This is a genomic window from Klebsiella sp. HMSC09D12, from assembly GCF_001808475.1.
Classification (GTDB): domain Bacteria; phylum Pseudomonadota; class Gammaproteobacteria; order Enterobacterales; family Enterobacteriaceae; genus Klebsiella; species Klebsiella oxytoca.
Genome location: NZ_KV793473.1, coordinates 1 through 55,981 on the forward strand (window position 1 = coordinate 1; position 55,981 = coordinate 55,981).

Genomic DNA, 55,981 nt, shown 5'->3' on the forward strand with positions numbered 1-55,981 from the left:
GTAGCCCGGACAGGTGCGCCAGCACCGCCTCCGGGATTTCCTGTGCTATGATTCAAAAAGGACAAAAATAACAACAGAATGAATCAGATGAGTAAACTCGATACCTTTATTCAACAGGCCACGGAAACGATGCCCATCAGTGGAACCTCGCTTATTGCTTCTTTATACGGCGACGCCTTGCTCCAACGCGGTGGGGAGGTCTGGCTCGGCAGCGTAGCGGCGCTGCTGGAAGGGCTGGGCTTCGGCGAACGATTCGTGCGTACTGCGCTGTTCCGCCTGAATAAAGAAGAGTGGCTCGACGTGGTGCGCATTGGCCGCCGAAGCTTCTACCGTCTCAGCGACAAAGGCCTGCGCTTGACTCGCCGCGCCGAACATAAAATCTATCGCGCCAGCGCCCCGGAATGGGACGGCACCTGGCTACTGCTACTGTCGGAAGGGCTTGAGAAGAGCACGCTGGCGGAGGTCAAAAAACAGCTGCTATGGCAGGGATTTGGCGCGCTGGCGCCGAGCCTGCTGGCTTCACCGTCGCAAAAGCTGGCGGATGTGCAATCTCTGCTGCACGACGCGGGCGTGGCGGAAAATGTCATCTGCTTCGAAGCCCACTCCCCGCTGGCGCTCTCCCGGGCGGCGCTGCGCGCCCGCGTTGAAGAGTGCTGGCATCTCACCGAACAGAACGCGATGTATGAGACGTTTATCAATTTGTTTCGTCCTCTGCTGCCGCTGCTTCGCGACTGCGAGCCCGCAGAACTGACGCCCGAACGCTGCTTTCACATTCAACTACTGCTGATTCACTTCTACCGCCGGGTGGTGCTTAAGGATCCGCTGCTGCCCGAAGAACTGCTCCCTGCACACTGGGCCGGGCAAACCGCGCGCCAGCTGTGCATCAATATTTATCAACGCGTTGCGCCCGGCGCGCTGGCCTTCGTCGGCGAGAAGGGCGAAAGCTCGGTGGGGGAACTTCCCGCGCCGGGGCCGCTCTATTTCCAGCGTTTCGGCGGACTGTCGGGCGTATAAGGAGGCACCATGCCCATTTATCAGATTGACGGTATGACGCCGGTTGTACCGGACGAAAGCTATGTTCATCCCACCGCCGTGCTGATTGGCGACGTGATCCTCGGCAAAGGGGTCTACGTCGGGCCTAACGCCAGCCTGCGCGGCGATTTTGGCCGTATCGTGGTGAAAGATGGCGCTAACATCCAGGACAATTGCGTGATGCACGGTTTTCCCGGCCAGGATACGGTCGTGGAGGAGGAGGGACATATCGGCCACGGCGCGATTCTGCACGGCTGTACCATCGGCCGCAACGCGCTGGTGGGCATGAGCGCGGTGATTATTGACGGTGCCAGGATTGGGGAGAATAGCATTGTCGGCGCCTCAGCCTTTGTGAAAGCCAACGCCGAAATGCCCGCCAACCATCTGATTGTCGGCAGTCCGGCCAAAGCCATCCGCGCGTTAAGCGAACAGGAGCTGGCCTGGAAAAAGCAGGGAACGCGGGAGTATCAGATGCTGGTGGAGCGCTGCAAGCAGACGCTGCATCAGGTGGAACCGCTCAAAGAAGCAGAGCCGGACAGAAAGCGTCTCGTCTTTGACGAGAATTTACGGCCAAAGTCATCGTCCTGAGGGGAAAATATGGCAGAAAAATTATCCGCTCAATGCCACTGCGGCGCGGTGGCGTTTACCGTTGAACTCAGCGATGGCTTCAACACCGCTCGACGCTGCAACTGTTCATTTTGCCGGATGCGGGGAGCGGTTACGGTCTCCGCGCCGCTTTCAGGAATCAATATCTTACGCGGGCGGGAGAAGCTCACGGAGTATCGCTTTAACACCGGTGAAGCCGTGCACTTTTTCTGCTCGGTATGCGGGATTTACACTTTTCATCAGCGGCGTTCAAATCCGCAGCAGTACGGGATGAATGTGGCCTGCATTGCAGGCGTGTCGCCCTTCGATTTTCCCTGCGTGGAGGTCAACGATGGCGTGAATCATCCGAAAGATGGCGGCGGGGGCGTGGTGGGGTATTTGCGCTACGAGAAAAAGTGAAACTCTCCTCCCGCCGGGAAGCAGGAGGAGGCAAATCTTATGCGGCAACGACGCTGTCGATAGCGGCTTTCGCATCAGACTGCGCTTTCGCGGCGACTTCCGGACCGTAAGCGATGCCTTCAGCAAAGACGAAGTTCACGTCGGTGATGCCGATAAAACCGAGGAAAGTAGAGAGATACGGGGTCACCAGATCGGTCGGGGTATCTTTATGGATACCGCCGCGGCTGGTGACGACCACCGCACGTTTTCCTTTTACCAGACCTTCTGGCCCTTTCTCGGTATAGCGGAAGGTGACGCCAGCGCGAGCCACCAGGTCGAAGTAGTTTTTCAGCTGAGTCGGAATGTTGAAGTTGTACATCGGCGCCGCAATAACAATCACATCGTTCGCCTGCAGTTCAGCGATCAGTTCGTCGGACAGCGCCAGCGCTTCCTGCTGACGCGGCGTCAGCGGCGCATCGCTCGGACGCAGGGCGCCAACCAGCTCGCCGTCCAGTACCGGGATCGGATTTGCAGCCAGGTCGCGCACGGTAATAACGTCTTGCGCGTGTTTTTCACGCCATTGTTCAACAAAATAGTCGGACAGCTGACCAGATTGCGAGTACCCTGCCAGAATACTGGATTTGAGAACTAATACTTTGCTCATGGGTGTTTCCTTTTTTAATGTGATTGACGGGCCTGTGCCCTGGTGCTTGATGACACTGTATTCACAATCATGTCACAGAGAAAGCGCAATAAATCGAACTCTGTATTCAGTTTTTTTGAACAAGGCACGAAATGCGCGGATGTGGTACTCTAGCGCAATATTTCATAAGAGATTTTTCCCGGCAGTGCACTGCCCGATAACGCTATGACAGAACAACAAAAATTCACCTTCTCACAGCTCCTTACGCAGCTGGATGGCCTGATGCTGCGCGATAAGTCGCGCTTTGCCCGTCGCCTGCACGGCGTGAAGAAGGTTAAAAATCCTGATGCCCAACAGGCCATTCTGCAGGAGATGGCGCAAGAAATTGAACAGGCGGCAGGGAGAGTCCTGCTGCGCGAAGCCGCGCGGCCAGCGATTTCCTATCCGGATAACCTGCCGGTTAGCCAGAAAAAACAAGCGATCCTCGAAGCCGTGCGCGATCACCAGGTGGTGATTGTGGCGGGGGAAACCGGGTCGGGGAAAACCACCCAGTTGCCGAAAATTTGCATGGAGCTGGGACGCGGCGTTAAAGGCTTAATCGGCCATACCCAGCCGCGTCGTCTGGCCGCGCGTACCGTTGCCAACCGTATTGCCGAGGAGCTGCAAACGGAACCAGGCGGCTGCATCGGTTACAAAGTTCGCTTCAGCGATCACGTCAGCGACAATACGATGGTTAAGCTGATGACCGACGGTATTCTGCTGGCGGAAATCCAGCAGGATCGGCTACTGATGCAGTACGACACCATCATCATCGATGAAGCGCACGAACGCAGCCTGAATATCGACTTCCTGCTCGGCTATTTGCGGGAACTGCTGCCGCGTCGCCCGGATCTGAAAATCATCATTACCTCAGCGACCATCGACCCGGAACGCTTCTCGCGCCACTTTAACAACGCGCCGATTATCGAAGTGTCCGGACGAACCTTCCCGGTTGAGGTGCGCTATCGGCCCATCGTTGAGGACGCCGATGACACCGAACGCGATCAACTGCAGGCGATCTTTGACGCCGTTGACGAGCTGGGACGTGAAAGCGCTGGCGATATCCTCATTTTTATGAGCGGCGAGCGGGAAATTCGCGATACCGCCGATGCGCTTAACAAGCTGAATCTGCGCCACACCGAGGTGCTGCCGCTGTATGCGCGGCTCTCCAATAGCGAGCAGAACCGCGTGTTCCAGGCCCATAGCGGGCGGCGAATTGTGCTGGCGACCAACGTCGCGGAAACCTCGCTGACCGTACCGGGCATTAAGTACGTTATCGACCCCGGTACCGCGCGCATCAGCCGCTACAGCTTCCGGACCAAAGTGCAGCGTCTGCCGATTGAGCCGGTTTCTCAGGCGTCGGCCAACCAGCGTAAAGGCCGCTGCGGCCGCGTATCTGACGGGATCTGCATTCGTCTTTATTCAGAAGACGACTTCCTGTCGCGCCCGGAATTTACCGATCCGGAGATTCTGCGCACCAACCTGGCGTCGGTTATCCTGCAAATGACCGCGCTCGGACTCGGCGATATTGCCGCTTTCCCGTTCGTTGAAGCGCCGGATAAACGCAATATTCAGGACGGCGTGCGTCTGCTGGAAGAGCTGGGGGCGATTACCACTGACGAACAGCAGACCGCCTATAAGCTGACGCCGATGGGGCGCCAGCTCAGCCAGCTGCCGGTGGACCCGCGTCTGGCGCGAATGGTGCTGGAGGCGCAAAAACACGGCTGCGTGCGCGAGGCGATGATTATCACCTCGGCGCTCTCTATTCAGGACCCGCGCGAGCGGCCAATGGATAAGCAGCAGGCTTCCGATGAGAAGCATCGCCGCTTCCACGATAAAGAGTCCGACTTCATGGCGTTCGTCAACCTGTGGAACTACCTGGGCGAGCAGCAAAAAGCGCTCTCCTCGAACCAGTTCCGCCGCCAGTGCCGGGTCAATTTTCTCAACTACCTGCGCGTGCGCGAGTGGCAGGATATCTACACTCAGCTGCGTCAGGTCGTTAAAGAACTCGGCCTGCCGGTGAATAGCGAACCGGCAGAGTATCGCGAAATTCACACCGCGCTGCTGACCGGTTTGCTGTCGCACATTGGTATGAAAGATACCGATAAGCAGGAATACACCGGCGCGCGCAACGCTCGCTTCTCTATCTTCCCCGGCTCCGGGCTGTTTAAAAAGCCGCCGAAATGGACGATGGTCGCCGAGCTAGTGGAAACCAGCCGCCTGTGGGGGCGTATCGCCGCACGCATAGAGCCGGAATGGGTCGAGCCGGTCGCTCAGCACTTGCTCAAACGTTCTTACAGCGAACCGCACTGGGAGCGCGCGCAGGGCGCGGTGATGGCGACGGAGAAGGTCACCGTTTACGGTCTGCCTATCGTCGCGGCCCGTAAGGTCAACTACAGCCAGATTGACCCGGCGCTGTGCCGCGAACTGTTTATCCGCCATGCGCTGGTGGAGGGCGACTGGCAGACCCGCCACGCCTTCTTCCGTGACAACCTGAAGCTGCGCAACGAGATTGAAGAGCTGGAGCATAAGTCGCGCCGCCGCGACATTCTTGTCGACGACGAAACGCTGTTTGAGTTCTACGACCAGCGCATCAGCCATGACGTCATCTCCGCGCGCCACTTCGATAAATGGTGGAAACAGGCCAGTCGCGAGACGCCGGATCTGCTTAACTTTGAAAAAAGTATGCTGATTAAAGAAGGCGCGGAGCAGGTCAGTAAGCTGGACTATCCGAACTTCTGGCACCAGGGCAATCTGAAGCTGCGTCTGACCTATCAGTTCGAGCCGGGCGCAGATGCCGACGGCGTGACGGTGCATATTCCGCTGCCGCTGCTCAACCAGGTGGAAGAGGCCGGGTTTGAGTGGCAGATCCCCGGTCTGCGCCGGGAGCTGATTATCGCCCTGATTAAATCGCTGCCGAAGCCGGTGCGCCGCAATTTTGTCCCGGCGCCAAACTACGCGGAAGCGTTTCTCGGCCGCGCGACGCCGCTGGAGCTGCCGCTGCTGGATTCCCTTGAGCGCGAACTGCGGCGGATGACCGGCGTGACTATTGACCGCGAGGCCTGGCAGTGGGATCAGGTGCCCGATCACCTGAAAATCACTTTCCGGGTGGTGGACGACAAAAATAAGAAGCTACAGGAAGGGCGCTCGCTGCAGGATCTGAAAGATGCCCTGAAAGGCAAGGTACAGGAGACGCTGTCCGCAGTCGCCGATGACGGTATAGAGCAGAGCGGGCTACATATCTGGAGCTTTGGCCGCCTGCCGGAGAGCTACGAGCAGAAGCGCGGCAACTATAAAGTTAAGGCCTGGCCGGCGCTGGTGGACGAACGCGACAGCGTGGCCATCAAGCTGTTTGATAATCCGCTCGAGCAGCAGCAGGAGATGTGGCGCGGCCTGCGCCGCCTGCTGCTGTTGAATATCCCATCGCCGATTAAATATCTGCATGAGAAGCTGCCGAATAAAGCCAAGCTGGGGCTCTATTTCAACCCCTACGGCAAGGTGCTGGATCTGATCGATGACTGTATCTCCTGCGGCGTCGATAAGCTGATCGATGAAGCGGGTGGCCCGGTGTGGAGCGAGGAGGGCTTTGCCGCGCTGCATGAAAAAGTGCGCGCTGAGCTCAACGAGACGGTGGTGGAGATCGCCAAACAGGTTGAGCAGATCCTGACCGCGGTGTTCAACATCAATAAACGCCTGAAAGGTCGCGTCGATATGACCATGGCGCTGGGGCTGTCGGATATTAAATCGCAGATGAGTGGGCTGGTGTATCGCGGCTTCGTCACCGGCAACGGCTTCCGCCGCCTGGGCGATACGCTGCGCTATCTGCAGGCGATTGAAAAACGGCTGGAGAAAATGGCGATCGACCCGCACCGCGACCGCGTGCAGATGCTGAAGGTGGAGAGCGTGCAGCAGGCGTGGCAGCAGTGGCTGAATAAGCTACCGCCCAATCGTCGCCAGGATGAGGACGTGCAGGAGATTCGCTGGATGATTGAAGAGCTGCGCGTCAGCCTGTTCGCCCAGCAGCTCGGCACGCCTTATCCGATTTCCGACAAGCGGGTGCTGCAGGCAATGGAGCAGATTACGGCCTGAGCCGCTGCATTCCCCGGTGGCGCAGGCTGCCGGGGAAATCTGTTGGCGTCAGGCGTTCACCCACGCGAGGGTGAACCCGTCCCAACCTTTGCTGCCCACGGTTTGCAGGGCCGTTACCGTCAGGCGCGGGTCGCTGCCCATCATCGCAATAAACTCCCTGACGCCCTGAACGCGGTCATCTGCGCTATGCGGATCGGTCACTTCGCCGTCGCGCACCACGTTATCGCCAATGATCAGCGTCCCCGGGCGAGAGTAGCGCAAAGCCCAGCGCAGATAGTTTGGGTTATTCGGCTTATCCGCATCGATAAAGATCAGATCAAACGGCGGATGGTCGCCCAGCTTCTCCAGCGTGGCCAGCGCCGGGCCTTCCCGCACCTCAACGAGCTTATCCACGCCCGCCATGCGCAGGTTCTCGCGCGCCACGGCGGCATGGTGCGCATCGGCCTCCAGGGTGACTAATTCGCCATCGGCAGGCAATTCCCGGGCCATCCAGATGGTGCTGTAGCCGCCGAGCGTGCCAATCTCGAGGATGCGTCTGGCGCCCGTCATGCGCACCAGCAGGGCCAGAAACTGCCCCTGATTGGCGGCAACATCGATGGCCGGAAGCCCGGCGCGCTGGTTATTTTCCAGAACCTGGTTGAGCAAGGGATCGTTGGGGATTAACGCTTCCACCAGATAATTATCTACTGCCGACCACTGTTGTTGCATGTCAGATTTCCCGTATTACATCCCTGATGAATCAGACCAGCCGCCTCCCAGCGACCGGTACAAATCGACTTGCGCCAGCAGCAGATTGTTTTTCACCTGCACCACGCTGAGCTGGGTGGAAAACAGCGTACGCTGGGCGTCCAGGACGTCAAGATAGGATGAGTAGCCGTTGCGATAACGGTTTTGGGCAATGCGCAGCGTCTCCCGGGCTACGTCCTCCTGGGCCTGCAGCTCCGTCAGCTGCTCCCCGTAGCGGCCAATAGCATCAAGGCTGTCATTGACCTCCTTAAACGCGCCGCGCACCGTTTTTTCGTAGCTATACAACGCCTGATTGCGCTGGGCCATCGACACGTCTACCTGGGCATTCAGCGCCTGGCGGTTGAGCAGCGGCGCCAGGATGCTGCCGCCAAGGCTCCATAAGCGTAGCGGATTATCCAGCAGGTCGGGCAGAGTGCGATCCTGCATGCTGCCGGTGGCGGTAAGGTTGATGGACGGCAGCAGCTGCGCCTGCGATGACGCCAGCGTGGCGTCGGCGGCCACCAGCTGACGCTGAGCCTGAACGATATCCGGGCGGCGATTGAGCAGGGTTGACGGCAGCTGGGACGGTAGCGACAGCGGCGTCAGCCGGGCAAAGGCGTTGCGCTTAACGGCGCCAGGATTAGCGCCGAGCAGCAGGCTGAGCGCGTTTTCCTGCTGGGCGATTTGGTGTTGCAGCGACGGAATTTGCGCCCGCGTCGAGCGCAGTTCGGAATCCGCCTGCATCAGTTCGAGGCGCGATGTATAGCCGGTCTCGAACTGACGTTTCGCCAGATTAAAGGCATCTTCCCGCGCTTTGAGCGTTTGTTGCGTTACCCGCAGCTGTTCGTCCAGCGAGAGCAGAGTGACATAGCCTGTCGCCACCGAAGAGGCGACGGTCAGGTTCGCCGCGGCGGCGGCGGCTTTTTGCGCCGCCAGACTGGCCTCCGCCGCGCTGGCGGCGCTGCGGTTAGCGCCCCAGATATCAACATCGTAGCTGGCGGTTAGCGCGCCTTTATACACCGTACTGTGGATCGGCAGACCGGTGGCGGCCGACTGCGACCGCGCACGGGTACCGGTCAGACCGGCGTCTAGTGAAGGAAAGAGGCTGCTGTCGGCGGCGTAGACCCGCGCCTGGTACTCGTTGACCCGTTCGCGGGCAATCAGCACGTCGCTGTTGTAGCGTAGCGCCTGGTCGACGTATTGATTAAGCGTACTGTCGTGAAAATTGCGCCACCACACGCCCTCGACCGGGCTGGCGGGGCCGATATCCGCGCGCCAGGCGGCGGGAATATGCAGCGTCGGCGCGGCCTGTGGGATATCAGCTGACTGGCAGCCAACCAGCGCAAGAATAACGGCGAGGGTGAGCGGACGAATCATCGCGTCTCCTCCCCGCGGGTGTCGATGGTGACCTGCACCGACATCCCCGGCCGCAGGCGCTGGCTGTTTTTCTGCCCCTCATCCACGGCGATGCGTACCGGAATGCGCTGGGCAATTTTGACGAAGTTGCCGGTGGCGTTGTCCGGCGAAATGGCGCTGAACTCAACCCCGGTGGCCGGGGAGATGCTCTGCACCGTACCGGTGAATTTCTCGCTGTTCAGCGCATCAACGGTAAAGGTTACCGGCTGCCCGACGCGGACCTCCGCCAGCTGCGTCTCTTTGAGGTTAGCGATCAGCCAGTGCTGCGGCGGTACCAGCGAGGTCAAATGCGTCCCGGCGGTCACGTAGGCGCCAAGGCGCACTGATATTTGCCCCAGCTGACCATCGGCGGGGGCGATAATGCGGGTATTCTGGAGGTCGATCTGCGCCAGTTCCAGCGCGGCCCTCGCACTGGCGACGTCGGCCAGCAGCGAATCCCGATTAACCATTGTCGATTGCAGATCCTGGCGCGACATTTCCAGCGTCGCTTTGGCCTGCTCGATATCCGCAGTCCCCTGCGCCGCGCTGGCGCGGGCGGAATCGCGTTCGCGGATCGAGAGCGAACCGTCGGCGGTCAGCTCCTGAACGCGTTTTAAATCCGCCTGGGTTTTCAGACTTTGCGCGCGGGCGTTTTGCAGCGCCGCTTCGTTACGTACGATGACCGCCTCGGCGCTTTTGCGCTGCTGCAGATTGTTCTTGAGCGCCGCCTCTTTCATCGCCAGCGTGGCTTCCGCCTGATGTACGCGCTGTTTATAGATGCGATCGTCGATCTGAAACAGCACATCGCCGGCTTTCACCTGATTAAAATCCTGAACCTTGACCTCGGTAATATAGCCGTTGACCTGCGGGCTGATAAACGTGGTTTGCCCGCGAACGTAGGCGTTATCGGTAAACTGGCTTTGCCGGGTAAACGGCGGCAGCTGCCAGGCGTAAAGAATAACCAGAACGCCGACAATACCAATTGCCGCGGCGGTAAAAATAGAGACCACGCGAATATTATTACGGGTGTTGGCCTGTTGTTTGGCCGCATCCTGCTGACTCATAATGACTCCAGAGTAAAAATTTTATTTGCTTCCCGTCGCGCGCTTTAACGCAACGCGGGCGGTAATACGTAATCTTATTAAGCGCCAGAAAACCCACACCAGCGTGGCGGCTGAAATCGCTGCCGTCAGCAGATAGGTATCATTGTAAGCGAGAATATTGGCCTGCAGCGTGGCGGCGTTTTGTAGCAGCGTGGTGGCCTGAACGTTGAGCAGGGTGCTGTCGCCAATCTGGCTTTGATACATTTGGCTGTACTGCTGCAAACGTTCAGTAATCAGCGGATTGAGGGTGGTCAACTGGTCGGCGAGCTGGCTGGAGTGAAACTTCTCCCGCCATGTCTGAAAGGTGCCGAGAATGGCCGACCCCAGCAGACCGCCGATATTCTGACTCATGCCGAACAGTACCGAGAAGCTTACCAGATTGCGCTGGTCGGCAATCACGCCGCCAATCCCTGCCAGCATTGCCGGAGCAAGGAAAAAGGCGCTGCCGAAGCCCAGCAGAAACTGGCTGAACATTAGCTGTTCCGGGCGGGTCAGGATGGTCGACTGGCTGTCGAGCAGCGAGGCAACCATGATCAGCGCCAGCGCCGTAGCGGTGGGCCAGTAGAGACGCTGCGGGTTGAGCGTCAGACAGCTGGCGACGATGCCGCAGATGATGCCGGCGAAAATCGACCACGCCAGATTGGTCATCTGTTCATTCTGCAGGCCGACGTACTGCAGCCAGCCGATGACCCCGGTATTTTGCTCCGCCAGCACGATGCGGATCAGCAGCATAATCAGCCCGAGGCGCAGAATGCTGCCGCTGGAGAGCCATTTAATATTGAGTAACGGGTTGCTGCGGTTATGTTCAAAGGCAATTGCGGAGACGATGAGCACCACCGCTCCCGCCAGCGCCCAGCCGATCCACGGCGCTTCAAACCACCAGTCCAGACGCCCCAGCGACAGCACCGCGGTAACCAGCGCCATTCCCGGCGCCAGCAGGAAGAAGGTGATAAAGTCTTTCTTCTCAAAAACTTTTTTACGATCGCTTGGGGGAAGCTTCAGGGCGATCACGCAGGCCAGCGATACCATCGCCAGCCCCAGTTCAAAGAAGTACAGTCCGCGCCACTCGTCAATTTGCAGCAGTTCGGTGGAAAACAGGCGCGCCAGCGGGATCGCCAGCGATGAGCCGGTAATACCGATAGTCAACGCTTTTAGCCGATGGCGGGCGGGCCAGGCCTGCACCTGATAGTAAATGCCTAACGAGCTCAGCGCCGCAGCGACCATCCCGTGGGCGGCGCGTACCATCAGCGCGGAGCTAAGGTCGTTGACGAACAGGTGAAAGAAGGTCACCAGCACATAGAGGACGAGAAAGCCTTCGGTGAAGGCGCGCAGGCCATACTGCTGACGGAATTTTACCAGCAGCAGGTTGATAGAGACGTTCGTCATCACGTAGACCGCCGGAAGCCAGGCTATCTCGGTGGACCAGGCGGCAAAGGTTCCCTGCAACAGTTGCAGGTTAGCGGTGACCACCGCGTTGCCCAGCGCGCCGGTCAGGCAGACCAACAGTCCAACGATCCCGTAGGCAATGCGCCTGGGCGTGCTGTGAATCGGGGTGGAAGGCGAGCCGAGGATCGCCGGTTTTTCGTGCGGAGCCCAGTCGTGGGGCACATAGGGGTTATCTTTACGGCGAGGCATTATTTTTTCTCTACCTCGCGCAGCAGTTTCTCCAGCACGCGCTGAGTCTGCTGCTGTTCGTCGGGCGTGATAGCGGTGAGGATCTCCTCACGCAGTTCATCGGCTACCGTTTTTACCTGCTGATACACCTCAAGGCCTTTAGCGGTGGCGATCAGCAGCCGTTTACGTTTGTCGCGTTCGGTTTTCACCCGCTCAACCAGACCCAAATCCACCAGCCGATTAAGCAACGGGACGAGGGTCGCGCTTTCGACGCCCAGCTCCTGGGCCAGCTCGCTTTGCGATAGCGGCTGCGCGTTGCGCGCGATAGCGGAAACGGCGACCCAGCTGGCCTGGCTCATGCCGAGGTCTTTGAGGCGACGGTTGACCGCCAGCCGCCAATGATGGGCGGTCAAATACAAAAGATGGGAGAAATTTAGCTGTCGGTTATCCATAGTTCGGTCTGCAATATCGTTAGAGCTCTAATGATTTTATGTCTGGCCAAAACGAGAATTCAAGTCCGATTGATAAAAACAGGTTAACGGTATGTGCGTTTATTGTGGTAGAAGCTTTGGAAGGGGGGAAGGAGAGTTCTGGTCTCAGCCCGGCTTTAACCGGGCTGAGAAGGGGGATTATCCCGGATAAATACCGCGATCTTTACGCGCCATCAGAATTCGCTCACAGGCCACGATATAGGCGGCAGTACGTAAAGAGCACGCTTTTTCCACCGCTTTATCGTAAACGTGAACGATCGCATCGGTCATAATGCGGTCCATTTTGGCGTTGATCTCTTCTTCGCTCCAGAAGAAGCTGGCCATATCCTGCACCCATTCAAAGTAGCTCACGGTGACGCCGCCGGCATTACAAATGACGTCCGGCACCACCACGATGCCGCGTTCGGCCAGCACGTCGTCCGCTTCCGGATAGGTCGGGCCGTTGGCGCCTTCAAGCACCAGTTTGCAGCTGAGGGTTTCCGCACGTTCGCGCGTAATCTGACCTTCCAGCGCCGCCGGGATCAGAATATCCATCGGCGTCGTCCAGAACGCTTCTTTGTCAATTTCGCGGGCGCCCGGGAAGCCGGCAATTTGCTTGTTCTCGGCCTGCCAGGCGGTCAGCGCGGCCATATCGATACCGCCTTCGTTATACAGCGTGGCGGTATGGTCCTGAATGGCCACAATGCGCGCGCCGACGCCAGCGAACAGGCGGGCCGCTTCACTGCCTACGTTACCAAACCCTTGCAGCGCGACCTTCGCGCCTTCGATTTCGATACCGCTGCGGCGGGCCACTTCGCGACCAGTGACGAAGACGCCGCGTCCCGTGGCCTTTTCGCGGCCCAGCGAACCGCCGAGATGAATCGGTTTACCGGTGACCACGCCGGTGATAGTGGTGCCGTGGTTCATCGAATAGGTGTCCATCATCCAGGCCATCACTTTACCGTTGGTGCCGACGTCCGGCGCCGGAATATCTTTTTGCGGCCCGATAATAATGCCGATCTCGCTGGTGTAGCGACGGGTCAGACGTTCCAGTTCACCTTCTGATAAAGAGAACGGATCGACGCGGATACCGCCTTTGGCGCCGCCGTAGGGAATATTGACTGCCGCACACTTGATGGTCATCCAGGCTGAGAGGGCCATGACTTCATTCAGGTCCACATCCGGATGGTAACGCACGCCGCCTTTACCCGGACCACGTGAGAGGTTGTGCTGGACGCGGTAGCCTTCGAAGTGGCGAATGGTTCCGTCGTCCATTTGTACCGGGATATCAACGATCAGCGCGCGTTTCGGATGGCGCAGCGTTTCGATCCAGTAGGCCAGATCGCCGAGGTAGGGGGCGACGCGATCGATTTGACGCAGGTAGGTGGTCCATGGAGATGTACTACTTTCAGAAGCGTAAGATAACTTTTCCATAAGAGTCCTGTTTTGCAGTAATAATTATTTTGTTAACCGTGGAAAGATACAGCCATAAAATCTGTAACGAGAATGTTATCACCAATTTAATGGGACGGTATTTGGCAAAAATGCAGAATATGCTGCCGTTATCGGTGGGGTTGAAGTTTTTGTGAATAAAAAAACGCAAAACAGCGTCGACTACGGATGAATATGCATCTTTGTGCATTAAAGCCGTAGTTTGGACCCTTTATCCCTATTTATCAGAATCTTGACTTCCTTCAAAAAGTGAACAAAACGCTATATTTGTGTGTTGACTTTGTTGCATTGCAGTGAGCATCCTTCGGCTGCTGCCGGCAGGGTGAATGGGTTGCCGGCAGCGAATCGCTTTATAACATCTCGCTCCTGGTGGCGACAGCGCCGGGAGCCTGCTTTAAGCGGCTGGCGCAGAAAATCGCGATAAGTGAAATCACCACCGTTCCCGCCAGATACCATGCGACCGGTATCCAGTCACCGTCATATTTTGCCAGCAGTCCGGTGGCGATCAGCGGAGCGGTACCCCCGGCGAGCGCGGCGCCAAGCTGGTAGCCAAGGGTGATGCCGGTGTAGCGAACGTTAGCGCTGAAGATCTCGGAGCAGAGCGTCCCCAATACCGCGGTAACCGGTGCCCACAGAATACCGAAGGCGATCACCGTGGCGAGCGCAATGCCCCACGTGCTGCGGGTATCCAACAGCAGAAACCACGGTACGATAAACAATCCAAGCAGCACCACGCTGAGCGTGTACATTTTCTGGCGTCCGATTCTGTCTGAAAGCAGTCCCATCAGCGGGATCATAACCGTAGCAACCAGCGCACCGAGGGTGACGGCTTCAAGCGCCTGGGATTTTTGATAGCTCAGCGTGGTGGTGGCATAGCTGACCACGAAAGTCGAAAAAATATAGAATGGCGCGGTTTCCACTACTTTGAGGCCCGCAGCAATTAACACTTCGCGCCAGTGATACTTGAGCGTATCGCGCAGCGGCGCCTTTGCTACCTGGCCTGACTGCTTCACCTGTTTAAATTCCGGCGTTTCATCAATATCTTTGCGGATCCACAGACCAATAAGAACCAGCACCGAGCTGAGCAGGAAAGGGATGCGCCAGCCCCAGGAGAGAAACTGCTCTTCGCTGAAAAGGGTCACTAGCGAGACGATAAAAGTGGCCATCAGCATGCCAATGGTCACGCCCGCCTGCGGAATGCTGCCGAAAAAACCTTTGCGCTTTTCCGGTGCGTATTCGTAGGCCAGCAATAGCGCACCGCCCCATTCGCCGCCGATGCCCATTCCCTGAACGATACGTAAGGTTATCAGCAGCGCTGGCGCCCATAAACCGATCATCTCATAGGTGGGAAGCAGACCGATGGCGACCGTTGCGCCGCCCATCAGGGAGAGCGTCAGGACCAGCGTTTTCTTACGCCCGATTCGGTCGCCAATATGTGCGAAGACCACCCCGCCAATCGGGCGAATGAAAAAGGTCAACGAGAACGAGAGCCAGGAGAGGATTAAACCGATGACCGGATCGACCATCGGAAAGAAAATCTTGTTGAATACCAGCGCCGCCGCCGTACCGTAAAGGAAATAATCGAACCATTCAATGGCGCTGCCGGTGAGGCTGGCAATGAGCACCTTTTTGTTTTTCTTGAGAATTGATGTGGTGCTGCTCTCGTGCAAGGTCATCTTTTAGCTACTCCCCCAGAGTCATCACAACCCGGTGACACCTGATGATTTTCAGGTGCAACCTGGCGAGCGATGAGGTTATTTAATTGTTAAGGAAGCTAGGGTTGTATGTTGCATTTGGCAAGTCTGGTCGCCGCGTCAGGGAGCCGTTTTTGCCATTTTTACCGGCGAATCGCGCCGTTATTTAGCCGTTTATTTGAACGTATTCGCTAACAATCGGGCGTATGGTGGTGAGTTATTGAGGTGCAACCGTTCTGTTTTTGGACGTTTCTTGTTATTTCAATCTTGTTACCGCTCAGGCTTTATTAACCCTTAAAGGCGGCTCCGGTTTATCATGGTATCCACAATCCCGTGAAGGGTGACATTGGCGCAAAGGAGAGAACATGTCGGAGCATTTTCCATCGCTGCCGGAGGCGACGCTAGCCGCGGCGAACCAGCTGGGGGCCTGGCTGGCGCAGCATGATTTGCCGCAGCAGCCATCAATCGATGTCGTGGTGCTGGCGGGCAATGCGGTGATCCCAACCATTGATTTCGCCTGCCAGCTGGCGGCGCATCACGCCGTTCCGCTACTGATCAGCGGTGGTATCGGGCATTCCACTTCGTTTTTATACCACGCGGTGTTGAACGATCCGCGCTATTGCACCATCCCGGTAGCCGATCGCGCCGAGGCGCACATTCTGGCCGATATTGCCCACCGGTTCTGGGCTATTCCTCGCGAATACATTGTCGTGGAAGACCGCTCCACCAACTGTGGAGAAAATGCGCGTTTTACCCGGCAAATGCTGGAACAGAGAGGTATTACACACCGAACGGGCGTGGTGATCCAGGACCCGACCATGCAGCGGCGAACGATGGCGACCTTTGCCCGCGTCTGGCAAGACGCAGCGCATGCGCCGATGTGGCACAGCGCGCCGGGGTGTTCGCCGGTGTTGTGCAATGGCGATAACGGCGTCACCTTTAGCGGCGATAGCAGCGGCCTGTGGCCGGTGGAACGCTATCTGGCGCTGATCCTCGGCGAGCCGCCGCGGCTAGCGGACAATCCGCAGGGTTATGGCCCGTTGGGTAAGGGATTTATCGCTCATGTGGATATTCCGCCGCAGATTATTGATGCGTGGCAGACGCTGCGCAAGGACCGTCTGCTGTCCGATACATTGAGCGCACGCCAGCTGGCTTAGCTATTAGCCTTAACGCTGTCAGTCAGCCGTTGTCTTTGGCAAGCGCAGGGATGGTCCGGACGTATCCGCCGCATTGCCCGTTTGCGTTGGCGATATCGCAAACGGGCAGGTAGTGTTACTGAATTGTGATTTTTTTAGCGCCGGCTTGGTCTGTTTTTATGAAATATCTCACAAAAACAAACGTCCGGCCTGTCTCTTTGCCCTTTGGACGATAATTTTTAACATCTATTTCACCTGTTAAAAACAATAATCCTGAGGAGCAGACCATGACAGCACCCGTTCAACACCCTATGTATATTGACGGTCAGTTTGAAGCCGGCCGCGGTGATGCATGGATTGAGGTGATCAATCCGGCCACGGAAGCGCTCATATCGCGTATTCCTGACGGCAGCGCGGAAGATGCGCAGCGCGCGATTCTCGCTGCTGAGCGCGCTCAGCCGGGCTGGGAAGCCTTACCTGCGATCGAGCGAGCGGGGTGGCTGCGTAAAATCGCTGCCGGTATCCGCGAACGGGCCGACGAGATCGCCGCGCTGATTGTCGCCGAAGGCGGGAAGATCCAGCAGCTGGCGGCGGTAGAGGTCTCCTTTACCGCGGAGTACCTGGATTATATGGCCGAATGGGCGCGTCGTTATGAGGGCGAAATTGTGCAAAGCGACCGCCCGGGAGAAAACATTCTGGTATTCAAACGCGCGCTGGGCGTGACCACAGGCATCCTGCCGTGGAATTTCCCGTTCTTCCTGATTGCCCGCAAGCTGGCGCCAGCGCTGATTACCGGCAATACCATCGTAATTAAACCGAGTGAGTTTACGCCGAATAACGCCATCGCTTTTGCGCAAATCGTTCATGATATCGGCCTGCCGAAAGGGGTCTTTAATCTGGTGCTGGGCCGCGGCGAAACCGTGGGTCAGGAGCTAGCCGGCAATCCAAAGGTCGCGATGGTCAGCATGACCGGCAGCGTCACCGCAGGGGAGAAGATCATGGCCGCGGCGGCGAAAAACATCACCAAAGTATGCCTGGAGCTGGGCGGGAAAGCGCCGGCTATCGTGATGGATGATGCGGATCTTGAGCTGGCGGTAAAAGCGGTGGTCGATTCTCGCGTGATTAATAGCGGGCAGGTGTGTAACTGCGTTGAGCGCGTGTATGTGCAAAAAGGGCTATACGATCGCTTCGTTAACCGTTTGGGCGAAGCGCTGAAAGCGGTGCAGTTTGGCGATCCGGCAGCGCGCGACGATATTGCCATGGGGCCGTTGATCAATGCCGCAGCGCTGGAGCGGGTTGAGCAGAAGGTAGCGAAAGCGGTGGCTCAGGGCGCCCGTATCGCTCTGGGTGGGAAAGCGGTGGAGGGTAAAGGCTATTTCTATCCGCCGACGCTGCTGCTGGACGTGCGCCAGGAGATGGATATCGTTCATGAAGAGACGTTCGGTCCGGTACTGCCGGTCGTGGCGTTTGATACCCTGGAAGAGGCGCTGGCGATGGCCAACGACAGCGATTACGGGCTGACGTCATCAATCTATACCCGCGATTTGAACGTCGCGATGAAGGCGATTAAGGGGCTGAAGTTTGGTGAAACCTATATTAACCGCGAGAACTTTGAGGCGATGCAGGGTTTCCATGCCGGATGGCGTAAATCAGGGATTGGCGGCGCCGACGGTCGTCACGGCCTGAATGAGTATCTGCAAACCCAGGTGGTCTATCTGCAGGCCTGATTTAGCAGAGGAGCGGCGCGTTCCCCGGAGGCGATGCTGCGCATCTGTCCGGGCTGGAGGTTACCAGCCGTCTGCGGTCCGGTAGCCCGGGAAAGGCGCGTTGCGCCGCCCCCGGGAGTTATTTGGCGAATTTATCCAGCACGCGAATCAGCTGGGTCACGAAACCGTATTCGTTATCGTACCAGGCGACGGTTTTTACGAGCTGGAGATCGCCAACTTCTGCGATCTCCAGCTGGGTGGCGTCGTAAATTGAACCGAAATGGCTGCCGATAACGTCTGAGGAGACGATCTCCTCTTCGGTATAACCAAATGACTCATTGTTCGCCGCCGCCTCCCTCATCGCCTGATTAACCTCCTCGGCGGTCACTTTTTTCTCCAGCACCGACACCAGTTCGGTCACCGAACCGGTTTTGGTCGGCACGCGCTGAGCGTGGCCTTTCAGCTTGCCGCTAAGTTCAGGGATGACCAGACCGATAGCTTTCGCCGCTCCGGTGGTATGCGGAATGATATTTTCCGCCGCCGCGCGGGATGCGCGTAAATCTTTGCCGCGAGGGCCATCAACCAGCGACTGGGTGCCGGTATAGGCGTGAATCGTGGTCATGGTTCCCACTTTAATACCAAAGGCGTCATTCAGCACTTTCGCCATCGGCGCCAGGCAGTTGGTGGTGCAGGATGCTACAGAAATTATCGTATCGTTGGCGTCCAGCGTATCGTCGTTAACGTGATAGACGATGGTCTTCATATCGCCCGCCGGCGCGGAGATCAGAACTTTTTTGGCTCCGGCGGTCAGATGCGCCTGCGCTTTCTCTGATGAAGTGTAAAAGCCGGTACACTCCACGATAAGTTCAGCGCCCGTCGCTTTCCACGGAATATGCTGGGCCTCTTTTTCGGCATAAACGGTGATTTTTTTGCCATCAACGATCAGCGCATCTTCAGTAAAATCAACGCTCCAGGGGAAAGGTCCGTAGTTAGAGTCGTGCTTTAGCAGGTAGGCCAGCACTTTCGGTGAGGTGAGATCGTTAATGGCGACCACCTCTAAGGAACTATTAACCTCCAGTAACCGGCGCAGCACCAGCCGTCCAATACGCCCAAATCCATTAATCCCGAGTTTGCTCATGAAGAATCTCCAGGTCAGTTGAATCGTGATGTGAAAACTTCTCCAGGCTTAGTCCAGCAGTCAGGATAGGGCAACCAGCGAATTTTTTGCCGCGAGAAAGGTGGCTGCTAAATATAGCGGGAAAAGCGTGTAAATCCGGGAGGTTGAGGGTATGACGGAAACGGCTAATAATTTTTTGTTTCAGCGTTATACGCCACGGGCATATTGGCTGCGCAGAGAAAAGGAAAGGGCGGACCCGTAAAGACCCGCCGATGGCGATTATCTGGCCAAAGCGCCTGATTCAGCGAAAGCGGCTAGCGCGGCGCCGTCAAGACGATAGCGCACCCATTCACTTTGCGGCAGCGCGCCAATGCTCAGATAAAAATCGATGGCCGGCTGGTTCCAGTCGAGCACGCTCCACTCTAACCGGCCGCATTCTCTTTTAACCGCTAGCCGAGCAATGGTGCGCAAGAGTGCTTTTCCCGCGCCGTTGCCGCGAAACTCGGGCGAGACGTACAGGTCTTCCATATAGATGCCATTGCGTCCGAGCCAGGTGGAATAGCTGGTGAAGAACACCGCATACCCAGCGACCTTATTTTCTATCTCGCAGATCAGCGCTTCCGTTTTGCTGTCGCTGGCGAAAAGGGTGGCCTGGATCTCCTCGACCGTGGTAACCACCTGCTCCGGCGCTTTTTCATACACTGCGAGCTCATAAATCATGTCATAAATTGCTTTTGCGTCCGCCGGGCTGGCCTGACGAATGGTCATATTCATTGAATTACCTGTTGTGCCGTCGTGAGTTTGATACCGCAAAGCATAAACGTTAAGGTTAGAAGAATTAAGTGCAATGAAATCACTGAATGATGAATATTATGCATCCCGCCCTTCGCCGTCTTGATTTAAACCTGCTGCCGGTATTCGAGGCGGTCTACCGCTATCGCTCGGTCCGCCTGGCGGCGGAAGAGTTAGCAATGAGCACATCGGCGTTAAGCCACGCGCTATCCAGACTGCGCGCGGCGCTTAACGATCCGCTTTTTTATCGTGAGGGTCACCGCATGTGCCCCAGCGTATATGCGACCCAGCTCGCGCCGTCGATATCATCTGCGTTAAAGTTTTTAAATCAGGAGCTCACCCCGCAGCCAAAGTTTGTCGCTTCCGCCAGTACCGACTGCCTACAGATCGCGATCACGGATTTCACCGCGCAGTGCGTTTTTCCAACCCTGATGTCCAGACTTCACCACCAGGCGCCGGGTTTGCGTTTCGAACTGCGTTATCTGCCGCATAGTCCGGCGCTGACGGAACTGCTGGCCGGAGAGGTGGACCTGGCGTTGGGTTTCAGCGCGCTCAATGAAGCGGAACATCCGGAACTGGATGAGATTTGCTGGCTGCAGGATGACTATGTTGCGATGAGTAACGAAAGGCGGAACAGACTCACGCTGGCGGATTATCTGGCGGCCCAGCATCTGGTGGTCACTCCGTGGAATGAAAGCCAGGGGGTTCTCGATGTGCAGCTGGCGAAAATGGGCTTCACGCGACATATCACCATCAAAACCCCCTCAATGCTGAGCGCACCGTTTATTATTGCGCAAAGTGAACTGTTGATGGCGATGCCGCGCTCGGCTGCTGAAAAGATGCTCGCAACCGCCGGGTTGAAGATTTTTGAACTGCCGTTTGAGGTGCCGCCATTTGAAGTGAAAATCTATTCCCATAAGCGCAGCGGTCAGCGCGGCGCAAGCCAGTGGCTGAAAGACACGCTGCGGGAGTGGGCGGCGCCGGAGGGCATCTGATGGCGGGTTTGACGAGTCAGCGATATATGCTTAACTCATGATATCAGAAATGTAAAATCTGTGTTAACAATCAAGGCGCGCATTGACTCTACGCGCTGCGCCGCTCATCCATAAAAGATAAGAGAGACAAATTGAAATTAGCCGGACCTCATCCAGATGAACTGCGTCGTCTGCAATCGCTGCGGGCATCCGGGTTACTGAATAGCGGAAAAGAAGAGCGCTTCGATCGCCTGACCAGGCTGGCGCGTACGCTCTACGATCTGCCGGTGGCGTCGATTAGCCTCGTCGGGGAGAACACCCTGCATGTAAAATCCTGCGCCGGACTTGATGTGGATACGCTGCCGAGGGATATCACCTTCTGCGCGCACACCATTCTGCAAACCGATCCTTTAATCGTCAATGACCTGCAGCAGGATATGCGCTTTCACGATAACCCGCTGGTGACGGAAGCGCCGTTTATTCGCTTTTATGCCGGGTATCCGGTTCAGCTACCTGACGGCGCGACGGTAGGTTCGTTCTGCCTTATGGATCATAAGCCGCGCGCTTTTTCCGGACATGAAATTCAGATATTGAGTGACCTGGCCGCCATTGTAGAAGATGAATTCAAAGTGCTGGATGCGGCGACCGCCGACGAACTGACGGGGTTATTTAACCGGAGGGGATTTTTGTCGTTAGCGGAGTATGCGCTGTTAACAGCCAGACGGCGAAGTGAACCGGCGAGCCTGGTGTTTATCGACCTCGATCGCTTTAAGCTGATTAACGATACCTGGGGCCATGAGCAAGGGGATAAAGCCCTGACGGCAATCGCCGATGTGATGAAGTCTACCTTCAGAGAGTCGGATTTAATTGCCAGACAGGGCGGCGATGAGTTTATCATCCTGCTTGCCAATACCGCCCAGCAGGCCGCGAACAAGGCGATGGAGCAGCTTAGCCAGAAGGTTGCCGAGTATAATCAGCAAGCGGGTAATCCGTGGCAGCTGGCGTTCTCATGGGGCTGCGTTGAATACGATCCCCATGAGCACCATAGTCTCAATGACATCGTTGCAGTGGCCGACCGGCGGATGTATCAGGCTAAAACGAGCCATGGCGCAGAGCGCCGGTAGGCGTGTCGCCCGGCGTCGTCTGCCGGGCGTCTGCGGCATCCCCTGCGGTTCAGGCGGGTGATCGCCGCAGCTTACGCAATCTTAGTGGAGTCCAAGACGGATCAATTCAACGGGCTCGAATTTGCCTTCAGCGCCTTCAACTTCTACTGTCTTATTACGACGCAGCTGGGCAGGAGTAAGACCATTGGCATGTATAGCAACAATTTTACCGGTTTTACCCGTCCCGTTAATCATTACCTGACTACCGTTAGTAATAGGGTTGCGGTTACGATCGTAAGTGATCATGGCTATTTCTCCTCTTAATAATCTGCAAATAAAACTCCGCTTAACCACCAGGCTTACTCCCGGCAACGGACGTAATACAAATACGCCTCTGAGGCTGGCGTTTTTTTGTTTTTGATCAACATCACACTTTTTAGCGGTCAGCGAAGGCCATTTCCTGACCGTTCGTCCGCGCGTTATGCTTCTGCAGGTCTTTGACTTTGTACACTATGGTTGCGGATGCTCAGGTTGCAGACGCGGTTGCGGCTGCTAAACTTTTGGCGGGCATAACGGAGCGGAACGATGAACAACAAAGACGAGCAAACGGGGCTGATCGGGCTTGCGATTGGCGCAGCGGTCATTGGCCTGGTGTCTGACCAGAAGCCAATTAATCGGGAAAGTATTGTTGAGGAACTGATGCGGTTAGGCAGGCAGAAGGGAGATGGTGTCGAGGACGAGATTTTTAAAAAAGCGGCAACGCTGGTGCGAAAGGGGATATAAACCCCGATAAAGAGATAAACGAAGCCCGGGTATCAGAAAACCCGGGATTACACCGGGAGCAAAGTCATCATTAGCCAGGCTAAAAAAATGCATATCAGCGTCATATACCAGACAAAACTCATTTTACCACCTGACTCTACAGCGCCATGCCAATCACTGCGTTAACCACGGATGAAGCCATTAACACGCCGCCAACGATATAACAGGTTCGGTTCTTTCGGCTCGCGGCTAAGGCCAGAAGAACAATAGCTGCGGCAAAGAATGGGATAGCTATGATGCTAAATGTGTTCATGATTCCCTGAGGCCTTATTCGTCAATATTCCCGCAAGTGGCTTCGCGGTTAAGAAGGCATAGACCGCGATTCGAAATCTACCGGAACCCGGTTAATCTTCCTGCATCCACATATCGGCTTCTTCAAACATTTCCTGCACGGCGCGGCTGATCTGCTCCTTCTCGTGCTTGCTGGCGTCGGTATTAATCGAAGCTAAAGTCATCATCGGTTTTACGCGGACGTCGGCATCGGGAAAAATGCGGTGAACTCGCTTCGTCAGTTCATTAAGAATGATCTCTTTAGCGCCGGCCAATCCCTCGAAATTTCTTTTGTCATAAATCAGTTCTACAAACATGCGTTATCCCGGTTATTTTGATGACAGCCAGTATTGTACTGTAATTATATACAGCGTCAAGGCGACAGAATAAGTTCCTCGCGCAGGCGCGATCTCTGCTTTTGCATCAAATGCCGGAGTAGGGCAATTGTTTTTTTATAAGTACGTAAAAGTTAATGAATTTTTAATAAAAGGTGGTTATGTTGACTCCATCACCATCTTTTTAAGGGTTTTCCATGCGCGATAAATACTCTGGCCTGCAGATAGGCATCCACTGGCTGGTTTTTTTATTAGTGATTGGCGCGTACGCGGCGATGGAGCTGCGGGGCTTTTTCCCGCGCAGCGCGCGGCCTGCCATTAATATGATTCACGTCTCGTGCGGTATTTCTATCTTTGTTCTGATGGTGGCGCGCCTGATCGTGCGCCTGAAATCACCGGCGCCGCCGATAGTCCCCAAGCCATCGCCGATGATGACCGGCTTCGCGCATCTCGGGCATCTGGTGATCTATCTGCTGTTTATCGCGCTGCCGATCATCGGCATGGTCATGATGTACTATCGCGGCAACCCGTGGTTCGCTTTTGGTCTGACCATGCCGCACGCAGCGGAAAGCGACTTTGAACTGGTGGATAATCTGAAAGCGTGGCATGAGCTGCTGGCCAATACCGGCTACTTTATTATCGGCCTGCACGCGCTGGCGGCGCTGATGCACCATTATTTCTGGAAAGATAACACGCTGCTGCGGATGATGCCGCGTAAGCGCTAAACCCTGCTAAACCCGCTTCGGCGGGTTTTTTGTCGCTCTTTATTTTAATTGTGATAAAAATGTTATCAACAATAAAAAAAGGGGAAGGGTATGAAAGTCAGACTTGCCATCGCAGAAGAGGCTCCGGCCCTTTGGGAAGTTCGTAATCAGGCGATTCGCCACGGCTGCCGTGAAAGCTATGCTGCGGAAGTCCTCCAGGCCTGGACTCCCGACAACATGCCTGAAGGTTATCGCCATGCGGTGCTCGATAATCCATTTTTTGTAGTTGATGATGGGCAGGGCAAGCCAGTCGCCAGCGGCTATCTGGATATCAAAGCGGGTAGCGTTGAAGCCATATTTACTTTGCCGACCTGGGAGGGTAAAGGCTGCGCCAGCATGATTATGGCGGCGATTATCGGGGAGGCGAAACAACGCAAGTTCAGGCACATTACCCTCGATGCAACGCCAAACGCGGCCGGTTTTTATCTGCGCCTGGGATTCACTTCAACCGGCGAAAAGCGCTGGCATTCGAACATGGCGAACGCCGACTTACGCTGTGAATCGATGATCCTTAGCCTCGACTGAGCGCAAATTCTCGCCGCTATGCTACGGTTAAAGCGGCGAAGCCATTTGCCTCATGGCAATAATAAATATAGTATACCCCCCTATATGATATGGAGGGCGACACCATGCCACATTCACCTGAAGATAAAAAGCGTGCTCTCAGCCGGGTAAGGCGCATCCGTGGCCAGGTTGAAGCGCTCGAGCGGGCGCTGGAATCTGGCGAACCCTGTATGACCATTCTGCAACAGATTGCCTCTATTCGCGGCGCCGCTAACGGCCTGATGGGGGAGATGGTTGAGATTCATCTGCAGGACGAACTGGTTAGCGGCGAAACGACGCCAGACCAGCGCGCCGCCAGAATGGCGGAAGTCGGGCATCTGCTACGATCCTATTTAAAATAAAATCACCACGAGGAAGAGAGATATGAAATCACGTGCAGCCGTCGCGTTTGGCCCAGGCCAGCCGCTTTCAATCGTTGAGATTGACGTCGCGCCGCCGAAAAAGGGCGAAGTGCTGGTGAAGATCACCCATACCGGCGTATGCCATACCGATGCTTTCACCCTCTCCGGCGACGATCCGGAAGGCGTCTTCCCGGCGGTGCTGGGTCATGAAGGCGGCGGTATTGTCGTCGAGGTTGGCGAAGGCGTAACCAGCCTGCAGCCGGGCGACCACGTTATTCCGCTCTACACCGCCGAATGCGGCGAATGTAAATTCTGTAAATCAGGCAAAACCAACCTCTGTCAGGCGGTTCGTGCTACCCAGGGTAAAGGCCTGATGCCGGACGGCACCACCCGTTTCTCTTATAACGGTGAACCAATCTACCACTACATGGGGACCAGCACCTTTAGCGAATACACCGTAGTGGCCGAAATTTCGCTGGCCAAAGTAAACCCGCAGGCGCCGCTGGACAAAGTCTGCCTGCTGGGCTGCGGCGTCACGACCGGCATTGGCGCGGTGCACAACACGGCGAAAGTGAAAGAGGACGATACCGTCGCCGTTTTCGGGCTTGGCGGTATTGGTCTGGCGGTGATTCAGGGCGCGGTACAGGCGAAGGCCGGGCGCATTCTGGCGGTGGATACTAACCCGGAAAAATTCACCCTCGCCAAAGAAATGGGCGCCACCGACTTTATCAACCCAAATGATTACGATAAGCCGATTCAGGATGTGATTGTTGAGCTGACCGACGGCGGCGTCGACTTTAGCTTCGAGTGTATCGGTAACGTGAACGTGATGCGCGCGGCGCTCGAATGCTGCCATAAAGGCTGGGGCGAAAGCGTGATTATTGGCGTTGCTGGCGCAGGCCAGGAGATCAAAACGCGGCCATTCCAGCTGGTCACCGGGCGCGTCTGGCGCGGCTCCGCCTTCGGCGGCGTCAAGGGACGCACTCAGCTGCCGGGCATGGTGGAAGACGCGATGGCGGGCAAAATTCGCCTCGACCCGTTTATTACCCACCGTATGCCGCTGGATCGGATCAACGAAGCTTTTGACCTGATGCACGAAGGAAAATCAATTCGTACCGTCATCCATTTCGGTGACAACTGATTTTTCAGACCAAACATAACCCGGGCTTGCCCGGGTTATTTCTGAATATACGCTATTCTCGCCGCAAATTTTCATAACCGTTATGCCACCGCCGCTGTTCCCGACGCTCCCGTTCTCGCTGAATATCTGATTTTTCATCTTCCCAGACCGCGCAGTGCGGGCCGCTAAAAACCTCGCAGGGCGGCTGGTCAGCGGTGAGCGGGTTGGCCGTTTTCTCTTCCCAGATCGTCGGATCGCGCAGGTCCACTTCCGGGGCCTTCAGCGCCTGTGCGGAGGCAGCGGCTAACGCCAAAACGGTGCCTGCGAGCAGGCGGCAGGTTGAACTTTTCATCCATTATCCTTGTTCAGTTTTTATTATTGATAACCATTCGCAATAATAACATGACTGAATGAAAATGGCGCGTTCAGGGAGATGAGAAGACAATTTCGCTGTCGTGATGTCGTGATGTCGTGATGTCGTGATGTCGTGATGTCGGGTAGCGGCTGGCGCCTGACCCGACCTGCAACACCGTGGATAACCACCGCTGGTAGGCACAGTAAGGCGTTTACGCCACCGGGCAATATCCAGGAAAGGTACTTCGCCAGTAAAAAGGGCCCCGGCTGGGACCCTGAGGATTACTTCTGCTCCGGGAGCGCGTAGGCAATAATATAATCGCCGCGGTCCGGGGACTGGCGAGCGCCGCCCGCATTGATGATGATGTACTGCTTACCGGTTTTCGGCGAGACATAGGTCATCGGGCCGGACTGGCTGCCGACCGGCAGACGCGACTTCCAGATCTCTTTCCCGTTGGCGGTATCAAACGCGCGCAGGTAGAAGTCCTGGGTACCCGCGAAGAACAGCAGGCCGGACTGGGTGGCAAGCGAAGCGCCCAGCGTCGGCATGCCGATAGGGATCGGCATATGCATGCGGATCCCCAGCGGACCGGTGTCCTCTACGGTGCCCACCGGAACCTGCCACACCAGCTTGCCGGTTTTCAGATCGACCGCTGACATTGTGCCGAACGGCGGTTTCTGGCAAGGAATGCCCAGCGGCGACAGGAAGCGCTCGCGCATGGCGCCGAACGGGGTGCCTTCCATCGGCACTATCCCCATTTCGATACCGCTGGCGTCTTTCGCCACGTTGGCGCGCGGAACCATATAGTTGGCGAGGCCAAGGCGCATATCGTTGACGAACATCAGGCTATTATTCGGGTCAACCGACACGCTGCCCCAGTTCATCCCGCCCAGCGAGCCAGGATACTGCAGCGAACGATCTTCGCCCGGAGGGGTGAAGACACCCTGATGGCGCATCTCTTTAAACTGAATGCGGCACAGCAACAGGTCGACAGGCGTCGCGCCCCACATATCCGACTCTGTCAGCGTCTCGTTGCCGATCATCGGCATGCCAACGGAATAGGGCTGGGTCGGGGAGTAGCGCTCGCCTTTGACGTTGCCCGCAGGGACAGGGCGTTCCTCAACTTTGGCGACTGGTTCACCGGTGGCGCGATTGAGCATAAAGATCATGCCCTGTTTACTGGTTTGCACCAGTACCGGGGTGGTGCCGCCTTTACCGTCAGGAAGATCGTACAGCAGCGGCTGCGAAGGCAGGTCGAAGTCCCAGAGATCGTGGTGGGTGGTCTGATAATGCCAGCGTACCTGTCCGGTCGTCGCATCAACGGCCACGATGGAAGAGCTGTATTTATCGTCCAGCGCGGTACGTTCGCCGCCAAAGAAGTCTGGGGTAGCGTTACCGGTAGGCAGGTAAATCAGATTCAGCTTCGCGTCATAGGACATGGCCGACCAGACGTTCGGCGTACCGCGGGTGTAGGTTTGCCCTGCAGGCGGTTCACCGGTCAGGTTCGGGTTGCCCGGATCCCATGCCCACGCCAGCTTGCCGGTGTGAACATCATAGGCGCGAACCACGCCCGGAGGCTCGCCGGTGGAGAAGTTATCCGCCACGCGACCGCCAACCACGACGACGTTACCCGCCACCAGCGGCGTAGAGGTTTGCTGGTAGTAACCTGCTTTGATTTCCCCCATCCCCACGCTAAGGTCAACGATACCGTGGTCGCCGAATGCGTCGCACAGTTTACCGTTATCGGCATCAATGGCGATCAGACGGGCGTCGGTAGTTGGCAGGAACAGACGGCGGGAGCAGGCGGCCGGCTGCGCACCGGCGGCAGAGGATACCTGGGCCTGGCTGTCTTCGTAATAGCCTAAACCACGGCAGCGCTGCCAGTTCGGCGCGGTGGCTTTTGAATCATAGCGCCACTTCTCTTTACCGCTATCGACATCCAGCGCCAGCACTTTGCTGTAGGGCGTACAGACGTAAAGCGTATCGCCAATCTGCAGCGGCGTATTCTGGTCTTCCGCGCCGGAGCCGTTGCTCTGCGGGATATCGCCGGTATGGGCGATCCAGGCGACCTGCAGCTGGTTCACGTTCTGTTTGTTAATCTGGTCGAGGGCGGCGAAGCGATCGCCGTGGGTGGTGTTGCCCCAGTGCGCCCAGTTCTTCTGCTGCTCGCCGGCGGCGACCGGTTTAACCGGCACCGCCTCGCTGGCGCTGACCAGAGGCTGAGATTTGAACATCCAGCCGAAACTTGCCAACAGGACCACTGCCAACACCGCTGCCAGGCCAAACGCGGGCCCTTTTTTCGCAGGCTGGCGGGAAAGGAACGGCCACACCAGCGCGCACAGGAAGGCCAGCACGCCGAGCGCGAACAGGCGCGAGAACAGCGGCCAGTAAGTCCAGCCCGCGTCGCTAATCGCCCAGACGATCGAGACGATAAACGCCAGCCCATACAGCAGTATGCCGCCGCGACGGTTGCGGAAAATGAGCGCTGAGGCGATCACCATCACCAGGCCCATAATCGCAAAATAGAACGTCCCGCCGACCGAGGCGAGCTTTGCACCAAGAATACCGATAGCCAGACCGATGATCAGCATCAGTCCGGCGAGAAGCCACTGCAGGATCCGTGGGAACCCTCGCGGCACGTTGCCAGTTGCCATTTTTGTCTCCTTAACCACCCCTGAACAGGCGTGAACCAGATGAATCAATTTTTCAAGTTAACTCTTTTGAATGAAGTGACCGTGGCCTTCATAAAAGCGGGTTTTTTGCTGTTATTGATTTCGAGTGAACCATTTGGTGAAATCGTGGCTATGATAGATCTGTTAAATAAATTTGCGCAATTGTTAATGAATGATTTCGCACTAATTGATTATTGTGATGAATGACGTTAGCGAATCGCTGGAAAAAGAGGCTGCGTTTCCCCGGCGGCTGGAGGGGCGGCGCCGGGAGAAAAGCGGAAGACGCCGGTCAGACCGGCATAGATTTGCGAATGGCGCTCAGCAACGTTTGGCTACCGGCGGTGAGGGTGGCATCCACGCGGGTCAGAATACCGATAGGTTCGCCAGCGCCCTGAGTGGGTATGGGCAGTGCGGCGAGCAGTCCACGGCGCAGATCGTCCTTCACCGCGCCGGAGGGGACGAACCACACGTAGTCGTAATCGACGGTGAGCTGGCGCGAGAGCGAGGCCGACAGCGTTTCGATGCAGCCAGTGGGAATTTTACAGCCCTGGCTTTGCAGCAGGGCTTCCGCATTCTGTCGCGGCAGTGTGCCTTTTGGCGATACCACCACCGGCCACTCCATCACCCGGCTCAGGGTAACGGTTTCCTGCAGCAGCGGGTGCCCCGGACGAACCACCAGCTTCAGCGATTCAAGAAACAGCAGCTCATAGTTCAGACCGCTCATCAACTCCGGATCGGACATTCTTCCGATGCCGATATCGATTTCTCCCGATTTCAGGCCCGCCAGCAGCATGGTGTTATTCATGGTCGCGACCTGCAGGGTGATATCCTTTTGCTGCTGGTGAAACTGGCCAATCACCGAGGGCAGAATCCCCAGCGCAGCGGTTGGCAGCGCTCCGATACGCACGATGTCGTTGCTGAGGCCTTCTTTACGATTCAGCGCTTGCCCGGCGGTATTGAGCGCGTCCAGCACTTTCACCGCATGGGTAAGAAACTGTTCCCCGACCAACGTGAGCTGAGCGCCAAGGCGTCCGCGCTCAAACAGCCGCGTACCGGTAAGCTGCTCAAGTTCATTCAGGGTTTTGGACAAAGCCGGTTGGCTAAGGTTTAAGGTTTCAGCCGCGCGCCCAAGAGTTCCCTGTTGAGCGACGGCCACGAAGGTATGTAGATGGCGCAAGCGAATGCGCTGACTGAAAAGACCATTTTTTTGCATAATCAATGTTAAGAACTGAGGCTGACCGGTGACAAGTAAGGGTGTTTAAATTTGTTAACTTCATAGCAAAATATTATTAACATTTTATATTATTATTTTACAAGTTGATTTTGTTGAGATTGTGGAAAAGCGCCGCCTCTGGCTGGCAGAGGCGGAGAAGGAACGGGCAAATTTAGATATCGAAGAACACGGTTTCGTTGTCGCCCTGTAAGTGAATATCGAAGCGATAAACGATTTCCGTGCCGCGCACTTCGCGCTGTGCGATGAGGGTCTGACGGCGAACTTCCCACTCAATCAGATTGAGCACCGGATCGGCCTGATTAGCGTCCTGCTCGTCGGAGAAGTACATCCGCGTATTAAGGCCAATGTTTATTCCGCGCGCCACCACCCATAAATTGACGTGAGGGGCCATTACGCGGCCATCACGGCCCACCACGGCGCCGGGTTTAATGGTTTCGAAGCGCCAGATACCGCTGGTAAAGTCCGAGCAGCTGCGCCCCCAGCCGCGAAACTCCGCATCCAGCTTTTTGTTTTGCTGCCGATCGTCCGGGTGATTGTAGCGCCCGGCAGCGTTGGCCTGCCAGATTTCCAGTAGCACATCGCGCACCGGCGTTCCGGAGCCATCGATGACTCTGCCTTCAATGGTAATGCGCTCACCCTCGGTCGCAGGGGTCGTCAGCGTTGGGCCAAAGTTATTCTCAAAGATATGAAATCCCGCGGCGTCCGGCGCCAGGCCGATATGCACATAAGGACCGGCGGTTTGTGAAGCGGTTTCGGGTAAAAAATCTCTCATCGGGCGGCCCCCTGCGTGCGGTTTTCAAACAGCGTGGCGCGGTGGCCGCGCAGCACGAGATCAAAACGGTAAGCCAGCGAGTCCAGCGGTACGGCGGCATGGGTATCCAGCTCGGCGATCAGCGTCCTGATGGCATCGTCGTTATTGATGGTTTTGACGATAGGACACTGTTTGATCAGCGGATCGCCTTCAAAATACATCTGCGTAATTAAACGCTGTGCCCAGGCGTCTCCGGAGAGAGAGAAGTGAATATGCGCCGGGCGCCAGTCGCTTACCTGGTTGCGCCACGGGTAGGGGCCGGGTTTGATGGTGCGAAAACAATAATAGCCGTTCTCGTCGGTCAGCACGCGTCCACAGCCGCCAAAGTTCGGGTCGATCGGCGCCAGATATTGATCTTTTTTATGTCGGTAGCGTCCGCCAGCGTTGGCCTGCCAGACTTCGACCAGCGTATTTTTCATCGGCCGACCGAATCCATCGCGTACGTAGCCGTGCACAATAATCCGCTCGCCAATCGGCAGGCCGTCTTTGGCGTAATTCAGGATCAGGTCGTTATCGAGCGCGCCGAGATCGTCGCTACTGAAAACCGGTCCGGTGATTTCCGAAAGTGAATTCTGTAGGGAGATAAGCGCATTGCGCGGCGAGCGCAGAACGCTGGTTTTATAGCCCGGCGCGTAAGCCGGAGGATGGCTGCTATAGTCGCGATGCAGAACCTCGCGCGGTGACCATTTGTCGTTCATCAGGGTACTCCGTTTTATCGGTAGAGAGGCATATCGTTGTTATGTCGCCACAAGCAGTGTGTGTAAATGTTTTGTTAATTTAAAGTGAAATTAAAGGGTGTTTAACATAACTATTGGTTATGAAGTGTTCAGGTGAAATTAAACGGGCAGCTACCGGCATCACAGTTTGTAAATTCTTCCCACCGTCTTCAGACAGCTTTTCTACACTCCAGGGAGAATTCACTGGAGGTAAGACATCATGGCGAACACCATCACGGCTGATGAGATTCGGGAGTGCTTTTCGCAGGCGATGTCGGCGATGTACCAGCAGGAAGTTCCGCAGTATGGGACGCTACTGGAGCTGGTGGCCGACGTTAATCTGGCTATTCTGGAGAATAACCCGAAGCTGCATGAACAACTGGCTAACGCCGATGAACTGGCGCGGCTGAACGTTGAACGCCACGGCGCGATCCGCGTTGGTACGGCGGAGGAACTGGCGACCTTGCGTCGCATGTTTGCCATTATGGGAATGTATCCCGTTAGTTATTACGATCTGTCGCAGGCTGGCGTGCCGGTTCACTCAACCGCGTTTCGTCCCGTTGATGACGCCGCGCTGGCGCGCAACCCGTTTCGTATTTTTACTTCGCTTCTGCGCCTTGAGCTTATCGCTAATGACGCGTTGCGTAAGCGGGCGGCACAAATCCTTTCCGGGCGCGATATCTTCACCCCACGCTGTCGTGAACTGATTGCGCTTTATGAACAGAAAGGGGAGTTCACCGCCGCAGAGGCCCGGGAGTTCGTCGAACAGGCGCTGGAAACCTTTCGCTGGCATCGACAGACCCTCGTCGATGAAGAAACCTATCATGCGCTGCACGATGAGCACCGGCTGATTGCCGATGTCGTCTGTTTCCCCGGCTGCCACATCAATCACCTGACTCCGCGTACCCTGGATATCGATCGGGTACAGGCGCTGATGCCTGAATGCGGCATCGCCCCGAAGGCGTTGATAGAAGGGCCGCCGCGCCGCGAAGTGCCTATTTTACTGCGCCAGACCAGCTTTAAGGCTCTCGAGGAGCCGGTGATGTTTGCCGGAGAGCATAAAGGCACGCATACCGCTCGCTTTGGTGAAATCGAGCAGCGCGGGATTGCCCTGACGCCGAAAGGCCGCGCGCTCTACGATCGTCTTCTGGGCGAGGCGGGGGTGGGCAAGGATAACCTCAACCATCAGCGTCATCTGCAGGAGGTGTTTAGCGCGTTTCCGGACAGCGAATTCCTGCTGCGTCAGCAGGGACTGGCATACTTCCGCTACCGCCTGACCCCTGCCGGAGAAGCCCATCGTCAGGCGTTTCGCCCCGGAGACGATCCGCAGCCGCTGATCGAACGCGGCTGGGTGATTGCGCAACCGATTATTTATGAAGACTTTTTACCGGTAAGCGCCGCCGGGATATTTCAGTCGAATCTGGGCAACGAGGTGCAGACCCGCAGCCACGGCAACGCCAGCCGGGAGGCCTTTGAGGAGGCGCTGGGCTGTGCGGTTTATGACGAGTTCACCCTCTATCAGCAGGCGGAAGAGCGCAGCAAACGACGTTGCGGTCTGCTGTAAAATCAGTACTCTGCTGGCATGAGTCGTTAAAGGAAGCAGGTCATGCAGAATCCGTCCACCCCGCTGGTGAAAACCCAGCAGGGGATACTATCCGGCACCTCTGAAGAGAACATTCATATCTGGCGCGGTATTCCTTATGCCGCGCCGCCCGTCGGCGATCTTCGCTGGCGCGCGCCGCAGCCTGCTGCCCGCTGGCAGGGCGTGCGCCGGGCAGAGACCTTCTCGGCCTCCAGCTGGCAGGATATTGAATACTGCCGCGAGCTCGGCGGCGGCGATCCCGGCAGCTTTTCCGAAGATTGCCTCTACCTTAATGTCTGGTCGCCCGCCGCCCGATCGCAGCCGCTGCCGGTTATGGTCTGGCTGCACGGCGGGGGCTATACCATCGGCGCGGGAAGTTTGCCGCCCTATGACGGCAAAGCCTTAGCTTCCCGCGGCGTGGTAGTGGTGACGGTCAACTACCGGCTCGGGCATCTGGGCTTTTTTGCCCATCCGGCGCTGGAAGGGGAAGACGGCGAGCGTATCTATAACTTCGCGCTACTCGATCAGATCGCCGCCCTGCAGTGGGTGCAGGAGAACATTCACGCCTTTGGCGGCGATGCGGCTAACGTGACGCTGTTCGGCGAATCCGCCGGAGCGCGCAGCGTGCTGTCGCTGATGGTTTCGCCAAAGTCCAGAGGCTTGTTCCATAAAGCGATAGTCCAGAGCGGCTATACCTTGCCCGATCTGCCGCGAGAGAAGGCGCTGGCGAAGGGGCAGCTTATTGCTGAACACTTTTCTTTGCCGCAGGCCAGCGCCGAACAGCTGCGGGCGATTCCGGCGCAAGCGTTCTGGTCGTTGACCGCGCCGTTGACCATCGGCCCGGCGCCCGTGGTTGGCGATGCCGTGCTGCCGCAGCCGATGCTGGAGACTTTTTTTAGCGGACGTCAGCATCCCCTGCCGGTGATGATCGGTTCGAACAGCGATGAGGCGAGCGTCATGGCGGTGTTTGGCGTCGATATCGCCGGGCAGATCCAGAAGCTTCGCCGTGAACGCCGTTTCGGTCTGGGTCTAATTAAATTGCTCTATCCCGGCGTGAAGGGAGATGAAGCGCTGGGGCGCGAAGTTTGCCGGGATATGGCCTTTACCACTCTGGGCTATGTGGTGATGCAGGCTCAGCAGCGAGTAGGGCAACCGTGCTGGCGCTACTGGTTTGACTACGTGGCCGAGGCGGAACACCAGACCTATCCGCACGGCGCGTGGCACGGTAATGAAGTGGCATACGTTTTTGACAATCTCGATCTTGCCGAACCGGTACGAAATTATGCCAACGATCGCGACAGAGACTTTGCCGCCCGGGTCGCCGACTATTGGGCGAACTTCGCTCGCTTCGCCGGCAATGACTGTCATGAACTCTCAGGGCCGGTACGCTGGCCCGCCAGCGTGCGCGGACGGGATCGCCTGCTGCGAATCGGGCTGCACAAACGGGCCGGCTTTAAGGTGGAGAACCGCTTTATGCGCGCGCGTCTGGCGCTGTTTCGTCGGGTCATGAAGCATCATGTGACGCTGGATTAACATTGTTCACAAAATCTCCGCTAGCCGGGTGGCGTTCTGCAAATGGGACAATGCGTCCCACTTTCGGCGGCTAATCCTCAGCCAGTGATTACACTATGATCAGCCTTATTAACACCATCTCCGCAGAACCGGCGTTCTGACGGAAAATCTGACGTTAAAATGAGGAAGAAATCATGGCCAAACCGTATGTTCGTCTGGATAAAAATGATGCCGCCGTGCTGCTGGTCGATCATCAGACCGGATTGCTTTCACTGGTGCGCGATATTGATCCTGATAAATTCAAGAACAACGTCCTTGCCCTTGGCGACCTGGCGAAGTATTTCGGTCTGCCGACCATCCTGACCACCAGCTTCGAAAACGGCCCTAATGGTCCGCTGGTGCCTGAGCTGAAAGAGCAATTCCCGGATGCCCCCTATATTGCGCGCCCGGGTAATATTAACGCCTGGGATAACGAAGATTTCGTTAAGGCAGTGAAAGCGACGGGCAAGAAGCAGCTGATCATTGCCGGGGTGGTGACGGAAGTGTGCGTGGCTTTTCCGGCGCTATCGGCTATTGAAGAGGGGTTTGATGTATTTGTGGTGACCGACGCTTCCGGCACCTTTAACCCGATTACCCGCGATGCGGCCTGGGATCGGATGTCGCAGGCTGGCGTGCAGCTGATGTCGTGGTTTGGCGTTGCCTGCGAACTGCATCGCGACTGGCGTAATGATATCGAAGGACTGGGCACGCTGTTCTCCAACCATATCCCGGATTATCGCAACCTGATGACCAGCTTTAATCTTCTGAATCAAAAATAAGCTTCTCTGCGGCCGGCGCTCGGCTGGCCGCTTCCTCTTTCTCTTCACTGTCGCTGAATTAAGCATCAAACGCCGCCGGTTGGCGAAATCATCGCCGCCCCTGGCTATCGGCAATTCGGTCTGGTCCGGTGGACATATTTTTTTCACCTGATTTCTGCCCTCAACAATTGGATTATCAATCGTTTTTGTCTAGAGTGAGCGACATTCACGACGCATGGGTTTGTTACGTCGCGTCTCAATTCACATATGAAGAAGGATGCTCTCTCAGGCATGAACCGCAGACGTTTTCTCAAATCTTCCATGGCTGTTGCCGCCGTATGCGGAACGTCAGGAGTCGCCTCTCTATTTTCTAAAGCCGCATTCGCCGAAGATTCGGGAATTGCCGATGGGCAAACGCGCCGTTTTGATTATAGTGTCCTCCAGTCGATGGCCCACGATCTTGCCCGTCAGCCATGGGGCGGCGCGCCTCGCGATCTGCCGCCAACCCTGGCAACCCTGACGCCGCAGGCCTACAACAGCATTCAGTATGACGCCGCGCACTCCCTGTGGAGCAACATTGAAGAGCGCAAGCTGGATATCCAGTTTTTTCACGTGGGAATGGGGTTCCGCCGCCGCGTGAGAATGTTCTCGCTGGATTCACAAACTCAACAGGCACGTGAAATACACTTCCGGCCTGAACTGTTTAAATACAATGATGCCGGCGTCGACACCAAACAGCTGGTGGGCCAGAGCGACCTGGGGTTTGCCGGTTTTCGCGTATTTAAGGCCCCTGAACTGGCGCGTCGCGACATCGTCGCGTTCCTCGGCGCCAGCTACTTCCGCGCGGTGGACAGCACTTACCAGTACGGTCTTTCCGCCCGCGGGCTGGCGATCGATACCTTTACCGATACGCCGGAAGAGTTTCCTGACTTCACCTCTTTCTGGTTTGAGACCGTTAAACCGGGGGCCACGGTATTTACCGTCTATGCGCTGCTCGACAGTCCAAGCGTCACCGGCGCCTATAAGTTCATCGTTAACTGTCAGGAGACGCAGGTGATCATGGATGTGGAAAACCATATCTATGCGCGCAAAGACATCAAGCAGCTGGGCATCGCGCCGATGACCAGTATGTTCAGCTGCGGTAATAACGAACGGCGAATGTGTGACACCATCCATCCGCAAATTCACGACTCTGACCGTCTGTCGATGTGGCTGGGCAACGGCGAGTGGGTTTGTCGCCCGCTGAATAACCCGCAAAAGCTGCAGTTCAACGCTTTCCAGGATAAGAATCCGCGCGGTTTTGGCCTGCTGCAGCTGGATCGCGACTTCTCCCACTATCAGGATATTATGGGCTGGTACAACAAGCGCCCGAGTCTGTGGGTCGAACCGCGTAACCAGTGGGGCAAGGGGGCCGTCAACCTGATGGAGATCCCGACCACTGGCGAAACGCTGGATAACATCGTCTGCTTCTGGCAGCCGGAGAAGCCGGTGAAAGCCGGGGATGAACTGGACTTCCGCTATCGTCTCTACTGGAGCGCGCAGCCGCCGGTACGCTCGCCGCTGGCGCGGGTGATGGCAACGCGGACGGGGATGGGCGGTTTCCCGGAAGGCTGGGCGCCGGGCGAGCACTATCCGGATAAATGGACCCGCCGGTTTGCCATCGATTTTGTCGGCGGCGATCTGAAGGCCGCTGCGCCTAAAGGCATCGAGCCGGTCATTACCCTGTCGAGCGGTGAAGCGAAACAGATAGAAATCCTCTACGTTGAACCCTTTGATGGCTACCGCATTCAGTTTGACTGGTATCCGACTTCGGATTCGACTGACCCGGTTGAGATGCGCATGTTCCTGCGCTGCCAGGGGGAGGCTATCAGCGAGACCTGGCTTTATCAGTACTTCCCGCCGCCGCCGGATAAACGCAACTATGTCGACGATCGGGTAATGAGGTAAGTGTCCGTTACTGCGCCCGCCGGGTAACCGCGCGGGCGCGTATTTTTTTAATCACATCGTTAATCAGAGTGCGCCATGTCCGCCGAAAACAGATCTGCTATCGAACATATCCCCGTTACGGATTCTCTCTCCCTGCGCGCGGTTGACGAGCGTCACGTGCCGGAACTGCATCAGCTGGTGATGAAAAACCAGCGCTGGCTTCAGCAGTCGCTGAGCTGGCCCGCTGAGGTGACTCACGAAGAGGAGACCCGCCGCCACGTGCAGGGCAACGTGATGCTCCACCAGCGCGGCTATGCCAAGATGTTTTTGCTCTTTCTGCAGGAGGAGATTGTCGGCGTGCTGTCGTTCAATCAGATAGAGCCAATCAACAAGACCGCTTACATTGGCTACTGGATTGATGAAAGCCATCAGGGGCAGGGGCTGCTTTCGCAGGCTCTGCAGGCGCTGATGGACTATTTTGCCCGCAGCGGTACGGTCCGCCGCTTTGTGATTAAGTGTCGGGTGGCGAACCACAAAAGCAATCAGGTGGCCCTGCGTAACGGTTTTAGCCTCGAAGGGTGCCTCAGGCAGGCTGAGTATCTCAATGGTTCGTATGATGATCAGAATATCTACGGACGCATTATTGATGAATTCCCGGGGCGCGGCTGACGCTTTACCCGGGCGACAGGACGTACGGCCGGATGCCCGGGCAAGGCGCGTAGAGCGCCGCCTCCGGGAACAGAGCAGGGGCCGGAGGCTGAAAACCCCGCAGCCGGGCACAAAGGTTAAAGAAAGCCGACAATGGGCGTGCGGGTATAATGTTCGTCGCCGTTAATGACCTTCGCGCCCCGGATAGAAATGGCGTCTCCCTCGCTGGCTTCGATGCGCGCTTCATCGCCGATAGTGACCTGATGCTCGATCACCACATCGCCGCAAATCACCGTATGGCCTTCAATTAACACACTATCGTCCAGCAGAATCGGCCCGCCCCGCAGGTGCGCATGGCCGCCTACCATCACCCGATGCTTCAGCAGGCAGTTGCCTTCGTTCACAGCGTGCTCCGCCACCTGCGAACTGTAGCGCAGGGTCGGGATAGCGTCTTCTTCCCGCCCGGCGATAATCCTCGCATGGCCATAAACGCGGGCGTTATCGCAGATCCAGACGTCGTTCTCTTCATTACCTTCCAGCCGCGCATGATCGAAAATTTCCGCCCGGTGCTCGACAAAAGCGTGTTCGACAAACGCATCGCCGTAAATTTGTGCCTGGTGAACGACGCGCGATGCGCTGACCGTGGCCCGCTGATAAATGCGCAGGATTTTATCGTTGTCGGCAGTCAGACCTTGAGCGGCGATAATTAAACAGTGGGGGAGGATCCGCGCGTGGTCGGCCAGGTGGCAGCACCCGCGAATGTGCGAGTGTGAAACGGTGACGTTGTCACCTATTTGCGCATTATGGCTCACTGCGGCGCTATCCAGACAAGCGTTACCGTTGACGATGGCCCCATGGCTGATAATGCACTCGCCGGTTAAGCGCGCATTGCCCTCAATTTTTGCCCCGGCAAATACGGCGCTATTAGGATCATAAATCCAGCACGCGCCCTCGTGGCTAAGGGCTGCTTCATCGTCCAGCCAGCCGCCTTCATCACCGCTTTTTACGTCAGCGAAATCACGTAAGGCGACAATTTGCCGCAGATTTACGCTATGTTTGTTGCCGTCGGCCTCATAGTGAAACTGGCGAACCTTCTCGCTGAGGTAATATTTGCGCATCTGACTATCTCATTACGTATGGTTAACATAAACATAGCAAAAAACTCCGTAGCGCGTTTTTGAAGGTTCCTTTAAAATGCAACTTAATATAATTTTAAATTTTAAACAAAATGAATAAAACGCAGCGCGCGAGCCGGGTGCTGAATCTTCCGGCGGGCTATTTTGGTATGGTACTGGGCATTATCGGCATGGGCTTCGCCTGGCGCTACGCCAGCACCATCTGGCCGGTGAGCCGGGTCGTCGGTGACGCCCTGGTGATCGCGGCTACGCTCATCTGGCTACTGCTGGCGCTGGCATTTATTACCCGGGCGGTCCGTTTCCCACACAGCGTACTGCAGGAGATGCGACATCCGGTGGCCAGCAGTTTTGTCAGCCTGTTTCCGGCGACCACCATGCTGGTCGCCATCGGCTTTGTTCCCTGGCTGCGGCCGCTGTCGCTGGTATTATTCGCGATTGGGGTGGTGCTGCAGCTTAGCTATTCGGCATGGCAGAGCGCCGGATTATGGCGGGGGAAACATCCCAGCGAGGCAACTACGCCGGGTCTCTATCTACCGACGGTGGCGAATAACTTTATCAGCGCCATGGCCTGCGGCGCGTTGGGCTTTAACGACGCCGGACTGGTGTTTCTTGGCGCCGGGATCTTCTCCTGGCTAAGCCTGGAGCCGGTTATCCTGCAGCGCCTGCGCAGCGATGGCGAACTGCCGACGGCGATGCGGACTTCGCTCGGCATTCAGCTGGCGCCGGCGCTGGTGGCGTGCAGCGCCTGGCTGAGCGTAAACGGCGGCGAGGCGGATACCTTCGCTAAGCTGCTGTTCGGCTATGGTCTGCTCCAGCTGCTGTTTATGCTGCGGCTGATGCCATGGTATCTACGCCAGCCGTTTAACGCCTCTTTCTGGAGCTTCTCATTTGGCATCTCCGCGCTGGCGACGACCGGGCTGCATCTCGGTCATCAGCATCCGGGCGGCTTTTTCCATACTCTGGCGTTCCCGCTGTTTCTGTTTACCAATCTGATCGTCGGCCTGCTGCTGGTTCGTACCTTCTTGCTGCTGGTGCGCGGTAAACTGCTTATTCGCGTTGAACGCGACGCATTATTAAAAAATAAGGATTAATCATGACGCTTCGTGACGAAAACTACTTTACCGATAAATACGGCATGACCCGCACCCATTCGGAGGTGCTGCACGCCGCCACGCTGATCGCCCCGGGCAGGGCGCTGGATCTGGGCTGCGGCAACGGTCGCAATAGCTTGTATCTGGCAGCCAACGGGTTTGATGTTACCGCGTGGGACAAAAACCCTGCCAGCATCGGTAATCTTGAAAGCATTCGTCAGGCGGAAGGGCTGGAGAATCTGCGGACGGCGATTAAGGATCTTAACGCCCTGAGCTTTGACGGCGAGTATGACTTTATTCTTTCCACCGTGGTGATGATGTTTCTTGATGCGCAGACCATCCCGGGTCTCATCGCCAATATGCAACGCTGTACCAAACCCGGCGGCTACAATCTGATCGTTGCCGCTATGGATACCGACGATTATCCGTGCACCGTTGGCTTCCCGTTCGCCTTTAAACCGGGTGAGCTTAGCCACTACTACCAGGGCTGGGCGTTCCTCAAGTACAACGAAGACGTCGGTGAACTTCACCGCACCGACGCCAACGGCAATCGTATCAAACTGCGTTTCGCCACCATGCTGGCGCGCAAACCGGCCTAACGCGCGGCTAACAGGCAGAGCTGGAACGCGGTCTGATAAGAGGCTTCAAAGGCGCGCAGCGGCAGAAATTCAAACTTCGAGTGGAAGTTATGCGCGCCGGTGAAGAAGTTTGGCGTTAACACCCCTTTTGCCGACAGGGCCGCGCCGTCGGTGCCGCCGCGCATCGGCGTTGGTTTCGGCGTAATGCCTAAGCTTTCCATTGCTTCGAACATCAGATCAATGGCGCGGCGATCTTCGCCAATCGCATTGCTGATGTTGCTGTAGGTATCGCTGACGTGAAATTCCACCTTACCGGTTGGATACTGCGCGGCGATTTTTTGCGCCACTTCGCCGATCTGCTGCTTGCGGCGATTAAAGCTGGCGAGATCGAAGTCGCGGATGCTGGCCTGCAGTAGGGTGCTATTTTGATCGCCCTGGATGCCGTTAAACCACACGTAGCCTTCGCGTCCGGCAGTATATTCCGGCGTTTGCTGGCGATCGAAATGGCTCATGTAATCGGTGGCCATCAGCAGCGGGTTCACCAGTACGCCCTTTGATGACATCGGATGGGCCGTGACGCCGGTAAAACGGATCTCCGCGGCGGCGGCGTTAAAGTTCTCATAGACGATTTCGCCGAGCTCGCAGCAGTCGATGGTCCACGCAAAATCGACGGCAAAGCGCGAGAGGTCCAGCGCTTTCGCTCCCCGCAGACCCACTTCTTCATCCGGCACAAAGGCCACCACGATATCGCCGTGGCGATGCTCCGCCGTGAGGTTTTCCAGCACCGTCATCACCACCGTGACGGCGGATTTGTTATCCGCCCCGAGCACGCTGGTACCGTCGCTAAAAATAATCTCTTCATCGGGATAAGCGAGGATTTCCGGATGTTCGACGACGCGCAGCCAGATATCTTTCTCGCTGTTCAAACAGAGATCTTCACCAGTGAAGCGCAGAATTTGTGGATGAATCTCCGGTGACAAACCAACGTCAACGGTATCGATGTGGGTAATAAAGCCAATCCGCGGCGCGTCTGGGACATTGCCTTTTTTCACCGCCGTCACGGTGGCGTGTTCGTCAATCACAATGTCATCCAGCCCAAGCTGGCGTAGCTCATCCGCAAGGGCCTGCGCCATCGCGTGTTGCCCGGCGGTGGTGGGTAGGGTGGACGCTCGCGGATCGCTTTGGCTGGTTATCGCCAGATAGCGAAAGAAGCGTTGGGTTAATTGACTGGCCAGGGCTGATGACATAGTGATTCCTTCTTTATTCGAGTTTTCAGGTGTTTGCAATCAGGCTTTAGTGTTATGTATGGAAGGGAAAACAACAAGCTATTCATTAGCTGACAAATTAAAAAGGAAAACATATGCAACGCAGATTCACGACGCTTGCTCTGGCGGTAGCGGCCCTGACGGCCAGCTCAGCTATTAGCGCAAAAACGCTGGTCTACTGTTCAGAAGGATCGCCGGAAAACTTTAACCCTCAACTCTATACCTCGGGAACCAGCGTGGATGCCAGCGCGGTACCGGTCTATAACCGGCTGGTTGACTTTAAAGCCGGTACTACGGAATTAGTGCCGAGCCTGGCCGAAAGCTGGGAAGTCAGCGAAGATGGCAAAGTTTATACTTTCTATTTACGTAAAGGCGTTAAATTCCAGAGTAATAAATATTTCAAACCCAGCCGCGATTTTAATGCCGATGATGTTATTTTTTCATTTATGCGGCAAAAAGATCCTCATCATCCTTATCACAATGTCTCCAACGGCAATTATTCTAATTTTGAAAGCCTGGAGTTTGGTCAGTTAATTACCGCAATCGATAAGCCTGATGAATATACGGTGCGTTTTACATTAGCGCATCCTGAAGCGCCATTTGTCGCCGATCTTGCCTGGTATTTTGCCTCTATTTTATCGGCGGAATATGCCGATGCGATGTTAAAAGCCGGCACGCCAGAACGCGTGGACATGGACCCGATTGGCACCGGTCCGTTCAAACTCGCACAGTATCAAAAAGATTCCCGCATTCTCTTCACCGCTTTCCCGGAATACTGGCAGGGGAAAGCCCATATCGATCGCCTGATTTTCAGCATCACGCCGGACGCTTCGGTGCGTTACGCCAAGCTGGAGAAAAACGAGTGCCAGGTAATGCCGTTCCCCAATCCGGCAGACCTGCCGCGAATGAAAGAGAACAACGCGATCAATCTGATGAGCAAAGCGGGCCTCAACACCGGTTTCCTGGCGTTTAATACGCAAAAAGCGCCGCTGGACAACGTCAAGGTGCGCCAGGCCTTAGCGATGGCGATCAATAAACCGGCGATCATTGAAGCCGTCTTCCACGGCACCGGTACGGTGGCGAAAAACCTGCTGCCGCCGGGGGTATGGAGCGCGGATAGCCAGCTTAAAGATTACGAGTATGACCCGCAGAAAGCGCAAGCGCTGCTGGCGGAGTCGGGCGTTTCCGGGCCGATAACCATCGACCTGTGGGCGATGCCGGTGCAGCGTCCTTATAATCCGAACGCCAAACGCATGGCCGAGATGATTCAGGCCGACTGGGCGAAAATCGGCGTGCAAACTAAGATCACAACCTATGAGTGGGGTGAATACTTAAAGCGGGTTAAGGATGGTGAACACCAGGCGGCGCTGATGGGCTGGACCACCGCGACCGGCGACCCGGATAACTTCTTTGGCCCGTTGTTTACCTGCCAGTCGGCAAACGGCGGCTCTAACTCGGCGAAATGGTGCTATCAGCCGTTCGATAACCTCATCGCCGAGGCGAAATCGATAACCGATCGCCAAAAACGCGAGACGCTCTATCTGCAGGCGCAGCAGATGATGCACGACCAGATGCCGGCGGTGATGATTGCCCACTCGACTATTTTTGAACCGGTACGTAAAAACGTTTCTGGTTACGAAATCGACCCCTTCGGCAAGCATATTTTTTATCAGGTTGATATAAAATAAATACGAAAAAACGGCCCGCCGGCAGCGGCGGGTTTATTTTTTTACGCTACTTGACGTACCACCACTTTTGCCACAAAACTTACCCCTGTCTTTTGCTATAACACTTGCCGATAGATGGTATTCACAGGGATCAACCTATATGCGTACTCAGTTATTTTTTAAGGTCGCCGCGCTGGCTGGCCTGTTAGCCCTGGCCGGTTGTTCATCAAAACTGGCTAAATCTGAACAATATTCCGGTTTTTTAAAAGATTACTCAGGTTTAAAAGAAACCACCTCCGCTTCCGGTAAACCGGAGCTGCGCTGGATTTCTGCGGATTACAATCCGAACAACTATGACAATATCGTTTATAACCCCATCACCTATTATCCGGTCCCTAAGCCGACGACCCAGGTTGGCGAAAAGGCGCTCAGCGATATCCTTAATTACACCAACAAAGAGATGAAACAGGCTATTTCCGAGCGTAAACCGCTGGCTACCACCGCAGGGAAACGCAGCCTGATCTTCCGCGGCGCCATCACCGGCGTGGATTCCAGCAAAGAAGGCCTGCAGTTCTACGAAGTGATTCCGGTGGCGATGATTATCGCCGGTACCCAGGCGGCAACCGGCCACCGTACCATGGACACCAACCTGTTCTTTGAAGGTGAGCTGATTGACGCGGCAACCCACAAGCCGGTGGTCAAAGTAGTGCGCAAGGGGGAGGGTAAAAATCTCTCCAACGAGAATACGCCGCTCACCGTCGAGACCCTGAAGCAGGTGATCGATGATATGGCGATTGACGCGGTGAAATTCGACCCTAATAACCGTTAATCAGGCGTATCCGTGAATAAAGGCGCTAGTGGTTGATAGCGCCTTTTTCATTTCTCCTCGACGGCAGCGCGAGCATCAGCAGCGATCCGAGCGAACTCAGGCCAGCCTGCGCCGCAGCAGCCACTGCTCCGGGCGAGCAAACATCACCAGATTGCCGAGCAGAATCAGCGCTAACCCGGCGACGGCGTTGCTATGCCAGACGTAGCCCTCATAAAAGGTGGAAATCGTCAGCGCGACGAGCGGAAACAACAGGGTACTGTAGGCGGCTTTGCTGGCGCCGATTCGCCCCACCAGCGTGAAATAGGCGCCGAAAGCGATCACCGAGCCAAACACCGCCAGATACAGCAGCGCGCCCATATAGCTTAGCGTCCACTGCGGGGCAAAACTATCGCCGCGTACCAGCGCGATAGCGCCCATGACCAGCGTGCCGTAAAGCATTGCCCAGCTGTTGGTGGTCAAGGTTTCCAGGCCGCGGCGCTGGTGGCGAAGGCTGAGCATATTGCCGAGCGAAAATCCGTAGGTGCCTAATGCGCTGAGCGCAATACCGAGCAGCAGCGATGCATTGAGGCCGTTGGCCCACAAATCATCCCAGAAGAGCGTTACGATGCCCGCCAGACCCAGCGCGGCGGCCAGCCAGAAACGGCCCGGCGGCTGCTGGCGGAAAAAGAGAAAACTGTTAATCGCGTTAAACAGCACCGCCATGGAGAAGATCACCGACTCCAGCCCGGTATTGATATACGCAGCGGCGGTATAGAAGCACCAGAAATTAAAGCAGAAGACGCAGCAGCCCTGCAGCAGGCAGAAAAGATGGTCCCGGGCGGCCAGCGGGCGAAGACGGCGGGTAACCAGCAGAATGGTCAGCATGGTGATGCTGGCGACGGCAAAACGCCAGAAAATAGACACCGGCGCGGCGACCGGCCCCTGCTGCAAAAAGATAGCAATCCATGTCGTACCCCAGATAACGACGACTAACCCGTAGAGTAATGCGTTCAAAATGTCTCTCCTGTGAGTGTTGTACCCGTCATTTTGCAGCCTCGCCATGCTCCGCGCTGTCATCCACGTGTTGCCGACTTGCAAATTCTTGCGCTTATTTTGCGTTGGCGGCGGGCGAAAGCTGGTATCCGTCAGCGACTCTTCTTAGACTAGGGATCTGCGGAAACTGAACTGTGAAGGCTATGGCTTACGGGACTTTCGAAACATTGCGTCAAAAAAATGCCGTGCTGCGGGAGACGGTTAAGCTCAACTCCGGGATTCAGCTGGCGGCGTGGTATAACAATCTCGATACCATAACGGTACAAAGCGATCACCACACTCTGAGCCTGTATATTGCCGATGGCTACGAAAGCTACCAGAAGACGCCACATGGCTGGAAAAACGGCGGCGGGCCCGACCGTTTCTGCCTGATGCCGAAAGGCGATGAGAGCACCTGGGATATTCGCGGCGACCTCTCTTTTGTCCACCTTTACTGCACCGATGAACATCTCCGCCGGGTAGGCGAGCAGATTTGGGACCGTAGTCCGGCTTCGTTCACGCTGCAGGAAAAAACCTTTTCCAGCGATGACAAAATTACCGCTGTCTATCGCCAGTTTCTGCTGGACAACGACTGGCAGCAGCAGGCGAACCACCTTACGTTGAGTTCCGCCAGCACGCTGCTGCTCACGCACTTGATTCAGCATTATTCAAACGTTCAGTGGCGTTTGCCGACGGTGACCGGCGGCCTGGCGCCGCACGTCTTGCGTAATCTGCTGGCATGGATTGAGGAGAACCTCGACCGGCCGCTCACCCTTGCCGATCTGGCGCAGGAAGCGGCGCTCAGCGAATACCATTTTGCGCGGATGTTCCGCCAGTCAATGAAAATGGCGCCGCATCAGTACGTGATGCAGCGCCGGATGGTTAAAGCGCAGGCGCTTATTACCCGCAGTCTGCTGCCGTTAACCGATATTGCTATGGCCTGCGGTTTTAGCAGCGCCAGCCACTTTAGCAATCGGGTAAAAAGCGCCACCGGCCTGACGCCCTCGCAGCTACGCGCGGCGCAGCGCTGACAGTAAAACGTAGCTGACGCCGCCGAGAACCAGCCCCCAAAAAGCAGAGCCGATACCGGCCAGCTCCACGCCGCTGGCGGTGACCAGAAAAGTCACCACCGCGGCATCGCGTTCACGCTCATGATTGAGCGCCTGAAACAGGCTGCCGCCGATGGTGCCCAGCAGCGCCAGTCCGGCAAGCATCTGGATCCATGCCGCCGGCAGCGCCGACATCAACGAAGTGATGGAGCCGCCGAAGATTCCCGCCAGCAGATAAAAAACGCCCGCCGCCGCCGCCGCGAGCCAGCGCTTTTGCGGGTCCGGATGGGCTTCCGGGCTTTGGCAAATCGCGGCCGTAATCGCGGCGATACAGATCGAGTAGACGCCAAACGGCGACAGCAGCAGCGCCAGACCGCCGGTCGCCACGATCAGCGATGAAGCCGGAACCCGATAGCCCGAAGCCTGCAGGGTAGCAAAGCCGGGGGCATTCTGCGAAGCCATGGTAACAAGGAAAAACGGTACGCCGACGCTAAGCAGCAGCGCGGGCGTAAATTCAGGAGCGATAAAAGCGGGGGCGACAAAGCGCCAGCTGATATGTGACCCTGTCACATCTCCGCTGAGGGCGGCGACCGCGCTTCCCGCCAGCAGGGCGGTCACCACGGCAAATCGGGGAAGGCAGACTTTGCATATCAGCCAGGCGGCTAACATGCTGCCGCATAGCAGCAGATTGCCCTGCAGGCTGGAGAAAGCCTGCATACCAAAACGCAGCAAAATACCGGCCAGCATCGCCGCCGCCAGCGAATGGGGAATGATTTTCATCAGCCGGGCAAACAGACCGGTTACGCCGCACAGTACGATTAAGCCGTTAGCAAAGATAAACACGCCAATCGCCTGCGCCAGCGTGACGCCGTGCAGGCCGCTAACCAGCAGCGCCGCCCCGGGCGTTGACCACGCCGTCAGGATTGGTACCTTTCGCCATAAGGTGAGCGCCAGGGTACTCACACCCATTCCCAGGCCTAAGGCGGTCATCCAGCCGGCGATTTGCGAAGCATCGGCGCCTGCCGCCGCCGCTGCCTGCCAGATAATGGCGGCAGAACTGGCGTAGCCGACTAAGACCGCGACAAAACCGGCAAGCAGAGTCGGAAAAGGTAGAGTAAAAGAGCGCATAAACATTACCTTGTGCGTTATAACGGTCTTTGTAATGTAGCATTGTGCGTTATAACGCACAACTGGCTTTGTTTTAGTCCCACGGTGGGGCTCGTGAGAGGGAGACAGAACAAACGAGGGCATCCGATCTTGACAATACTGAGCGGCACGCAATAGATATCACTGTCAATCAGTTACCAAGGAAACAAGCGATCATGGTTACGACCAGAACAGCTAAGGAGGCCGATGCTCCCGGCCTGCTCGTGCTTTTTCAACAGCTCGGCTATCCGACAGATTTAGACAACCTGCAATCCTTATTACGGGAACAAAACCCCTACCGCTACGCGTTGATTGCCCAGGTAAAAGAACGTTTATCCGGGGTGATTGTAGTGAACCTGATTGACCCGATGCATGAAAAAGGACGTTGGGGGTTAATTTCGGCGCTGGTGATTGATGAGTCATGCCGGGGTATGGGAGTGGGGCGAATATTACTTGTGGAAGCCGAACGGATCGCGGCCGCCAGCGGTTGTCGCCAAATTGAACTCTCCAGCAGCGAACGACGGGAACAGGCGCATAAGTTTTATCAGAACAACGGCTATAAAGAAGTCAGAAAACGCTTTTTGAAATCGCTCATATCCTGAATGGCGGATGGTTCTGAAAAACGCATACTAAGTGACCCCCTGTAGAATCAGGTGAATATGCGTATAATTCCTTCAGATATTATTGGGAGGTTGAATGAATATTGCGCAACATCTGTCGGCGACGCTAAAAACGCTGCGCCAGCAGCGCGGCTGGAGCCTGTCGCGCCTGGCGGAAGAAACCGGCGTATCGAAAGCCATGCTGGGCCAGATTGAACGTAACGAATCCAGTCCGACCGTGGCGACGCTGTGGAAAATTGCCACCGGCCTGAACGTACCGTTTTCCGCCTTTATTATCGCCGATGATAGCGCTGAACCAGCCGCCTTCGACCCGCAGCAGCAGGCGATGGTTGTGACGCCTGTTTTTCCCTGGGACCCGGTGCTGCGTTTCGATCACTTCTCCATTACCCTGGCGCCCGGCGCGCTAAGCGAGTCCACGCCGCACGAGGAAGGGGTTATCGAACATGTGGTGGTGATTAGCGGCGTGCTGGATCTGTGCCTGCAGGGCGAGTGGCTGTCGCTGCAGCCAGGGGAAGGGCGGCGTTTCGCCGGTGATTTAGCGCACGCCTACCGCAATAGCGGCGCGCAGACCGCCCATTTCCATTCGCTGATCCACTACCCAAAAGCACAATAAAAAAGCCGCGAGCAAACTCGCGGCCAGGCAAATGACTGAGACAACAAATCACAACGTGACGAGGAAAATCCGGAATACGCGATGACTGTATCCTCAGGCGCTTTTTGTGGGAAATATCTTTTCCTTCAATACTTTGCTGAAAAGTGAAAATTCCCCCTGCGGCGGCGGTGGAAAATGTTTTGGTCTGCGCGCAGTTCTGACTACAATAGCCGCCATTTCGACCCCCTATAATGGATAACGACGAGCGTATGCGCCTGCAAAACCATCATCTTGAACTATTGAGTCCTGCCCGCGATGCCGGGATCGCCCGTGAAGCGATTTTACACGGCGCGGATGCGGTCTATATCGGCGGACCGGGCTTCGGCGCGCGTCACAACGCCAGCAATAGCCTGAGCGACATCGCCGGACTGGTGCCATTTGCCCACCGCTACGGCGCGAAGGTGTTCGTGACCCTGAACACCATTCTTCATGATGATGAACTGGAACCGGCGCAACGTCTGATAACCGATCTGTACGAAACCGGCGTGGACGCGCTGATTGTTCAGGATATGGGCGTGCTGGAGCTGGATATTCCGCCGATTGAGCTGCATGCCAGCACCCAGTGCGATATTCGCAGCGTGGAGAAAGCGAAATTTCTTTCCGATGTCGGCTTCAGCCAAATCGTCCTCGCCCGCGAGCTGAATCTTCAGCAGATCAAAGCGATTTACGATAATACCGACGCGACCATCGAATTCTTTATCCACGGAGCGCTGTGCGTGGCCTATTCCGGTCAGTGCAATATTTCCCATGCTCAGACCGGGCGCAGCGCCAACCGCGGCGACTGCTCGCAGGCCTGCCGTCTGCCCTATACCCTGAAAGATGACCAGGGCCGCGTGGTGGCCTATGAAAAGCATTTGCTGTCGATGAAAGACAACGATCAGACCGCCAACCTGGCCGCGCTGATCGATGCCGGAGTGCGTTCCTTTAAGATTGAGGGACGCTACAAAGACATGAGCTATGTGAAGAATATTACCGCGCATTATCGCCAGATGCTTGACGCCATCATTGAAGATCGCGGCGATCTGGCCCGCTCGTCGTTGGGACGTACGGAGCACTTCTTCATCCCGTCCACGGATAAAACCTTCCATCGCGGCAGCACCGACTATTTTGTCAACGCCCGCAAAGGCGATATCGGCGCGTTTGATTCGCCGAAGTTTATTGGCCTGCCGGTGGGTGAAGTGCTGAAAGTCGGCAAGGATTTTCTCGACGTTGAGGTGAGCGAAGCCCTGACCAACGGTGACGGCCTGAACGTGATGATCAAACGTGAGGTTGTCGGCTTTCGCGCCAACACGGTTGAAAAAACGGGCGAAAATCGCTACCGCGTATGGCCGAACGAGATGCCCGCGGATTTACACAAAGTGCGCCCGCATCAGCCCCTAAACCGTAACCTCGATCATAACTGGCAGCAGGCGCTGCTAAAAACCTCCAGCGAGCGTCGCATCGCGGTGGATATTGAACTGAGCGGCTGGCAGGAACAGCTGGTCTTAACCATGACCAGCGAGGAGGGCGTCAGCGTCACCCATACTCTGGACGGCGATTTTGCCGAAGCGACCCAGGCGGAGAAAGCGCTGACGAATCTGCGTGACGGCCTGGCGAAGCTGGGCCAGACCCTTTACTACTCGCGCAACATGGAAATTAACCTGCCGGGTGCGCTATTCGTGCCGAACAGCCTGTTGAACCAGCTGCGTCGGGAAACCGTAGATATGCTGGATGACGCGCGGCTGAAAGCCGTGGTGCGCGGCTGCCGCAAGCCGGTTTCCGTCCCGCCGCCGGTCTATCCGGAAACGCACCTGTCGTTTCTGGCGAACGTCTACAACCAAAAGGCGCGCGAGTTTTACCAGCGTTACGGCGTGCAGCTGATCGATGCCGCCTATGAAGCGCATCAGGAGAAGGGCGATGTGCCGGTCATGATCACTAAGCACTGCCTGCGCTTTGCTTTTAATCTGTGTCCGAAACAGGCTAAAGGGTCGATTAAGAGCTGGAAAGCCACGCCGATGCAGTTGATTCACGGCGATGAAGTGTTGACGCTGAAATTTGACTGCCGCCCCTGCGAAATGCACGTCGTCGGTAAGATAAAAAATCATATCCTTAAAATGCCGCTACCGGGCAGCATCGTGGCGTCCGTCAGCCCGGATGAGCTTATAAAAACCCTGCCGAAACGCAAGGGCGCCTGATGACTGACAGGTCTTAGGGATAGAAGTGCATTTTCGGCTTTCGCGCATTTTGCCAGCGGTGATGTTCGCGCAGATCGGACGCGGCTTCTTCGCTCTGGCTGCGTAGCTCATCGCTATCGGCTTCGTGCTGTAGCTGCTGCTCGAGGCCCTGTACCGGGAAGAAATCGTGTCCGTGCTGGTGGGCCAGCACGTGGCCGGAAAACAGGGCGCACACCAGCAGTAGCGCTGAAACGTATCTTCTGAGCATATCTTTTCCCTTCTGTCGGTGAGTGGGGCTACTATGCCAGGGAGTTGTTGAGCTTATTTCCGCGTTTATCAAAGATGGGAAAAGCTTTTGTCAGCGCTCCCTGACGGATGGCGAAAAAAAGCCCGACGGTGGAGCCGTCGGGCCGACTAAAATGACGTTACGGGCGGCTCAAACCTTCAGCCCGGCGGCCGTCATCAGAAGCCGAAACCCCATGCTCACCGCTCCCAGCGCCAGCACGCTGCCTCCCCACAGCACTATCATCCATACCGCTCGCTTAAGCCATACTCGTTGCATCAGTGATACCCCTCGCCGTGTTGAACTTTGCCGCGAAAAACGTAGTAGCTCCAGAAGGTGTAGCCGAGGATCACCGGCAGAATAAGCAGCGCGCCAACCAGCATAAAGCCCTGGCTTTGCGGCGGCGCGGCGGCCTGCCAGAGGGTAATGTCCGGCGGAATAATATGCGGCCAGATACTGATCCCCAGCCCGCTAAAGCCGAGGAAGATCAGCCCCAGCGTGAGAGTAAAAGGCAGCAGGTGGCTGGCGCTGTTGCGAAGCGTTCGCCAGAGCCAGGCGCCGATCGCCGCCACCAGCAGCGGTACCGGCAGCAGGAAGAATAGGTCAGGCAGGCTAAACCAGCGCCGGGCGATGGCCGGTTGCGCCAGCGGCGTCCAGATGCTGATGGCGACAATGACCGCCAGCAGCGCCAACAGCAAGCCGCGCGCGGTCATGCGCATATTGCGGTGGAGCGCATTTTCGCTTTTCATCACCAGCCAGCTGGCACCCAGCAGCGCGTAGGCAACGCATAGCCCCAGGCCGCAGAACAGGGTAAACGGCGTAAACCAGTCAAACATCCCGCCGCTGAAGCTGCGGCCGTTGACCGGGAAACCGTTGATCACCGCTCCGACCACCATGCCCTGGGTGAAGGTGGCCAGAAGGGAACCGACCATAAAAGCGCGATCCCAGAATGGACGATGCGATGGCGTCGCATTAAAGCGAAATTCAAAGGCAACGCCGCGAAAAATAAGACCGATCAACATCAGGGTGAGCGGGATCGCCAGCGCATCGATAATGACCGCGTAGGCCAGAGGAAATGCGCCAAACAGCCCCGCGCCGCCAAGCACCAGCCAGGTTTCATTGCCGTCCCAGACCGGGGCGACGCTGTTTACCATCACGTCGCGGTCCGCCGTGTCCCGGGTAGTGGTGAATAAAATGCCAATGCCCAGGTCAAAGCCATCCATTACGATATACATCAGGGTGGCGAAGACAATGATAACAAACCAAATAACCGATAAATCGATACCCATTAGCGGAACTCCTTCTGCTGTTCATGGCCCGTAGCGGCGGAGAGTGGACGCGCTGGCGTACCGGAGGCCGGTGGCTGCGCGGTCTGCGGACCTTTGCGAATCAGGCGTAGCATATAGCTGTAGCCGACGCCGAACACCGAACCGTAGACAACGATAAAAGTCAGCAGACTGATCGACATATGCAGGTCGCCGTGAGCGGAGACGGCATCAGCGGTGCGCTGAACGCCATAGACGACCCACGGCTGGCGGCCCACTTCGGTGGTCACCCAGCCCGCCAGAATCGCGATAAGTCCCGAAGGTCCCATCCATAGCGCAAAGCGTAAAAAGGGCCTGCTGTGATAGAGGCGGCCGCGATAGCGTAGCCACAAGGCCAGCGCGCCCAGCAGGATCATCAGCATGCCGAGCCCGGCCATCAGGCGGAAGGACCAGAATACGATGGTGGAGTCAGGGCGATCTTCCGGGGCGAACTCCTTCAGCGCCGGCACCTGCTTATCCAGGCTGTGGGTGAGAATCAGGCTGCCGAGAGCCGGGATCTCCAGGCCATAGCGGGTACGCTCCTGCTGCATATCCGGCCAGCCGAACAGCAGCAGCGGGGTGGGCTCTCCGGGCGCGTTCTCCCAGTGTCCTTCAATGGCGGCGATTTTGGCCGGCTGGTGTTTCAACGTATTCAGCCCGTGCATATCGCCAATCAGCGCCTGAATGGGGGCGACAATCAGCGTCATCCACAGCGCCATGGAGAACATCGCGCGGACGGCGGGGGTATTGTTCCCTCGCAGCAGGTGCCAGGCTGCCGACGCGCCGACGAACAGCGCGCTGCTGAGGAAAGCCGCCACCGACATATGCAGCAGGCGGTAAGGGAAAGACGGGTTAAAAATCACCGCCAGCCAGTCCACCGGCACCACCTGACCATTGACGATCTCAAATCCCTGCGGCGTTTGCATCCAGCTATTAGATGCAAGGATCCAGAAGGTGGAGATAATCGTCCCCAGCGCGACCATACAGGTGGCGAAAAAGTGCAGGCCAGGTCCGACACGGTTCCAGCCGAACAGCATCACGCCGAGGAATCCGGCCTCAAGGAAGAAGGCGGTCAGAACCTCATAGGTCAGCAGCGGGCCGGTAATGCTCCCGGCGAATTCCGAGAATCCGCTCCAGTTGGTACCGAATTGGTAGGCCATCACCAGGCCGGAGACGACCCCCATGCCGAAGTTAACGGCGAAGATTTTTGACCAGAAGTGGTACAGCGAACGCCAGGTCGGGTTTTTGGTTTTTAACCATAAGCCTTCCAGTACCGCCAGGTAGCTGGCTAACCCGATGGTGATGGCGGGGAAGATAATATGAAATGACACGGTGAAAGCGAACTGGATCCGCGCCAGGTGGAATGCATCAAGACCGAACATGCAGAACTCCGCAACAAAATTGACTCAGCGCAATTCTAGGCTTCGTTGATAACGGGTTGCAGGAACAGAAACGCTGTTTTTCCCTATAACAGTTGGGGTCTGTTATGACCTTTTGGCAAAACGCAGAATGGCGCTCTCCCGGTCTGCGCTGCGCTTAGCCGGGCTACGGGCTCCCAGCCGTCTGCGGTCCGCTAGCCCGGATAGATGCGCCAGCAACGCCTCCGGTAAGATATTATTTTCACTACACACCATAACAGTTTTTATAAACTGCCATTATTTCTCATCTGATATATAATTGACCCTACGAATAGCTACACGGATCGACGGATGAAAAAGTACCAGCGGCTGGCGCAGCAGATTACCGAACAGATCGCGCTTGGGGTGTGGTTACCCGGCGACAGGTTGCCCTCGCTGCGCGAACAGGTGGTAAGCAGCGGAATGAGTTTTATGACCGTCAGCCACGCCTATCAGCTACTGGAGAGCCAGGGACGCATCATCGCCCGTCCGCAGTCCGGCTATTATGTCGCGCCGCAGCCCACTAAACCGCGGCAGCCCGCGCCGCCCGCCCAGGTAACGCGTGATGAAGCGGTTGATATCAACACTTATATCTTTGAAGTGCTGCAGGCCAGCCGCCAGGCCTCTATGTTGCCCTTCGCCTCGGCTTTTCCCGATCCGCGACTATTCCCCTTACCGCAGCTCAACCGCTCGCTGGCGCAGGTGAGCAAAACCGCAACCGCCATGAGCGTGATTGAAAACCTGCCGCCGGGGAACGATGAACTGCGCCATGCGATTGCCCGGCGCTACGCGCTGCAGGGAATGAATATCTCGCCGGACGACATCGTGATCACCGCCGGCGCGCTGGAAGCGCTGAACCTTAGTCTGCAGGCCGTCACCGAACCGGGCGATTGGGTGGTGGTGGAAAATCCCTGCTTCTACGGGGCGCTGCAGGCTCTTGAAAGATTGCGCCTGAAAGCGCTATCGGTGGCCACGGATGTTAAAGAGGGGATCGATCTCGCCGCGCTGGAGCAGGCGCTACAGAGCTATCCGGTGAAAGCCTGCTGGCTGATGACCAATGGGCAAAACCCGCTCGGCTTTACCCTCAGCGCGGAGAAAAAAGCGCGGCTGGTGGCGCTGCTGGCGCGCTATAACGTGATGCTGATTGAAGATGATGTTTACAGCGAGCTCTACTTTGGTCGTGAGAAACCGCTGCCGGCAAAATACTGGGATCGCGACGATATGACGCTGCACTGCAGCTCCTTCTCCAAATGTCTGGTACC

At 56.7% G+C, this 55,981-nt stretch carries 52 protein-coding genes (1 of these 52 cut by a window edge); 27 read left to right on the plus strand and 25 right to left on the minus strand.

The window, feature by feature from the left end:
* The first annotated feature begins 87 nt into the window (after positions 1-87).
* Genes paaX through HMPREF3178_RS11490 form a run of 3 tightly spaced genes read left to right on the plus strand, consistent with a single transcriptional unit; the run spans position 88 to position 2,037 of the window.
* Positions 88-1,014 (plus strand): phenylacetic acid degradation operon negative regulatory protein PaaX, encoded by a 927-nt coding sequence (paaX, locus tag HMPREF3178_RS11480; protein ID WP_024274100.1) that lies wholly within the window; start codon positions 88-90, stop codon positions 1,012-1,014.
* A 9-nt stretch (positions 1,015-1,023) separates the two neighbouring features.
* A complete protein-coding gene (paaY, locus tag HMPREF3178_RS11485) occupies positions 1,024-1,620 on the plus strand; it encodes a phenylacetic acid degradation protein PaaY (protein ID WP_004101697.1) in 597 nt (198 codons plus the stop codon).
* A 9-nt stretch (positions 1,621-1,629) separates the two neighbouring features.
* Entirely contained in the window at positions 1,630-2,037 is a 408-nt protein-coding gene (locus tag HMPREF3178_RS11490; protein ID WP_017145982.1) for a GFA family protein, read from the plus strand.
* Between the two features lie 37 nt (positions 2,038-2,074).
* On the opposite strand, the gene azoR is transcribed toward HMPREF3178_RS11490, so the two are convergent.
* A complete protein-coding gene (gene azoR / locus HMPREF3178_RS11495) occupies positions 2,075-2,680 on the minus strand; it encodes an FMN-dependent NADH-azoreductase (protein WP_004101701.1) in 606 nt (201 codons plus the stop codon).
* A gap of 204 nt (positions 2,681-2,884) precedes the next feature.
* Here azoR and hrpA point away from each other — a divergent pair, with 204 nt between their 5' ends.
* Complete coding sequence (gene hrpA / locus HMPREF3178_RS11500) at positions 2,885-6,787, plus strand: ATP-dependent RNA helicase HrpA (RefSeq protein WP_017145981.1); 3,903 nt, start codon at positions 2,885-2,887, stop codon at positions 6,785-6,787.
* 48 nt (positions 6,788-6,835) lie between these two features.
* Here hrpA and HMPREF3178_RS11505 read toward each other — a convergent pair whose 3' ends face one another.
* The 7 genes from HMPREF3178_RS11505 to HMPREF3178_RS11540 form a co-directional block, all read right to left on the minus strand.
* Positions 6,836-7,495: an O-methyltransferase gene (locus tag HMPREF3178_RS11505; protein WP_004101705.1), complete on the minus strand. Its 660-nt coding sequence runs from the start codon at positions 7,493-7,495 to the stop codon at positions 6,836-6,838.
* A 15-nt stretch (positions 7,496-7,510) separates the two neighbouring features.
* Positions 7,511-8,890 (minus strand): efflux transporter outer membrane subunit, encoded by a 1,380-nt coding sequence (locus HMPREF3178_RS11510; RefSeq protein ID WP_017145980.1) that lies wholly within the window; start codon positions 8,888-8,890, stop codon positions 7,511-7,513.
* Complete coding sequence (locus HMPREF3178_RS11515) at positions 8,887-9,972, minus strand: HlyD family secretion protein (protein WP_017145979.1); 1,086 nt, start codon at positions 9,970-9,972, stop codon at positions 8,887-8,889. The genes HMPREF3178_RS11510 and HMPREF3178_RS11515 overlap by 4 nt, the downstream gene beginning before the upstream one ends.
* A gap of 21 nt (positions 9,973-9,993) precedes the next feature.
* Positions 9,994-11,646, minus strand: coding sequence for an MFS transporter (locus HMPREF3178_RS11520; protein ID WP_017145978.1), 1,653 nt, complete (start codon positions 11,644-11,646; stop codon positions 9,994-9,996).
* Positions 11,646-12,077 carry a MarR family winged helix-turn-helix transcriptional regulator gene (locus HMPREF3178_RS11525; RefSeq protein WP_004101713.1) on the minus strand — a complete coding sequence of 144 codons (432 nt, stop codon included), beginning with the start codon at positions 12,075-12,077 and terminating at the stop codon, positions 11,646-11,648. Before HMPREF3178_RS11525 ends, HMPREF3178_RS11520 begins: the two co-directional genes overlap by 1 nt.
* Positions 12,078-12,254: 177 nt before the next feature.
* Complete coding sequence (locus tag HMPREF3178_RS11530; RefSeq protein WP_004101715.1) at positions 12,255-13,529, minus strand: Glu/Leu/Phe/Val family dehydrogenase; 1,275 nt, start codon at positions 13,527-13,529, stop codon at positions 12,255-12,257.
* 368 nt (positions 13,530-13,897) lie between these two features.
* Positions 13,898-15,223, minus strand: coding sequence for an MFS transporter (locus HMPREF3178_RS11540; protein ID WP_017145977.1), 1,326 nt, complete (start codon positions 15,221-15,223; stop codon positions 13,898-13,900).
* A gap of 383 nt (positions 15,224-15,606) precedes the next feature.
* Here HMPREF3178_RS11540 and HMPREF3178_RS11545 point away from each other — a divergent pair, with 383 nt between their 5' ends.
* Both HMPREF3178_RS11545 and aldA read left to right on the plus strand, forming a co-directional pair.
* Positions 15,607-16,398, plus strand: a complete 792-nt coding sequence (locus tag HMPREF3178_RS11545; RefSeq protein ID WP_049593173.1) for a YdcF family protein — start codon at positions 15,607-15,609, stop codon at positions 16,396-16,398.
* 266 nt (positions 16,399-16,664) lie between these two features.
* Entirely contained in the window at positions 16,665-18,104 is a 1,440-nt protein-coding gene (gene aldA / locus HMPREF3178_RS11550; protein WP_017145975.1) for an aldehyde dehydrogenase, read from the plus strand.
* A 118-nt stretch (positions 18,105-18,222) separates the two neighbouring features.
* Here aldA and gap read toward each other — a convergent pair whose 3' ends face one another.
* Complete coding sequence (gene gap / locus HMPREF3178_RS11555; RefSeq protein WP_004112702.1) at positions 18,223-19,221, minus strand: type I glyceraldehyde-3-phosphate dehydrogenase; 999 nt, start codon at positions 19,219-19,221, stop codon at positions 18,223-18,225.
* A 258-nt stretch (positions 19,222-19,479) separates the two neighbouring features.
* Complete coding sequence (locus tag HMPREF3178_RS11560; protein ID WP_017145974.1) at positions 19,480-19,974, minus strand: GNAT family N-acetyltransferase; 495 nt, start codon at positions 19,972-19,974, stop codon at positions 19,480-19,482.
* An 86-nt stretch (positions 19,975-20,060) separates the two neighbouring features.
* Between HMPREF3178_RS11560 and HMPREF3178_RS11565 the strand changes: the two genes are divergently transcribed.
* Positions 20,061-20,987, plus strand: a complete 927-nt coding sequence (locus tag HMPREF3178_RS11565) for a LysR family transcriptional regulator (RefSeq protein ID WP_016807871.1) — start codon at positions 20,061-20,063, stop codon at positions 20,985-20,987.
* A 131-nt stretch (positions 20,988-21,118) separates the two neighbouring features.
* Positions 21,119-22,090 (plus strand): GGDEF domain-containing protein, encoded by a 972-nt coding sequence (locus HMPREF3178_RS11570; protein WP_017145973.1) that lies wholly within the window; start codon positions 21,119-21,121, stop codon positions 22,088-22,090.
* An 81-nt stretch (positions 22,091-22,171) separates the two neighbouring features.
* Here the strand turns inward: HMPREF3178_RS11570 and ydfZ are convergent, their stop codons facing one another.
* Complete coding sequence (gene ydfZ, locus HMPREF3178_RS11575) at positions 22,172-22,375, minus strand: putative selenium delivery protein YdfZ (RefSeq protein ID WP_004101729.1); 204 nt, start codon at positions 22,373-22,375, stop codon at positions 22,172-22,174.
* 279 nt (positions 22,376-22,654) lie between these two features.
* Here ydfZ and HMPREF3178_RS11580 point away from each other — a divergent pair, with 279 nt between their 5' ends.
* Positions 22,655-22,852, plus strand: coding sequence for a hypothetical protein (locus HMPREF3178_RS11580; protein ID WP_004101732.1), 198 nt, complete (start codon positions 22,655-22,657; stop codon positions 22,850-22,852).
* Positions 22,853-23,235: 383 nt separating this feature from the next.
* Here the strand turns inward: HMPREF3178_RS11580 and HMPREF3178_RS11585 are convergent, their stop codons facing one another.
* A complete protein-coding gene (locus HMPREF3178_RS11585) occupies positions 23,236-23,478 on the minus strand; it encodes a DinI family protein (protein ID WP_004101739.1) in 243 nt (80 codons plus the stop codon).
* Positions 23,479-23,693: 215 nt separating this feature from the next.
* Here HMPREF3178_RS11585 and cybB point away from each other — a divergent pair, with 215 nt between their 5' ends.
* The 4 genes from cybB (at position 23,694) to HMPREF3178_RS11605 (ending at position 26,306) form a co-directional block, all read left to right on the plus strand.
* Positions 23,694-24,221 carry a cytochrome b561 gene (gene cybB, locus HMPREF3178_RS11590; protein WP_004101740.1) on the plus strand — a complete coding sequence of 176 codons (528 nt, stop codon included), beginning with the start codon at positions 23,694-23,696 and terminating at the stop codon, positions 24,219-24,221.
* 90 nt (positions 24,222-24,311) lie between these two features.
* The gene (locus HMPREF3178_RS11595; RefSeq protein WP_017145972.1) at positions 24,312-24,785 is read left to right on the plus strand and encodes a GNAT family N-acetyltransferase; all 474 of its coding nucleotides are present in this window, start codon (positions 24,312-24,314) and stop codon (positions 24,783-24,785) included.
* Positions 24,786-24,889: 104 nt separating this feature from the next.
* A complete protein-coding gene (locus tag HMPREF3178_RS11600; RefSeq protein WP_004101746.1) occupies positions 24,890-25,165 on the plus strand; it encodes a metal/formaldehyde-sensitive transcriptional repressor in 276 nt (91 codons plus the stop codon).
* Positions 25,166-25,187: 22 nt separating this feature from the next.
* A complete protein-coding gene (locus tag HMPREF3178_RS11605) occupies positions 25,188-26,306 on the plus strand; it encodes an S-(hydroxymethyl)glutathione dehydrogenase/class III alcohol dehydrogenase (RefSeq protein WP_017145971.1) in 1,119 nt (372 codons plus the stop codon).
* Between the two features lie 52 nt (positions 26,307-26,358).
* On the opposite strand, the gene HMPREF3178_RS11610 is transcribed toward HMPREF3178_RS11605, so the two are convergent.
* The 5 genes from HMPREF3178_RS11610 to pcaH form a co-directional block, all read right to left on the minus strand.
* Positions 26,359-26,637, minus strand: coding sequence for a hypothetical protein (locus HMPREF3178_RS11610; RefSeq protein ID WP_017145970.1), 279 nt, complete (start codon positions 26,635-26,637; stop codon positions 26,359-26,361).
* Between the two features lie 284 nt (positions 26,638-26,921).
* Positions 26,922-29,294, minus strand: coding sequence for a membrane-bound PQQ-dependent dehydrogenase, glucose/quinate/shikimate family (locus HMPREF3178_RS11615; protein WP_017145969.1), 2,373 nt, complete (start codon positions 29,292-29,294; stop codon positions 26,922-26,924).
* Positions 29,295-29,601: 307 nt separating this feature from the next.
* On the minus strand, positions 29,602-30,525 hold the full coding sequence (locus HMPREF3178_RS11625) for a LysR substrate-binding domain-containing protein (protein WP_004101757.1): 924 nt from the start codon (positions 30,523-30,525) through the stop codon (positions 29,602-29,604).
* A 172-nt stretch (positions 30,526-30,697) separates the two neighbouring features.
* Positions 30,698-31,318, minus strand: coding sequence for a protocatechuate 3,4-dioxygenase subunit alpha (gene pcaG, locus HMPREF3178_RS11630; RefSeq protein WP_017145967.1), 621 nt, complete (start codon positions 31,316-31,318; stop codon positions 30,698-30,700).
* Positions 31,315-32,055, minus strand: a complete 741-nt coding sequence (gene pcaH, locus HMPREF3178_RS11635) for a protocatechuate 3,4-dioxygenase subunit beta (RefSeq protein ID WP_004850552.1) — start codon at positions 32,053-32,055, stop codon at positions 31,315-31,317. The genes pcaG and pcaH overlap by 4 nt, the downstream gene beginning before the upstream one ends.
* 238 nt (positions 32,056-32,293) lie before the next feature.
* Between pcaH and HMPREF3178_RS11640 the strand changes: the two genes are divergently transcribed.
* From HMPREF3178_RS11640 to rimL, 5 genes are all read left to right on the plus strand, one after another.
* Complete coding sequence (locus tag HMPREF3178_RS11640) at positions 32,294-33,637, plus strand: 2-oxoadipate dioxygenase/decarboxylase HglS (RefSeq protein ID WP_017145966.1); 1,344 nt, start codon at positions 32,294-32,296, stop codon at positions 33,635-33,637.
* Positions 33,638-33,679: 42 nt separating this feature from the next.
* Entirely contained in the window at positions 33,680-35,188 is a 1,509-nt protein-coding gene (locus tag HMPREF3178_RS11645; protein WP_017145965.1) for a carboxylesterase/lipase family protein, read from the plus strand.
* A 173-nt stretch (positions 35,189-35,361) separates the two neighbouring features.
* Positions 35,362-35,985: an isochorismate family cysteine hydrolase YcaC gene (gene ycaC / locus HMPREF3178_RS11650; RefSeq protein ID WP_004101775.1), complete on the plus strand. Its 624-nt coding sequence runs from the start codon at positions 35,362-35,364 to the stop codon at positions 35,983-35,985.
* Between the two features lie 270 nt (positions 35,986-36,255).
* Entirely contained in the window at positions 36,256-37,911 is a 1,656-nt protein-coding gene (locus tag HMPREF3178_RS11655; RefSeq protein WP_004101777.1) for a glucan biosynthesis protein D, read from the plus strand.
* A 75-nt stretch (positions 37,912-37,986) separates the two neighbouring features.
* The gene (gene rimL, locus HMPREF3178_RS11660) at positions 37,987-38,559 is read left to right on the plus strand and encodes a 50S ribosomal protein L7/L12-serine acetyltransferase (protein WP_004101779.1); all 573 of its coding nucleotides are present in this window, start codon (positions 37,987-37,989) and stop codon (positions 38,557-38,559) included.
* A 116-nt stretch (positions 38,560-38,675) separates the two neighbouring features.
* Here the strand turns inward: rimL and ydcK are convergent, their stop codons facing one another.
* The gene (ydcK, locus tag HMPREF3178_RS11665) at positions 38,676-39,656 is read right to left on the minus strand and encodes a YdcK family protein (protein ID WP_017145964.1); all 981 of its coding nucleotides are present in this window, start codon (positions 39,654-39,656) and stop codon (positions 38,676-38,678) included.
* A gap of 110 nt (positions 39,657-39,766) precedes the next feature.
* On the opposite strand from ydcK, the gene tehA reads away from it, so the two are divergent.
* Both tehA and tehB read left to right on the plus strand, forming a co-directional pair.
* Positions 39,767-40,765, plus strand: a complete 999-nt coding sequence (gene tehA / locus HMPREF3178_RS11670) for a dicarboxylate transporter/tellurite-resistance protein TehA (protein WP_017145963.1) — start codon at positions 39,767-39,769, stop codon at positions 40,763-40,765.
* 2 nt (positions 40,766-40,767) lie between these two features.
* Complete coding sequence (gene tehB / locus HMPREF3178_RS11675; protein WP_004101785.1) at positions 40,768-41,364, plus strand: tellurite resistance methyltransferase TehB; 597 nt, start codon at positions 40,768-40,770, stop codon at positions 41,362-41,364.
* Here tehB and pepT read toward each other — a convergent pair.
* A complete protein-coding gene (gene pepT, locus HMPREF3178_RS11680; RefSeq protein WP_017145962.1) occupies positions 41,361-42,590 on the minus strand; it encodes a peptidase T in 1,230 nt (409 codons plus the stop codon). The two genes, tehB and pepT, sit on opposite strands and share 4 nt — an antisense overlap.
* Before the next feature lie 113 nt (positions 42,591-42,703).
* Between pepT and HMPREF3178_RS11685 the strand changes: the two genes are divergently transcribed.
* Together HMPREF3178_RS11685 and HMPREF3178_RS11690 are read left to right on the plus strand one after the other, a co-directional pair.
* Positions 42,704-44,296, plus strand: coding sequence for an ABC transporter substrate-binding protein (locus HMPREF3178_RS11685; protein ID WP_017145961.1), 1,593 nt, complete (start codon positions 42,704-42,706; stop codon positions 44,294-44,296).
* A gap of 139 nt (positions 44,297-44,435) precedes the next feature.
* The gene (locus HMPREF3178_RS11690) at positions 44,436-45,104 is read left to right on the plus strand and encodes a DUF3313 domain-containing protein (protein WP_017145960.1); all 669 of its coding nucleotides are present in this window, start codon (positions 44,436-44,438) and stop codon (positions 45,102-45,104) included.
* Between the two features lie 96 nt (positions 45,105-45,200).
* Here HMPREF3178_RS11690 and HMPREF3178_RS11695 read toward each other — a convergent pair whose 3' ends face one another.
* On the minus strand, positions 45,201-46,097 hold the full coding sequence (locus tag HMPREF3178_RS11695; protein ID WP_004101793.1) for a DMT family transporter: 897 nt from the start codon (positions 46,095-46,097) through the stop codon (positions 45,201-45,203).
* Positions 46,098-46,279: 182 nt separating this feature from the next.
* On the opposite strand from HMPREF3178_RS11695, the gene HMPREF3178_RS11700 reads away from it, so the two are divergent.
* A complete protein-coding gene (locus HMPREF3178_RS11700) occupies positions 46,280-47,146 on the plus strand; it encodes an AraC family transcriptional regulator (protein WP_016807859.1) in 867 nt (288 codons plus the stop codon).
* Here HMPREF3178_RS11700 and HMPREF3178_RS11705 read toward each other — a convergent pair.
* Entirely contained in the window at positions 47,126-48,415 is a 1,290-nt protein-coding gene (locus HMPREF3178_RS11705; protein WP_262351459.1) for a benzoate/H(+) symporter BenE family transporter, read from the minus strand. The genes HMPREF3178_RS11700 and HMPREF3178_RS11705 overlap by 21 nt on opposite strands.
* A gap of 71 nt (positions 48,416-48,486) precedes the next feature.
* Here HMPREF3178_RS11705 and HMPREF3178_RS11710 point away from each other — a divergent pair, with 71 nt between their 5' ends.
* From HMPREF3178_RS11710 to HMPREF3178_RS11720, 3 genes are all read left to right on the plus strand, one after another.
* On the plus strand, positions 48,487-48,912 hold the full coding sequence (locus tag HMPREF3178_RS11710; protein WP_004101800.1) for a GNAT family N-acetyltransferase: 426 nt from the start codon (positions 48,487-48,489) through the stop codon (positions 48,910-48,912).
* Positions 48,913-49,006: 94 nt separating this feature from the next.
* Positions 49,007-49,543: a helix-turn-helix domain-containing protein gene (locus HMPREF3178_RS11715; RefSeq protein WP_004101801.1), complete on the plus strand. Its 537-nt coding sequence runs from the start codon at positions 49,007-49,009 to the stop codon at positions 49,541-49,543.
* A gap of 248 nt (positions 49,544-49,791) precedes the next feature.
* Positions 49,792-51,756, plus strand: coding sequence for a peptidase U32 family protein (locus tag HMPREF3178_RS11720; protein WP_017145958.1), 1,965 nt, complete (start codon positions 49,792-49,794; stop codon positions 51,754-51,756).
* Positions 51,757-51,769: 13 nt separating this feature from the next.
* Here the strand turns inward: HMPREF3178_RS11720 and HMPREF3178_RS11725 are convergent, their stop codons facing one another.
* From HMPREF3178_RS11725 to HMPREF3178_RS11740, 4 genes are all read right to left on the minus strand, one after another.
* On the minus strand, positions 51,770-52,003 hold the full coding sequence (locus HMPREF3178_RS11725; RefSeq protein WP_004101803.1) for a DUF2554 family protein: 234 nt from the start codon (positions 52,001-52,003) through the stop codon (positions 51,770-51,772).
* 168 nt (positions 52,004-52,171) lie between these two features.
* Complete coding sequence (locus tag HMPREF3178_RS11730) at positions 52,172-52,297, minus strand: DUF2474 domain-containing protein (protein ID WP_004101804.1); 126 nt, start codon at positions 52,295-52,297, stop codon at positions 52,172-52,174.
* A complete protein-coding gene (gene cydB / locus HMPREF3178_RS11735) occupies positions 52,297-53,307 on the minus strand; it encodes a cytochrome d ubiquinol oxidase subunit II (RefSeq protein WP_004101805.1) in 1,011 nt (336 codons plus the stop codon). The genes HMPREF3178_RS11730 and cydB overlap by 1 nt, the downstream gene beginning before the upstream one ends.
* A complete protein-coding gene (locus HMPREF3178_RS11740) occupies positions 53,307-54,704 on the minus strand; it encodes a cytochrome ubiquinol oxidase subunit I (RefSeq protein ID WP_004101806.1) in 1,398 nt (465 codons plus the stop codon). Before HMPREF3178_RS11740 ends, cydB begins: the two co-directional genes overlap by 1 nt.
* Before the next feature lie 327 nt (positions 54,705-55,031).
* Here HMPREF3178_RS11740 and HMPREF3178_RS11745 point away from each other — a divergent pair, with 327 nt between their 5' ends.
* Positions 55,032-55,981, plus strand: partial view of an aminotransferase-like domain-containing protein gene (locus HMPREF3178_RS11745; RefSeq protein WP_004101808.1) — the 5' portion only. The gene runs 463 nt beyond the window's last position; the window shows 950 of its 1,413 coding nt (coding positions 1-950); it begins with the start codon at positions 55,032-55,034; the stop codon falls past the right edge of the window.

What these genes read in the sequence shown, in the direction of transcription:
- paaX (WP_024274100.1), top strand. Translation starts at nt 88, where the DNA reads ATGAGTAAACTCGATACCTTTATTCAACAGGCCACGGAAACGATGCCC.
- paaY (WP_004101697.1), top strand. Translation starts at nt 1,024, where the DNA reads ATGCCCATTTATCAGATTGACGGTATGACGCCGGTTGTACCGGACGAA.
- HMPREF3178_RS11490 (WP_017145982.1), top strand. Translation starts at nt 1,630, where the DNA reads ATGGCAGAAAAATTATCCGCTCAATGCCACTGCGGCGCGGTGGCGTTT.
- azoR (WP_004101701.1), bottom strand. Translation starts at nt 2,680, where the DNA reads ATGAGCAAAGTATTAGTTCTCAAATCCAGTATTCTGGCAGGGTACTCG.
- hrpA (WP_017145981.1), top strand. Translation starts at nt 2,885, where the DNA reads ATGACAGAACAACAAAAATTCACCTTCTCACAGCTCCTTACGCAGCTG.
- HMPREF3178_RS11505 (WP_004101705.1), bottom strand. Translation starts at nt 7,495, where the DNA reads ATGCAACAACAGTGGTCGGCAGTAGATAATTATCTGGTGGAAGCGTTA.
- HMPREF3178_RS11510 (WP_017145980.1), bottom strand. Translation starts at nt 8,890, where the DNA reads ATGATTCGTCCGCTCACCCTCGCCGTTATTCTTGCGCTGGTTGGCTGC.
- HMPREF3178_RS11515 (WP_017145979.1), bottom strand. Translation starts at nt 9,972, where the DNA reads ATGAGTCAGCAGGATGCGGCCAAACAACAGGCCAACACCCGTAATAAT.
- HMPREF3178_RS11520 (WP_017145978.1), bottom strand. Translation starts at nt 11,646, where the DNA reads ATGCCTCGCCGTAAAGATAACCCCTATGTGCCCCACGACTGGGCTCCG.
- HMPREF3178_RS11525 (WP_004101713.1), bottom strand. Translation starts at nt 12,077, where the DNA reads ATGGATAACCGACAGCTAAATTTCTCCCATCTTTTGTATTTGACCGCC.
- HMPREF3178_RS11530 (WP_004101715.1), bottom strand. Translation starts at nt 13,529, where the DNA reads ATGGAAAAGTTATCTTACGCTTCTGAAAGTAGTACATCTCCATGGACC.
- HMPREF3178_RS11540 (WP_017145977.1), bottom strand. Translation starts at nt 15,223, where the DNA reads ATGACCTTGCACGAGAGCAGCACCACATCAATTCTCAAGAAAAACAAA.
- HMPREF3178_RS11545 (WP_049593173.1), top strand. Translation starts at nt 15,607, where the DNA reads ATGTCGGAGCATTTTCCATCGCTGCCGGAGGCGACGCTAGCCGCGGCG.
- aldA (WP_017145975.1), top strand. Translation starts at nt 16,665, where the DNA reads ATGACAGCACCCGTTCAACACCCTATGTATATTGACGGTCAGTTTGAA.
- gap (WP_004112702.1), bottom strand. Translation starts at nt 19,221, where the DNA reads ATGAGCAAACTCGGGATTAATGGATTTGGGCGTATTGGACGGCTGGTG.
- HMPREF3178_RS11560 (WP_017145974.1), bottom strand. Translation starts at nt 19,974, where the DNA reads ATGAATATGACCATTCGTCAGGCCAGCCCGGCGGACGCAAAAGCAATT.
- HMPREF3178_RS11565 (WP_016807871.1), top strand. Translation starts at nt 20,061, where the DNA reads ATGATGAATATTATGCATCCCGCCCTTCGCCGTCTTGATTTAAACCTG.
- ydfZ (WP_004101729.1), bottom strand. Translation starts at nt 22,375, where the DNA reads ATGATCACTTACGATCGTAACCGCAACCCTATTACTAACGGTAGTCAG.
- HMPREF3178_RS11580 (WP_004101732.1), top strand. Translation starts at nt 22,655, where the DNA reads ATGAACAACAAAGACGAGCAAACGGGGCTGATCGGGCTTGCGATTGGC.
- HMPREF3178_RS11585 (WP_004101739.1), bottom strand. Translation starts at nt 23,478, where the DNA reads ATGTTTGTAGAACTGATTTATGACAAAAGAAATTTCGAGGGATTGGCC.
- cybB (WP_004101740.1), top strand. Translation starts at nt 23,694, where the DNA reads ATGCGCGATAAATACTCTGGCCTGCAGATAGGCATCCACTGGCTGGTT.
- HMPREF3178_RS11595 (WP_017145972.1), top strand. Translation starts at nt 24,312, where the DNA reads ATGAAAGTCAGACTTGCCATCGCAGAAGAGGCTCCGGCCCTTTGGGAA.
- HMPREF3178_RS11600 (WP_004101746.1), top strand. Translation starts at nt 24,890, where the DNA reads ATGCCACATTCACCTGAAGATAAAAAGCGTGCTCTCAGCCGGGTAAGG.
- HMPREF3178_RS11605 (WP_017145971.1), top strand. Translation starts at nt 25,188, where the DNA reads ATGAAATCACGTGCAGCCGTCGCGTTTGGCCCAGGCCAGCCGCTTTCA.
- HMPREF3178_RS11610 (WP_017145970.1), bottom strand. Translation starts at nt 26,637, where the DNA reads ATGAAAAGTTCAACCTGCCGCCTGCTCGCAGGCACCGTTTTGGCGTTA.
- HMPREF3178_RS11615 (WP_017145969.1), bottom strand. Translation starts at nt 29,294, where the DNA reads ATGGCAACTGGCAACGTGCCGCGAGGGTTCCCACGGATCCTGCAGTGG.
- HMPREF3178_RS11625 (WP_004101757.1), bottom strand. Translation starts at nt 30,525, where the DNA reads ATGCAAAAAAATGGTCTTTTCAGTCAGCGCATTCGCTTGCGCCATCTA.
- pcaG (WP_017145967.1), bottom strand. Translation starts at nt 31,318, where the DNA reads ATGAGAGATTTTTTACCCGAAACCGCTTCACAAACCGCCGGTCCTTAT.
- pcaH (WP_004850552.1), bottom strand. Translation starts at nt 32,055, where the DNA reads ATGAACGACAAATGGTCACCGCGCGAGGTTCTGCATCGCGACTATAGC.
- HMPREF3178_RS11640 (WP_017145966.1), top strand. Translation starts at nt 32,294, where the DNA reads ATGGCGAACACCATCACGGCTGATGAGATTCGGGAGTGCTTTTCGCAG.
- HMPREF3178_RS11645 (WP_017145965.1), top strand. Translation starts at nt 33,680, where the DNA reads ATGCAGAATCCGTCCACCCCGCTGGTGAAAACCCAGCAGGGGATACTA.
- ycaC (WP_004101775.1), top strand. Translation starts at nt 35,362, where the DNA reads ATGGCCAAACCGTATGTTCGTCTGGATAAAAATGATGCCGCCGTGCTG.
- HMPREF3178_RS11655 (WP_004101777.1), top strand. Translation starts at nt 36,256, where the DNA reads ATGAACCGCAGACGTTTTCTCAAATCTTCCATGGCTGTTGCCGCCGTA.
- rimL (WP_004101779.1), top strand. Translation starts at nt 37,987, where the DNA reads ATGTCCGCCGAAAACAGATCTGCTATCGAACATATCCCCGTTACGGAT.
- ydcK (WP_017145964.1), bottom strand. Translation starts at nt 39,656, where the DNA reads ATGCGCAAATATTACCTCAGCGAGAAGGTTCGCCAGTTTCACTATGAG.
- tehA (WP_017145963.1), top strand. Translation starts at nt 39,767, where the DNA reads ATGAATAAAACGCAGCGCGCGAGCCGGGTGCTGAATCTTCCGGCGGGC.
- tehB (WP_004101785.1), top strand. Translation starts at nt 40,768, where the DNA reads ATGACGCTTCGTGACGAAAACTACTTTACCGATAAATACGGCATGACC.
- pepT (WP_017145962.1), bottom strand. Translation starts at nt 42,590, where the DNA reads ATGTCATCAGCCCTGGCCAGTCAATTAACCCAACGCTTCTTTCGCTAT.
- HMPREF3178_RS11685 (WP_017145961.1), top strand. Translation starts at nt 42,704, where the DNA reads ATGCAACGCAGATTCACGACGCTTGCTCTGGCGGTAGCGGCCCTGACG.
- HMPREF3178_RS11690 (WP_017145960.1), top strand. Translation starts at nt 44,436, where the DNA reads ATGCGTACTCAGTTATTTTTTAAGGTCGCCGCGCTGGCTGGCCTGTTA.
- HMPREF3178_RS11700 (WP_016807859.1), top strand. Translation starts at nt 46,280, where the DNA reads ATGGCTTACGGGACTTTCGAAACATTGCGTCAAAAAAATGCCGTGCTG.
- HMPREF3178_RS11705 (WP_262351459.1), bottom strand. Translation starts at nt 48,415, where the DNA reads ATGCCCTCGTTTGTTCTGTCTCCCTCTCACGAGCCCCACCGTGGGACT.
- HMPREF3178_RS11710 (WP_004101800.1), top strand. Translation starts at nt 48,487, where the DNA reads ATGGTTACGACCAGAACAGCTAAGGAGGCCGATGCTCCCGGCCTGCTC.
- HMPREF3178_RS11715 (WP_004101801.1), top strand. Translation starts at nt 49,007, where the DNA reads ATGAATATTGCGCAACATCTGTCGGCGACGCTAAAAACGCTGCGCCAG.
- HMPREF3178_RS11720 (WP_017145958.1), top strand. Translation starts at nt 49,792, where the DNA reads ATGCGCCTGCAAAACCATCATCTTGAACTATTGAGTCCTGCCCGCGAT.
- HMPREF3178_RS11725 (WP_004101803.1), bottom strand. Translation starts at nt 52,003, where the DNA reads ATGCTCAGAAGATACGTTTCAGCGCTACTGCTGGTGTGCGCCCTGTTT.
- HMPREF3178_RS11730 (WP_004101804.1), bottom strand. Translation starts at nt 52,297, where the DNA reads ATGCAACGAGTATGGCTTAAGCGAGCGGTATGGATGATAGTGCTGTGG.
- cydB (WP_004101805.1), bottom strand. Translation starts at nt 53,307, where the DNA reads ATGGGTATCGATTTATCGGTTATTTGGTTTGTTATCATTGTCTTCGCC.
- HMPREF3178_RS11740 (WP_004101806.1), bottom strand. Translation starts at nt 54,704, where the DNA reads ATGTTCGGTCTTGATGCATTCCACCTGGCGCGGATCCAGTTCGCTTTC.